The organism is Allokutzneria oryzae, assembly GCF_042429765.1.
GTDB classification, from domain to species: Bacteria; Actinomycetota; Actinomycetes; order Mycobacteriales; family Pseudonocardiaceae; genus Allokutzneria; species Allokutzneria oryzae.
Genome location: NZ_JBHLZU010000036.1, coordinates 57,003 through 114,516, shown reverse-complemented (window position 1 = coordinate 114,516; position 57,514 = coordinate 57,003). Strand labels below are relative to the sequence as shown.

At 71.1% G+C, this 57,514-nt stretch carries 49 protein-coding genes (2 of these 49 only partly in view); 20 read left to right on the top strand and 29 right to left on the bottom strand.

Annotation, left to right across the window (positions count from 1 at the left end):
- The 5 genes from ACFFQA_RS37025 to ACFFQA_RS37005 form a co-directional block, all read left to right on the top strand.
- Positions 1-590, top strand: the 3' portion of a protein-coding gene (locus tag ACFFQA_RS37025; RefSeq protein ID WP_377862476.1) for an ABC transporter permease. Its footprint begins 385 nt before the window's first position; only the last 590 of its 975 coding nucleotides appear in the window; the start codon falls outside the window, past its left edge; its stop codon occupies positions 588-590.
- Positions 591-696: 106 nt separating this feature from the next.
- The gene (locus tag ACFFQA_RS37020; RefSeq protein WP_377862475.1) at positions 697-1,350 is read left to right on the top strand and encodes a peptidoglycan recognition protein family protein; all 654 of its coding nucleotides are present in this window, start codon (positions 697-699) and stop codon (positions 1,348-1,350) included.
- A gap of 14 nt (positions 1,351-1,364) precedes the next feature.
- Positions 1,365-2,027 (top strand): peptidoglycan recognition protein family protein, encoded by a 663-nt coding sequence (locus ACFFQA_RS37015; RefSeq protein WP_377862474.1) that lies wholly within the window; start codon positions 1,365-1,367, stop codon positions 2,025-2,027.
- 42 nt (positions 2,028-2,069) lie between these two features.
- Complete coding sequence (locus ACFFQA_RS37010; protein ID WP_377862473.1) at positions 2,070-2,672, top strand: TetR/AcrR family transcriptional regulator; 603 nt, start codon at positions 2,070-2,072, stop codon at positions 2,670-2,672.
- A 49-nt stretch (positions 2,673-2,721) separates the two neighbouring features.
- Positions 2,722-3,606, top strand: a complete 885-nt coding sequence (locus ACFFQA_RS37005; protein WP_377862472.1) for an LLM class F420-dependent oxidoreductase — start codon at positions 2,722-2,724, stop codon at positions 3,604-3,606.
- A gap of 449 nt (positions 3,607-4,055) precedes the next feature.
- Here ACFFQA_RS37005 and ACFFQA_RS37000 read toward each other — a convergent pair whose 3' ends face one another.
- From ACFFQA_RS37000 to ACFFQA_RS36985, 4 genes are all read right to left on the bottom strand, one after another.
- Positions 4,056-4,928, bottom strand: a complete 873-nt coding sequence (locus ACFFQA_RS37000; RefSeq protein ID WP_377862471.1) for a spermidine synthase — start codon at positions 4,926-4,928, stop codon at positions 4,056-4,058.
- Positions 4,925-5,356 carry an adenosylmethionine decarboxylase gene (gene speD, locus ACFFQA_RS36995; protein ID WP_377862470.1) on the bottom strand — a complete coding sequence of 144 codons (432 nt, stop codon included), beginning with the start codon at positions 5,354-5,356 and terminating at the stop codon, positions 4,925-4,927. The genes ACFFQA_RS37000 and speD overlap by 4 nt, the downstream gene beginning before the upstream one ends.
- Before the next feature lie 41 nt (positions 5,357-5,397).
- A complete protein-coding gene (locus ACFFQA_RS36990; RefSeq protein ID WP_377862469.1) occupies positions 5,398-6,579 on the bottom strand; it encodes a type III PLP-dependent enzyme in 1,182 nt (393 codons plus the stop codon).
- A 152-nt stretch (positions 6,580-6,731) separates the two neighbouring features.
- Positions 6,732-7,193: a MarR family winged helix-turn-helix transcriptional regulator gene (locus ACFFQA_RS36985; protein WP_377862468.1), complete on the bottom strand. Its 462-nt coding sequence runs from the start codon at positions 7,191-7,193 to the stop codon at positions 6,732-6,734.
- Positions 7,194-7,267: 74 nt separating this feature from the next.
- Between ACFFQA_RS36985 and ACFFQA_RS36980 the strand changes: the two genes are divergently transcribed.
- Positions 7,268-8,236: a quinone oxidoreductase family protein gene (locus ACFFQA_RS36980; RefSeq protein ID WP_377862467.1), complete on the top strand. Its 969-nt coding sequence runs from the start codon at positions 7,268-7,270 to the stop codon at positions 8,234-8,236.
- Here ACFFQA_RS36980 and ACFFQA_RS36975 read toward each other — a convergent pair.
- The 4 genes from ACFFQA_RS36975 to ACFFQA_RS36960 form a co-directional block, all read right to left on the bottom strand.
- Entirely contained in the window at positions 8,206-8,556 is a 351-nt protein-coding gene (locus ACFFQA_RS36975; protein ID WP_377862466.1) for an MmyB family transcriptional regulator, read from the bottom strand. The two genes, ACFFQA_RS36980 and ACFFQA_RS36975, sit on opposite strands and share 31 nt — an antisense overlap.
- A 20-nt stretch (positions 8,557-8,576) precedes the next feature.
- On the bottom strand, positions 8,577-8,813 hold the full coding sequence (locus ACFFQA_RS36970) for a hypothetical protein (RefSeq protein ID WP_377862465.1): 237 nt from the start codon (positions 8,811-8,813) through the stop codon (positions 8,577-8,579).
- Positions 8,814-8,824: 11 nt separating this feature from the next.
- Complete coding sequence (locus tag ACFFQA_RS36965; protein ID WP_377862464.1) at positions 8,825-9,745, bottom strand: peptidoglycan recognition protein family protein; 921 nt, start codon at positions 9,743-9,745, stop codon at positions 8,825-8,827.
- Positions 9,746-10,259: 514 nt separating this feature from the next.
- On the bottom strand, positions 10,260-11,765 hold the full coding sequence (locus tag ACFFQA_RS36960; RefSeq protein ID WP_377862463.1) for a peptide ABC transporter substrate-binding protein: 1,506 nt from the start codon (positions 11,763-11,765) through the stop codon (positions 10,260-10,262).
- Between the two features lie 84 nt (positions 11,766-11,849).
- Between ACFFQA_RS36960 and ACFFQA_RS36955 the strand changes: the two genes are divergently transcribed.
- The 3 genes from ACFFQA_RS36955 to ACFFQA_RS36945 all read left to right on the top strand — a co-directional run bounded on the left by ACFFQA_RS36955 (position 11,850) and on the right by ACFFQA_RS36945 (position 14,574).
- A complete protein-coding gene (locus tag ACFFQA_RS36955) occupies positions 11,850-13,241 on the top strand; it encodes an LVIVD repeat-containing protein (protein WP_377862462.1) in 1,392 nt (463 codons plus the stop codon).
- Positions 13,241-13,972: an SDR family oxidoreductase gene (locus ACFFQA_RS36950; RefSeq protein ID WP_377862461.1), complete on the top strand. Its 732-nt coding sequence runs from the start codon at positions 13,241-13,243 to the stop codon at positions 13,970-13,972. The genes ACFFQA_RS36955 and ACFFQA_RS36950 overlap by 1 nt, the downstream gene beginning before the upstream one ends.
- A 200-nt stretch (positions 13,973-14,172) precedes the next feature.
- Positions 14,173-14,574 carry a hypothetical protein gene (locus ACFFQA_RS36945; RefSeq protein WP_377862460.1) on the top strand — a complete coding sequence of 134 codons (402 nt, stop codon included), beginning with the start codon at positions 14,173-14,175 and terminating at the stop codon, positions 14,572-14,574.
- Positions 14,575-14,578: 4 nt separating this feature from the next.
- On the opposite strand, the gene ACFFQA_RS36940 is transcribed toward ACFFQA_RS36945, so the two are convergent.
- The 5 genes from ACFFQA_RS36940 to ACFFQA_RS36920 all read right to left on the bottom strand — a co-directional run bounded on the left by ACFFQA_RS36940 (position 14,579) and on the right by ACFFQA_RS36920 (position 19,200).
- Positions 14,579-16,315, bottom strand: a complete 1,737-nt coding sequence (locus tag ACFFQA_RS36940; RefSeq protein WP_377862459.1) for an ABC transporter ATP-binding protein — start codon at positions 16,313-16,315, stop codon at positions 14,579-14,581.
- Between the two features lie 161 nt (positions 16,316-16,476).
- Positions 16,477-16,593 (bottom strand): keywimysin-related RiPP, encoded by a 117-nt coding sequence (locus tag ACFFQA_RS36935; protein WP_377862458.1) that lies wholly within the window; start codon positions 16,591-16,593, stop codon positions 16,477-16,479.
- 90 nt (positions 16,594-16,683) lie between these two features.
- A complete protein-coding gene (locus ACFFQA_RS36930) occupies positions 16,684-17,055 on the bottom strand; it encodes a lasso peptide biosynthesis B2 protein (RefSeq protein ID WP_377862457.1) in 372 nt (123 codons plus the stop codon).
- Positions 17,056-17,116: 61 nt separating this feature from the next.
- A complete protein-coding gene (locus ACFFQA_RS36925; RefSeq protein WP_377862456.1) occupies positions 17,117-17,371 on the bottom strand; it encodes a lasso peptide biosynthesis PqqD family chaperone in 255 nt (84 codons plus the stop codon).
- Complete coding sequence (locus ACFFQA_RS36920) at positions 17,368-19,200, bottom strand: asparagine synthase-related protein (RefSeq protein ID WP_377862455.1); 1,833 nt, start codon at positions 19,198-19,200, stop codon at positions 17,368-17,370. Before ACFFQA_RS36920 ends, ACFFQA_RS36925 begins: the two co-directional genes overlap by 4 nt.
- A 192-nt stretch (positions 19,201-19,392) precedes the next feature.
- On the opposite strand from ACFFQA_RS36920, the gene ACFFQA_RS36915 reads away from it, so the two are divergent.
- Positions 19,393-20,283 carry an AfsR/SARP family transcriptional regulator gene (locus tag ACFFQA_RS36915; protein ID WP_377862454.1) on the top strand — a complete coding sequence of 297 codons (891 nt, stop codon included), beginning with the start codon at positions 19,393-19,395 and terminating at the stop codon, positions 20,281-20,283.
- Here the strand turns inward: ACFFQA_RS36915 and ACFFQA_RS36910 are convergent.
- From ACFFQA_RS36910 to ACFFQA_RS36900, 3 genes are read right to left on the bottom strand one after another with little or no spacing between them, the layout of a single operon-like run.
- Positions 20,231-21,721 (bottom strand): FGGY-family carbohydrate kinase, encoded by a 1,491-nt coding sequence (locus ACFFQA_RS36910; RefSeq protein WP_377862453.1) that lies wholly within the window; start codon positions 21,719-21,721, stop codon positions 20,231-20,233. The two genes, ACFFQA_RS36915 and ACFFQA_RS36910, sit on opposite strands and share 53 nt — an antisense overlap.
- A 10-nt stretch (positions 21,722-21,731) precedes the next feature.
- Complete coding sequence (locus ACFFQA_RS36905; RefSeq protein WP_377862452.1) at positions 21,732-23,312, bottom strand: glycoside hydrolase family protein; 1,581 nt, start codon at positions 23,310-23,312, stop codon at positions 21,732-21,734.
- A 6-nt stretch (positions 23,313-23,318) separates the two neighbouring features.
- Positions 23,319-24,734 (bottom strand): L-fucose/L-arabinose isomerase family protein, encoded by a 1,416-nt coding sequence (locus tag ACFFQA_RS36900; protein ID WP_377862451.1) that lies wholly within the window; start codon positions 24,732-24,734, stop codon positions 23,319-23,321.
- A gap of 121 nt (positions 24,735-24,855) precedes the next feature.
- On the opposite strand from ACFFQA_RS36900, the gene ACFFQA_RS36895 reads away from it, so the two are divergent.
- Complete coding sequence (locus ACFFQA_RS36895) at positions 24,856-25,854, top strand: LacI family DNA-binding transcriptional regulator (protein WP_377862450.1); 999 nt, start codon at positions 24,856-24,858, stop codon at positions 25,852-25,854.
- A 33-nt stretch (positions 25,855-25,887) separates the two neighbouring features.
- Here the strand turns inward: ACFFQA_RS36895 and ACFFQA_RS36890 are convergent, their stop codons facing one another.
- The 6 genes from ACFFQA_RS36890 to ACFFQA_RS36865 all read right to left on the bottom strand — a co-directional run bounded on the left by ACFFQA_RS36890 (position 25,888) and on the right by ACFFQA_RS36865 (position 34,685).
- A complete protein-coding gene (locus tag ACFFQA_RS36890; RefSeq protein WP_377862449.1) occupies positions 25,888-26,568 on the bottom strand; it encodes a YwaF family protein in 681 nt (226 codons plus the stop codon).
- Between the two features lie 59 nt (positions 26,569-26,627).
- Positions 26,628-29,321: a glycoside hydrolase family 172 protein gene (locus ACFFQA_RS36885; RefSeq protein WP_377862448.1), complete on the bottom strand. Its 2,694-nt coding sequence runs from the start codon at positions 29,319-29,321 to the stop codon at positions 26,628-26,630.
- Between the two features lie 45 nt (positions 29,322-29,366).
- Positions 29,367-30,389, bottom strand: coding sequence for a substrate-binding domain-containing protein (locus ACFFQA_RS36880; RefSeq protein WP_377862447.1), 1,023 nt, complete (start codon positions 30,387-30,389; stop codon positions 29,367-29,369).
- 32 nt (positions 30,390-30,421) lie between these two features.
- A complete protein-coding gene (locus ACFFQA_RS36875; protein WP_377862446.1) occupies positions 30,422-31,435 on the bottom strand; it encodes an ABC transporter permease in 1,014 nt (337 codons plus the stop codon).
- Positions 31,432-32,982, bottom strand: coding sequence for a sugar ABC transporter ATP-binding protein (locus ACFFQA_RS36870; protein ID WP_377862445.1), 1,551 nt, complete (start codon positions 32,980-32,982; stop codon positions 31,432-31,434). The genes ACFFQA_RS36875 and ACFFQA_RS36870 overlap by 4 nt, the downstream gene beginning before the upstream one ends.
- Positions 32,983-33,116: 134 nt before the next feature.
- Positions 33,117-34,685, bottom strand: a complete 1,569-nt coding sequence (locus ACFFQA_RS36865) for a hypothetical protein (RefSeq protein WP_377862444.1) — start codon at positions 34,683-34,685, stop codon at positions 33,117-33,119.
- Between the two features lie 292 nt (positions 34,686-34,977).
- Between ACFFQA_RS36865 and ACFFQA_RS36860 the strand changes: the two genes are divergently transcribed.
- Entirely contained in the window at positions 34,978-36,105 is a 1,128-nt protein-coding gene (locus tag ACFFQA_RS36860) for an aminotransferase class V-fold PLP-dependent enzyme (RefSeq protein WP_377862443.1), read from the top strand.
- Positions 36,106-36,228: 123 nt separating this feature from the next.
- On the opposite strand, the gene ACFFQA_RS36855 is transcribed toward ACFFQA_RS36860, so the two are convergent.
- The gene (locus ACFFQA_RS36855; RefSeq protein ID WP_377862442.1) at positions 36,229-37,107 is read right to left on the bottom strand and encodes a ScbA/BarX family gamma-butyrolactone biosynthesis protein; all 879 of its coding nucleotides are present in this window, start codon (positions 37,105-37,107) and stop codon (positions 36,229-36,231) included.
- Positions 37,108-37,300: 193 nt separating this feature from the next.
- On the opposite strand from ACFFQA_RS36855, the gene ACFFQA_RS36850 reads away from it, so the two are divergent.
- From ACFFQA_RS36850 to ACFFQA_RS36840, 3 genes are all read left to right on the top strand, one after another.
- Entirely contained in the window at positions 37,301-37,960 is a 660-nt protein-coding gene (locus ACFFQA_RS36850) for a ScbR family autoregulator-binding transcription factor (RefSeq protein ID WP_377862441.1), read from the top strand.
- A gap of 303 nt (positions 37,961-38,263) precedes the next feature.
- Positions 38,264-39,343: a helix-turn-helix transcriptional regulator gene (locus ACFFQA_RS36845; RefSeq protein WP_377862440.1), complete on the top strand. Its 1,080-nt coding sequence runs from the start codon at positions 38,264-38,266 to the stop codon at positions 39,341-39,343.
- Between the two features lie 555 nt (positions 39,344-39,898).
- Positions 39,899-40,765, top strand: a complete 867-nt coding sequence (locus ACFFQA_RS36840; protein ID WP_377862439.1) for an SDR family NAD(P)-dependent oxidoreductase — start codon at positions 39,899-39,901, stop codon at positions 40,763-40,765.
- 170 nt (positions 40,766-40,935) lie between these two features.
- Here ACFFQA_RS36840 and ACFFQA_RS36835 read toward each other — a convergent pair whose 3' ends face one another.
- Positions 40,936-43,062 (bottom strand): transglycosylase domain-containing protein, encoded by a 2,127-nt coding sequence (locus ACFFQA_RS36835; RefSeq protein WP_377862438.1) that lies wholly within the window; start codon positions 43,060-43,062, stop codon positions 40,936-40,938.
- 229 nt (positions 43,063-43,291) lie between these two features.
- Here ACFFQA_RS36835 and ACFFQA_RS36830 point away from each other — a divergent pair, with 229 nt between their 5' ends.
- Positions 43,292-44,974, top strand: coding sequence for a bifunctional 3'-5' exonuclease/DNA polymerase (locus ACFFQA_RS36830; protein ID WP_377862437.1), 1,683 nt, complete (start codon positions 43,292-43,294; stop codon positions 44,972-44,974).
- A gap of 6 nt (positions 44,975-44,980) precedes the next feature.
- Here ACFFQA_RS36830 and ACFFQA_RS36825 read toward each other — a convergent pair whose 3' ends face one another.
- The 3 genes from ACFFQA_RS36825 to ACFFQA_RS36815 form a co-directional block, all read right to left on the bottom strand.
- Positions 44,981-47,911: a helix-turn-helix transcriptional regulator gene (locus ACFFQA_RS36825; protein ID WP_377862436.1), complete on the bottom strand. Its 2,931-nt coding sequence runs from the start codon at positions 47,909-47,911 to the stop codon at positions 44,981-44,983.
- 52 nt (positions 47,912-47,963) lie between these two features.
- Entirely contained in the window at positions 47,964-48,164 is a 201-nt protein-coding gene (locus ACFFQA_RS36820; protein ID WP_377862435.1) for a hypothetical protein, read from the bottom strand.
- Positions 48,165-48,420: 256 nt separating this feature from the next.
- Positions 48,421-49,266, bottom strand: a complete 846-nt coding sequence (locus ACFFQA_RS36815; RefSeq protein WP_377862515.1) for a M23 family metallopeptidase — start codon at positions 49,264-49,266, stop codon at positions 48,421-48,423.
- A 270-nt stretch (positions 49,267-49,536) separates the two neighbouring features.
- Here ACFFQA_RS36815 and ACFFQA_RS36810 point away from each other — a divergent pair, with 270 nt between their 5' ends.
- The 4 genes from ACFFQA_RS36810 to ACFFQA_RS36795 all read left to right on the top strand — a co-directional run bounded on the left by ACFFQA_RS36810 (position 49,537) and on the right by ACFFQA_RS36795 (position 56,351).
- Positions 49,537-52,437, top strand: a complete 2,901-nt coding sequence (locus ACFFQA_RS36810; RefSeq protein WP_377862434.1) for an AfsR/SARP family transcriptional regulator — start codon at positions 49,537-49,539, stop codon at positions 52,435-52,437.
- A gap of 152 nt (positions 52,438-52,589) precedes the next feature.
- Positions 52,590-54,146: a glycoside hydrolase family 10-like protein gene (locus ACFFQA_RS36805; RefSeq protein WP_377862433.1), complete on the top strand. Its 1,557-nt coding sequence runs from the start codon at positions 52,590-52,592 to the stop codon at positions 54,144-54,146.
- A 34-nt stretch (positions 54,147-54,180) separates the two neighbouring features.
- On the top strand, positions 54,181-55,494 hold the full coding sequence (locus tag ACFFQA_RS36800) for a C39 family peptidase (protein ID WP_377862432.1): 1,314 nt from the start codon (positions 54,181-54,183) through the stop codon (positions 55,492-55,494).
- A 347-nt stretch (positions 55,495-55,841) separates the two neighbouring features.
- On the top strand, positions 55,842-56,351 hold the full coding sequence (locus tag ACFFQA_RS36795) for a DUF4240 domain-containing protein (protein ID WP_377862431.1): 510 nt from the start codon (positions 55,842-55,844) through the stop codon (positions 56,349-56,351).
- A gap of 52 nt (positions 56,352-56,403) precedes the next feature.
- Here ACFFQA_RS36795 and ACFFQA_RS36790 read toward each other — a convergent pair whose 3' ends face one another.
- Together ACFFQA_RS36790 and ACFFQA_RS36785 are read right to left on the bottom strand one after the other, a co-directional pair.
- A complete protein-coding gene (locus ACFFQA_RS36790; RefSeq protein WP_377862430.1) occupies positions 56,404-57,063 on the bottom strand; it encodes a DUF3558 family protein in 660 nt (219 codons plus the stop codon).
- Positions 57,060-57,514, bottom strand: partial view of a hypothetical protein gene (locus tag ACFFQA_RS36785; RefSeq protein WP_377862429.1) — the 3' end only. The gene runs 604 nt beyond the window's last position; only the last 455 of its 1,059 coding nucleotides appear in the window; its start codon lies beyond the right edge, outside the window; its stop codon occupies positions 57,060-57,062. The genes ACFFQA_RS36790 and ACFFQA_RS36785 overlap by 4 nt, the downstream gene beginning before the upstream one ends.

Below are 57,514 nucleotides of genomic sequence, written 5' to 3'. Positions count from 1 at the left end.
CCCTCGGCGGGCTGCTGTTCGCCCGGGGACTGCTCCAGTTCATCACCACCGAGGGCAGCGAGACCTACCTGGTGCCGAGGGAGTCGGCTTTCCTCCAGCTGGGCCAGGGCACCGTGCTCGGCGTCGGCATGCCCGTGTTGATCGTGGTCGTGCTGTACCTGCTGGGTGGCACGGTGTTGCAGCGCACCAGGTTCGGCATGCGGTTGTTCGCCATCGGCGGTGGTGAGGACGCGGCGAACCTGATGGGCCTGTCCGTCACCTCCACCAAGGTCGGCGTCTACGTGCTGTCGGCGACGCTGGCCGGGCTCGCGGGCACGATGAACGCCGCGCAGCTGGGCTCCGGCGTGACCGTGATCGGGGTGGGCCTGGAGCTCAACGCGATCGCGGCCGTGGTGATCGGCGGGACGCTGCTCACCGGCGGCTCGGGCAGCGTCAGCGGCACGCTCGCGGGCGTGGCGCTGCTGTTCGTGATCCAGGACCTCATCAACCAGGTCGGCGGTTTCAACTCCAACCTCCAGGCCGTGGTCAGCGGGGCCGTGCTGGTGACCGTGGTGGTGCTGCAGACGCTGTTGTCAAGAACGAGACGGTAGGAAACGGCGGGGACGTTTCCGCTTCAAAAAGCGTGAACAAGCGAACAAGTAACGGACAAGCGATGAGAGAAAAGCTGGCAATCCCTGCTCATGTCCGGAGGTTCCGATGGAAGGCACTCCTTCGCTCGACCGCCGTTCCCTGTTCCGCACCATGGCCGGTGTCGGCGCCATCGCCGCCGCCGGGCAGCTGGTCACGGCGGGCTCCGCGCTCGCGGCGCCCGCCGCCCCGCGCATCTACAGCTGCGCGGAATGGGGCGCCAAGGCCGTCAGCGGCATCACCACGCTGAACAACAAGCCCAACCGCATTCTCGTGCACCACATGGCGAACCCCAACAGCACGGACTACAGCCAGGCGCACGCCTTCCAGGTCGCCAGGAATTGCCAGTCCGGCCACATGGGCCAGGGTTGGGCGGACACCGGCCAGCACTTCACCATCAGCAGGGGCGGCTTCATCATGGAGGGCCGCAAGGGCAGCCTTTCCACGCTCAAAGGCCGCAAGCAGATGATCAAGGCGGCGCACTGCCCCGGCTTCAACGAGAACTCCATCGGCATCGAGAACGAGGGCACCTACACCAGCGCCGTGCCCACGACGGCGCAGTGGAACGCGTTGGTCAACCTGTGCGCGTACGTCTGCTACCAGTACGGCATCCCGGCGAGCAACATCAGCGGTCACCGCGACCACTTCGCGACGGCCTGCCCCGGGAACCAGTTCTACGCCAAGCTCGCACAGCTCCGGAAAGACGTCGCGGCCAAGCTCTGAGATCGGAGATCACCATGGACGACCGTTCTCCGCTCGGCCTCGACCGCCGTTCCCTGCTGCGCGGCATCGCGGGCGCGGGCGCACTGGCGGCGGCGGGCCAGCTCCTGACGCCGGGCAGCGCGCTCGCCGCCCCCGCGACGCCGCGGATCTACAGCTGCGACGAGTGGGGCGCGCGCACCGTCAGCGGGCTGACCACGCTCAACAACAAGGCGAACCGCATCCTGGTGCACCACATCGCCAGCGCGAACAGCACGGACTACTCGCTCGCGCACGCCAAGCAGGTGGCCCGCAACGACCAGGCCGACCACATGGACAACAACGGCTGGGCGGACACCGGCCAGCACTTCACCATCAGCAGGGGCGGTTACATCATGGAGGGCCGCCACGGCAGCCTCGCGGCCCTGCGCGCCCGCAACCGGATGATCCGGGGCGCGCACTGCCCCGGCCAGAACGACAACGCGATCGGCATCGAGAACGAGGGCACCTACACCAGCGCCGACCCGCCCCAGGCGATGTGGAACGCGCTGGTGAGCATGTGCGCCTACGTCTGCTACCAGTACGGCATCCCGGCGAGCAACATCAGCGGCCACCGCGACCACTACGCGACGGCCTGTCCGGGCGAACGCTTCTACGCCAAGCTCGCGCAGCTGCGCAAGGAGGTGGCGGCCAAGCTCTGACCGGCTTGCGAATAGTGACCGCACAGTCATAAACTCGCCGCCATGACGGCGTCGCGCACGGGTCCGGGTCGTCCTCGGGAGTTCGACGAGGACGCGGTGCTCGACGCCGTCGGCGAGGCGTTCCTGCTGCGCGGCTACCACGCGACCTCGCTGACCGATCTCACCACGGCGACGGGCCTGCACCGCGGCAGTCTCTACGGTGCGTTCGGCGACAAGCACAGCCTGTTCCTGGCGGTGCTGCGCAGGCACGCCCGGCTGGCCATCGACGCGCTCGAAGCCGACCTCGCGGGTGCGGCGACCCCACTGGAGGGCATCCACGCCGTGCTCACCAGGCAGGCGCGGAAAGCTTTGCAGCAGAAGGGAAAGTGTCGCGGCTGCCTGCTCGCCAACACGACGCTGGAGATGCTGCCCGGTGACGAGCAGGTCGCCGGGGTCATCGCCGCGCACCACCGCTGGCGCGAGGACCGGCTCACCGAGGTGCTGGAGCTGGCCCGCGCCAGCGGGCAGAGCACGGCGGCCCCGTCAAGGGCGTTCGCGCGCTTCACGTGCGCGGTGGTCGAGGGGCTGTGGCAGCTCGGCCGCACCGCGTCCGACCCGCGCCAGCTCACCGAGGTGGTCGATGCGACCATGCGCGCGCTGCGCTGATTTTTTTTGCCGCAATTCATGACCGATCAGTCACTATTTGGAGGCGATGATGAAGGACCGGTTGGGCCGGGTCGGCATCTGGACGATCGCGCTGGCGTGGGGCTCCGCCGCCGAGGCCAGGGGGTTCGCGGCGGAGGCCGAGGAGCTGGGCTACGGCGCGCTGTGGTTCGGCGAGGCGCCCAGCGGCAAGGAGTCGCTGAGCAACGCGGCCGTGCTGCTCGCGGCCACCCAGCGGATCACGGTGGCGACGGGCATCTCCAACATCTGGGCGCGGGACGCGACGGCGATGCGGGCAGGCGGCGACACGCTGGCCGAGGCGTTCCCAGGCCGTTTCCTGCACGGGCTCGGCGTGAGCCACCTGGACGCGGTGTCGATGCGCGGCCACGACTACGGCAAGCCGGTCTCGACGATGCGCGCCTACCTCGACGCGATGGACGCGGTCGACTACACGGCGGCGGCTCCGGCCGAACCCACTCCGCGTGTCCTGGCGGCGTTGCGCCCCAAGATGTTGGAGCTCGCGCGGGACCGCACCGCTGGCGCCCACCCGTACTTCGTGCCGACCGAGCACACCAGGCGCGCCCGAGACGTGCTGGGCGCCGACCCGATCCTGGCACCGGAGCAGGCCGTGGTGCTGGAGACCGACCCGGTACGGGCACGGGAGATCGCCAGGGAGCACATGTCGCGCTACCTGGCGATGCCGAACTACGTGAACTCGTTGCTGTGGCTGGGTTTCACCGAGGACGACGTGGCCGGTGGCGGCAGCGACCGGCTGGTCGACGCGCTGGTCGCCTGGGGCGACGCCGACGCGATCAGCGCGCGCGTCCGCGAACACCACGACGCGGGCGCGGACCACGTCGCGGTGCAGCCGCTGGGATCGATCAGCGACGCGCGAAATCAGATCCGCGAGCTCGCCCCCGCGCTCCTGGCCGACTAACGCCGAACTCGGCTCTCTCCGAACCGGCTCGCCACCCCGAAGGACGTGTGGGCGAACAGCACGGCAGGCGCCCGTTCGGTGCCGAAACCGCCCTGCTTCGGTGCCGGAACCGCCCGCCGCCCGTTCGGTGCCCGAGCCGCCCGGCACCCCACGACACCACGCACACGACACCCCACCGAACACGACGCCCCGGAACTGCGGGCTGGCGTGGTCAGGACTCGCGTTTTGTAGGCATAGCGCGATTTGGGAGCGCTCTCTTTCGCAATAAGCCTACAAAACGTGAAAACCCGCCCGCCGAGGTCCCAGGTGCGTCGGGTGGAGGTCCCGGGTGCGTCGGGCCGAGGTGGCGGGTGCGTCGGGCCGAGGTGGCGGGTGCGTCGGGCGGGGGCTGAACGCACAACACGCCGGGCACTTGGGGGTGCCCGGCGTGTTGGGTGGAACGGGAGGGATCAGGCGTTGCGGACCAGGAACGGGGGAACCGTGTTGCCGCGCAGCGCCTCCGCGTCGATGGACTCCGGGCGGTAGCCGCACCCCGGCAGGGCGGAGATCATCTTCGCGGTCGGGTCGGCCACCACGTCGGCGCGGCCGAACAGGTAGGCCCACTCGTGCTCGTCGGAGCCGTAGTAGGCGACCGTGTCGAACACCTCGGAGAAGCGCTGCCAGGAGCGGATCAGCGTGGTGTTGCGCCACATCGTCTGGCAGCCGGCCTGGCAGATCACCACGCCGCCGGGGGCCAGCACCGAGCGCGCCATGCGGAGGAACTCCTCGCCGTAGAGGCGGTTGTGCTGCGCGTCCTCCTCGCGCTCGTCCGGCAGGTCGACCAGGACGATGTCGTACTCCTCGCCCGCCGCGACCGCGTCCACGAGGAACTGCCAGCCGTCGGTGAGGTGCAGCTTGACCGGCCCGTCACCGGCGACCGCGGCGTTGACCTCGTCGGGGGTGTAGCCGTACGGCAGGTGCTGGGCGCAGGCGCGCACGCACTCCTCGTCGATGTCCACGTGGTCGACCCGGGACGCGCCCGCCGCGACCGCCATGTGGCAGACCACGCCCTCGCTGGAGCCGACGACCAGGACGCGGTCGACCTTGTCCGCCAGCAACAGGCCGGGGACCATCAGCGCCTCGTGGTAGGTCAGCTGGCTGAACTCGGTGCTCTGCCGGTCGTTGTCGCAGAACAGGGAGACGCCCTGGGCGGTCTTGCCGATCACCACGTGCTGGAAGGCGGTGTCGCCCTCCCAGATCACGTCGTCCATCCGCCAGCGGCGGACCATGCCCTCGGCCAGCGGCTCGGTGATCCAGCGCGCGCCGTCGTCGAAGTCGCTCATCTTGTCTCCCAGGTCATGCTCGCGCCCGCGACGGCCCGCTCGCCGCCGCGGTGGATGGTCTTGGACTGCACCGCCGTCGTGCCGAGTGCCTCGGCGAGCAACCGCACCGCGAGCTCGGGCTGGGCCCGGTCCCCGCAGGTGAACACGTCGACGAACAGCGCCCCGATCTCGGGGTAGGTGTGGATGGAGGCGTGCGACTCCGACAGCAGCGCCAGCACGGTCACGCCCTGCGGGTCGAACTGCTTGGACACCACGTCGCAGACGGTGGCGCCGGCCTGGTCGAGCACGTGCTCCAGGGTTCGGCGCAGGAACAGTTCGTCGTCGAGCAGCGCCGCGTCGATGCCGTCCAACTCGGCGAGGACGTGCTGCCCGGTGAACAGACCCACGACCGGGGTCTGGGTTTGCACCGGCCCTGAGGCAGTGGACACCTACTCAACCTCCTGACTCTTCCAGCGGACTCGGGCTGGAGCTAGTTCTTGTGCGCCCCGATGACGTGCGTCGTGAGGGGCGGGAAACCGTTGAAGGACACCGAGGAGTAGCTCGCCGTGTAGGCGCCGGTGCACGGGATGTCGACGTGGTCGCCCGCGGCGAGCGCGAGCGGCAGCCGGTACCGGGTGCGTTGGTAGAGCACGTCGTCGCCGTCGCAGGTGGGTCCGGCGATCACCACGGGGCCGTCGGGGCCGCCGTCGTGCGCGGTGCGCAACCGGTAGGCGATCGCCTCGCCCTCGCACTCCGCCATCCCGTTGTACCGGCCGACGTCAAGGTAAACCCAGCGGTGGGTGTCCGCGAGCGACTTCCTGGACACCAGCACGACCTCGGAGCGGATCATCCCCGCGTCGCCGACGAGGGCCCGGCCGGGTTCGATGATCACCTCGGGCCGGTTGTCGCCGAAGTGCCGGTCGAGCGCGGCGTCGATGACGGCGGCGTACTCGGTGAGCTCGGGCACCTTCTCGGTGTAGACGGCGGGAAAACCGCCGCCGAGGTTGACCAGGCTCACCGGGACTCCGGCGGCGGCCACCTCCGCGGCGCGGGCGATGCCGAGCTCCCACGCCGACGGGTCCACGTGCTGCGAGCCGACGTGGAAGGAGATCCCGCGCACGTCCAGGCCGAGCTTGCCCGCGTCGCGGAGCAGCTCGACGGCCAGCTCCGGGGAGCAGCCGAACTTCTTGCCGAAGGGCGTGCGAGCGCCGTCGGCCTCGACAAGGACGCGGCAGAACACCGACGCCCCCGGCGCGTGCTCGGCGAGGTGCGCCACGTCCTGCGCGCTGTCGAGCACGAAGAGCCGGACCCCGCGCGCGTGGGCGTAGGCGATGTCGGCGGCCTTCTTGATGGTGTTGCCGTAGGAGATCGACTCCGGCGCCGCGCCCTGGGCCAGGCACAGGTCGATCTCGCCGGTGCTGGCCACGTCGAAGCAGGCGCCGAGGCCGACGAGCAGCCGGACGACGTCGGGGTGCGGGTTCGCCTTGACGGCGTAGAAGATCCGCGCGTCCGGCAGGGCCAGGCGCAGCTCGCGGTAGCGCCGCTCGACGACGTCGAGATCGATCACCAGGCAGGGGGTCGGCGGGCGGTGGGTGTCCAGGAAATGCCTTATGCGGGCGCTGGGGTGGTTCGTCTTCTCCGCAGTTTCCGCGGTGGCAAGGCTCTCGGACATTCCGCTTGTTGATCTCCCATCACTCGGCCTGACGGCGACGCCGCCGCAGAACTCTAGGTCATGGTGCCCCCGGGAGCCGAGTCGCGGTGCCTCGCGAGGGAGGTGATCTGGCCCACGGGGTGTTCGCCTAGCTCATCGCGCGGCGGCCGGCGTTAGTTAGCCGCGTGGACCACACGTTCGAGTAGTCGTGTCAACTGCTCCCGCTCGGCGGCGGAGAGCACGCCGAGCAGGCTGTCGTCGGTCTCCACCACGCAGGCGTCGAAGCGCCGCAGCGCGGCGGCCCCCTCCGGGGTGAGCGTGACCTGGTTGCGGCGCCGGTTCGCCGGGTCGGGGGCGCGGCGCACGTACCCCGCGTCACCGAGGTCGTTGAGCACGCCGACGAGGTCGCCGCGGTCGATGCCCAGCCGCCGGACGATCTCCGCCTGGGTGATCGGACCGGCCTCGGCGACGACCGCCAGCACCGCGTAGTGCCACTTGCGGATCCCGTGCCCGGCAAGGCGTTCGTGCAAGGACTGGGACGCGCGCAGCGACGCCCGCCCCAGCAACCACACCACCGTGTTGCCGAGCCGGTTGTTGGCGGGATCCGGCTGCGCGCACGGCTCGGCCTTGGCCACGGTTGCCAGGGTACCGCCCCCGTGCGCTATGTTGGCTTCACCAACATTGGTAGCACCAACATAGGAGCCTTCCCATGCGACGTGTGCGCTTCCACGAGTACGGCGGCCCGGAGGTCCTGCGGGTGGAGCGGGCCGAGGTGCCAGCGCCCGGTCCGGGGCAGGTGCTCATCCGCGCCGAGGCGATCGGAGCGAACTTCGTGGACACCAAGTTCCGCGCGGGGACCGGCGGCGTCTTCCAGCGGCCGTTGCCCGGGGAGCTCACCGGCGACGTGGTCGGCGTCGTGGAAGCCCTGGGCCCCAACGTGGTCACGGTGCGGGTCAGCGACCGGGTCGCGGCGCTGGCCGACCCGGCGTTCGCCGAGTACGTGCTCGCCGACGCGGACTGGCTGGCCCCGGTGCCCGACGGGATCGACGACACGACGGCGAGCATGCTGCCGATGGCCGCGCCGGTCGCCTTGCGGGCACTGCGCGTCGGGCGGGTCGCGCCGGGGGAAACCGTTGTCGTGCACGCCGCGGCGGGCGGAATCGGACATCTCGCCGTACAGCTGGCGCAACTCCTCGGCGCGGGCACGGTCATCGCCACCGCCAGCACGACCGCCAAGCTCGACTTCGCCCGCTCGTACGGCGCGGACATCGGCGTCAACTACACCGAGGGCGACTGGCAGGACCAGGTCCGGGCAGCCGCGCCCAACGGCGTCGACGTCGTGCTGGACTCCATCGGCGGAGCCATGACGCAGCAGAGCATCGACCTGCTCGCGCCGTTCGGCCGCACGGTGGTCTACGGCGCGGCCAGCGGCGAGATCCCCGACATCCCCGCCACGAGCCTGTTCGGGCTGAAGTACGTCGCCGGGTTCTCCTTGCTGGCCTGGCGAACCGCCCGGCCTGAGCAGGCGCGGCAGGAGATGACGGAGCTGTCCGAGCACGTCCGCGAGGGACGGTTGCGCGCCGCCCTGCACTCGACGTTCCCGCTCGCCGACGCGGCCAAAGCGCATCAGCTGCTTGAGGATCGCGGTCAGCTCGGCCGCGTGCTGCTCATCCCCTGAACGTAAACGACAAGACGGAGGTCCTCGGCGCCCGAGACCGCAAGGCTCTCGTAAGCCAGGTGCAGGTCACCCAACATCGGGTGCTTCCACTTCTGGGCTCCCGCCCCGGACGGCAGGACCGCCGCGTTCGCGAAGCGGCGGCTGAACTCCGCGCCCACCGTGATCGACAGCTCGTCGGCGAGCGCGGCGGCCGGCAGCGTCGCGGCGTGCTCGTCCGCCACGCGGTCCCACTCCGGGAAGGCCGCGGCCGAGTTCCACCGCGGCTTCCCCGCCGACTGCATCGCCGAGTGCGAGACGAGCCCCTTCGTGTTCGGCGACACCGCGACCAGGATCGGCTGAGCTACGTCCTGCGTGCGCGAGGTTTGTCCTTTGTGGAGGGTTGTGGGCCGGTGACGTCCTTGGCCAGCCCGCCGAAGATCCGCTCGAAGTCGGAGTAGCTGGTGATGTGCACGGGTCGGTCGGCAGGACCGCGCGGCGCGGGCCCGACGAACGCGGCGACCGAGGTCGGCACGCCGGTGATCGTGCGCACCGCACTGGGCAGTTCCTGGATGTAGACACCCGGGTACGTCGGGTTCACGGGCACTGGGATCACCCCCGCGCGTTCTGCGGGACGGCCTCCGCGATCGCCTCGCTGACCGCCTTCTTCAGCTCAGCCGCGTCGAGGCCCTGCGCGGTGCCCACCGCCTCGGCGAGCTTCTCCACTGCGGCACGCAGCCCGGCGATCTCCTGCCGCGCTTGGTAGGCGTTGGCGTCGGCGAAGCGGGCGAAGTCGAAGCGCCGGATGTCGGTCTCACCGTCCACAGCGGACTTCTCAAGGCCGTCGAACCACGTGCCGTCCGCGGCCCGCCACGCGCCCATGTTCGCGCCGACCAGCCACACGGCCGCGGAGTGCAGGACCTCGGGCTTGTCGAGCTGGTTCAGCTTGAAGTCCCAGATCCGGCGGATGTCGTCGTCACTGATGGGCATCTCGTCCTCCATATACGCGCGTACCGTGTCGCGGAAGCCGTCCATGTCGCCGGGCCACCCGGCGGGGTCGATCTTTCGGCGCGGAGCCCATTCCTTGTGCCCCAACGCCCGGTCGGCGCCGAGCCCGACGTGCGCGAGCAGCGCGGCGACGCCCCTGGGGTAGGACTCCAGCTGGTCCTGGGTCCAGTCGCCGTGCCCGGTGGACTCGGCCTCGACGCCGATCAGGTGCGGGTTTCCCTCGCTGCCGCACCAGTCCACGTGGCCGGGACCGGCGTGGTTGGCCCGCCCCGCGGCGACGACGACCCACGTGCCGTCCCTGGCCAGCCCGAGATTGCACAACGGACCGGCCAGGTCGGGACGGCCCCGCAGGAGCACGCCCCTGGACGGAAAGTCGCCGTTGGCGGGACCGGCGGTGTGGTGCAGCAGGACACCCCGGACCTCGCTCATGCCGCCGCCCGCCCCACGGCGCTGCCAGCCGTCGATCTCCTCGACGCGCAGGCCCGCGTCGCGCAGCACATCAGCAAGCCATGTCAGATAAGGCATTCGGACCCCCACGGCCAGGCCACGTGGTACTCGACGTGGCTCGACACCGAGAGTCGGGCAGATTCCCCGTGGCGACAAGGAATCCGGAAACGCGCTGCCCCTTCAGGAAGCTCCCGCGCCTCTAGGTGCTAACACCTCCAGGTGTCGCCCCGCGCGGAGCGACACCGCCCCACCGACCACCCGCACCCCCCACCCGCACCCAAGTTCGCCCCACCCGCACCCCCCAAGTTCGCGTTGTGGAGCCTTAACGCGAAATGGGAGCGCTCTTTCGCGCATTAAGGTGACAAAACGCGAATCCCCGACCACGCCAGCCCGTGCGCGCTGCGCCGGGACGACGGCGCGACGCCGGGTCAGGCCAAGTCGGCGCGACGCGGCGTCGGGTCGGCGCGGCGCGACGCGGCGTCAGGTCGGGTCGGCGCGACGTCAAGTCGGGTCGGGTCGGCGCGGCGCGACGTCAGGTCGGGTCGGCGCGACGTCAGGTCGGGTCGACGCGACGTCGGGTCGGTGCGGTCGGTCAGCCGCGAACCTCGATGCGGTCGAGCAGCGCGCCGCGCACGGGGTCGGTGACCACGCCGAACAACCGTTTCGACCAGTAGAGGTGGCCGTGCGGGCTCCACAACGGCGTCATCGGCAGCTCGCGCAGCGCGGTGTTCTCGGCGAGCCGGTAGAAGCGGGCGGCCTCCGCCGGTCCCGGCGCGGCCGCTCCCTCGGCGAGCATTCCGTCCAGGTCCGCGTTGGCACCACTGAGCAGCGGCTCCATCAGCGCCTGAGGACTCGGGTACCCGGCGTCCGCGCGCAGCACGTAAGGGCCGTCGAAACTCTTGGCGGCCAAGGCTTTGCGGTACTCCTCGGCCGTCATGCCGCGCGCGGTGACCTCATCCAGCGCCAGTGCGGTGCGCAGCTGCTCCGCGACCCGGAACGCCCAGCCCTGCTGGCCGGCCTCCTCCGCCTCGTAGTAGATCGTCAGCCTGCCGAGGTCCACCCCGCCCTGCCGCAGCAGCACTCCGGCGGCCTGGGCGTCATGCGTGCACGGGCGGCACGCGCCCTCGCGGGTCTCCGCGGTCAGCGCGGGCGGCACGAAGGACGCGGCGGCGTTGACCTGGTGTCCGAGCGGCCCGGCGGCCAGCGCAGCGCGGTCGATGGCTAACGAGATCGCGTGGCGCACCGAGGGATCGGCGAAACGCTTGTCCGCCAAGGGAAATGCCAGGTAGGTCATCTGCGGCGCCGGCCAGCTCCAGCTCCGGTCGGCGTACTCCTGCTGCATCGCGGCGTGCTTGGCGGCCGGGACCTCCGTTGCCAGGTCGAGCTCGCCGGAGCCGACTCGGGCGAACTGCTCGGCCGAGTCGTTGACGACCCGGAAGTCCACTCTCCGCGCCTTCGCCCGCACCTCGCCGACATACCCGTCGAAGGGCTCGGCGCGCGCCCCCTCGCCCTTCACCCACGCGCCGGTCAGCCGGAACGGCCCGTTGCCGACAGGGCGTTCGGCGAAGCGGTCCCAGTCCCGCGAGGCGAGCACGGACTCCGGCAGCGGCAGCAGCGCCGGGGAGGTCAGCGCCCTGGGGAACTCGCCGAGCGGGCGGTGCAGGCGCACCTCGATCGTGCGCTCGTCCACCGCGCGCAGACCGGCCACCCGCAGCTGGTCGGTGAGCACGCGGGCAGCGGGCCAGCCCTCCCGGGTGGCCGCCTCCCACGCGCCGACGTAGGAGCGGGCGGTGACCGGGCTGCCGTCGTGGAAGCGCCACCCCTGGCGCAGCGCGATCGTCCACACCAGACGGTCGGGGCTGGTGACCGACTCGGCGGCCAGCGGGGTCGGCGGCAGGTCGGCGGCGCCCAGCTCGGTCAGCGGGGTCCAGAGCGCGCCGGTGACCTCGCGCCCCGCGAGGTCGGTGACGCGGCCCGGCAGCAGGCTGGCGGGCTCGCGCAGGCCCACCGAGAACGTCCCCGGCTCCGGTGTGGTGCCCCAGGAGCAACCCGAGACGGTGATCAGCACGGCAACCAGCCCAGCCAGCATGCGACGCATGGCCTCAGCCTACGAAAGACGCTTGAGGTAACTCGTTAACGCTTCTAAGTTCTTTCACGAACATCAGCAACGGGGGTGCTCTGGATGTCGAAACCTCGCCGCGTCAAGAGATCCGGCCTGCTCACGGCGGCGACAGCGCTGCTGCTCGCCATGGGCGTGCCCGCGTGGGCCTGCGGCGACGCCCCGGCCTTCGGCACCGCGCCGCAGTCGGGCCACGCGCACTCGGCGGGCGCGCCGAAGGCGGCGAAGAGCTCCGCGGTGCGCAACGTCGAGCTGCTCGGCACCCTGCCGGAGGCCCAGGGCGCCATCTCGGTGAACTTCCTGCAGTACTCGCGGCCGTTCCGGGACGTGATGATCGTGGCAGGGGAGTTCGGCCTGAAGTCCTACGACATCACCGCCGACCCCACCAAGCCCCGGCTGCTCAGCGAGATCTCGATGCCCGGCATGTGGGAGATGGAGGACACCGAGCTCGACCCCGAGCGCAAGCTGATCTTCCTGGCCCGCGACCCGCGCGCCTTCGGCGGCACCACCGACACCGGCAAGTCCGGCGTCTACATCGTCGACGCGGCCGACCCGGCGAAGCTGACCACGCTCACCTTCGTGGAGATCCCGGCAGGGCACACCACCAGCTGCGTGAACGACTGCCGGTACCTGTGGACCGGCGGCCCGGCCAAGGCCAGCCACATGCCCGCGGACTGGGGCGGCAGGCCGGTGTGGGTCACCGACGTGCGCGACCCGCGCAACCCCAAGGTCTTCCCCAACCCCATCGACACCGCGCGCAACGACGGCAAGACCGACTACGCGCACGACGTGCAGGTGGACGCGGACGGCGTCGCCTGGGTCTCCGGGCGCGGCGGCGTCCGCGGCTACTGGACCGACGGCGTGCGCTTCGACCCGGTACAGCGCAAGCTCCGCAGGGCGACCGCGGTGGACCCGGTCCCGCACGCGGGCGGCGGCATCTCGGAGCTGTCGGCCACGAGCAAGTTCCTGCACAACAGCTACCGCCCGGTCGGCGCCCGCACCCCGGACGGCCCGGACGTCGGCGCGTGGGGCTACGGCCAGACGCTGTTCGCCACCGAGGAGAACTTCGCCGACGGCTGCGCGGCCGACGGCGTGCTGGTGATCTCCTCGCTCCAGGGCTCCTACGGCGGCGAGGGCTGGCGCTCCACGCCGGAGAAGCCGTACCGGCTGCGCACGATCGGCACCTGGGGCGTGGCGGGCCAGGAGGGCAGCGACCCGGACAGCGGTGACTGCTCCGCGCACTACTTCGACGTGCGCGGCAAGATCCTCGCGCAGTCCTTCTACGGCCAGGGCACGCGGTTCCTGGACATCAGCGACCCGAGCAACCCCAGGCAGGTCGGCTACTTCCGCCCGGCCGACGCCCGTTCCTGGCAGCCGCTGTGGCACCGTGGCCTGCTCTTCCTCGCCGACAACGCACGCGGCGTGGACATCCTGAAGTTCACCGGGGGCAGGTGATGGGCAGCAACGCGGTGGTGACCGGCGGGTCGCGCGGCATCGGCAGGGCGATCGTGCGCAGGCTGGCGCGCGACGGCGCGCACGTGGTGTTCGCCTACGCCAGCAACGCGGAGGCGGCGGCCGAGGTCGAGCGCCTGGTGGCCGAGGAGGGCGGCAAGGCGCACGGCGTCCGGGTGGACCTCGCGGAGCCGGGGTCGGTCGCGCGGCTGTTCGAGGCGGCCGAGGAGCACCTCGACGGCCTGGACATCCTGGTCAACAACGCCGGGACCGCCATGCCCGCGTCGATCGCCGACACCACCGAGGCCGACTACGACCGCGTGATGGCGCTGAACACCAAAGCGGTGTACCTGGCCATCCAGCACGCGGCGCGGCACATGCGCGACGGCGGCCGGATCATCACGATCTCGACGATGAACGTGCGGCTGCCCTTCCCGAGCACCTCCGCCTACGGCGGCAGCAAGGCGGCCGCCGAGCTGTTCACCCAGGTCGCCGCCCGCGAGCTCGGAGCACGGCAGATCACCGCGAACGTGGTGCGCCCCGGCGCCACCGAGACGGAGCTGCTGCTGTCGTCGAACAAGCCGGAGGTGCTGGCCATGCTCGGTCAGATGACCTCGCTCGGCAGGGTGGGGCAGCCGGAGGACGTCGCGGACGTCGTCGGCTTCCTCGCGGGCCCCGACGGCCGCTGGCTCACCGGCGAGGTGCTCAACGCCAGCGGCGGCCTGCACGGCTGACCGCGTCGCCGCTGACCGAGAGTAGTCACTGGTAGTAACGGGTGACCCCGGCCCCTCGCACTCGTTTGCATGCGCCGAACCGAGTGCAACATGCATTACGCTCGCTCCAGATTCACGCAGAGCGTCGTGCGCGCTACCGGAGGTGACCCGAGGAATGGGCAGGAACGAGCATCCGCACGGGGTACGGGGAGCGTGCCGCGATGGGTCTTGAGCTCACCCTGCCGCCCCTGCTGATGCTGACGACGCTGGCGGTCCTGCACCGGCTCGACGTCCTGAACAGGCTGTCGTTCCTGGAGATGAACCGGGTGCACCCCGTGCGGGACCTCGTCGTCGCCTGGCGGACCCGGCGAACGGCCGAGGCGCTGCGCTCGTCGAGGCAGCCGGTCGTCAGCGTGGCGAAGGCCCCTGCCTACCACGGCAGGCACCGCCACCGTGGACCCATCGTGATCGCCAGGGAGATCGCCCCGCCCACCACGCCCTTCGCCGCGATCGACCACAACGCGTCACGCCGTCGCCGTCCGCGCAAGCAGCCTCGGCTGGGGACGCGCGGCGTCCGCCGCAACCCGGTCCGCCCCGGAAGCCGTCACTCCACCGCGGCGTAGCCACTCAGACCGCCTCTCCGGCGAGGAAGCCGGTCGCGAGCCCGTAGTAGGTGGCGCTGGCGGCGACCAGCTCCTCGTGCGTGCCGACGGCCTCGACCCGTCCCGCCTCCAGCACGACGATGCGCTCGGCCGCGCGCACGGTCGACGGCCGGTGCGCCACGACGAGCAGCGCGCACTCCTTGGCGACGCTGCGCAGCACCCGGGTCAGCGCCGCCTCGTTGACGGGGTCCAGCTGCGAGGTGGGCTCGTCGAGCAGGATCACCGAGGGCCGGGTGAGCAGCGCCCTGGCGATGGCGATCCGCTGCCGCTCCCCTCCGGAGAGCCGCACGCCGTGGTCGCCGACCTCGGTGTCCAGCCCGTCGGGCAGCCGCGACACCAGATCTCCGAGGTTCACCACCTTGACGACGCGGTCCACCTCCTCGCGGGTGGTCTCCGGCGCGGCGTAGACGATGTTGTCGAGCAGGCTGCCGCGGACGACGGGATTGTCTTGCAGGACAAGGCTGACCCGCGTGCGCGTCTGCGACCGGCTCAGCTCCCTGACGTCTCGCCCGTCGAGCAGGATCTGCCCGCTGTCGGGTTCGTAGAAGCGCTCCGTCAGCGCCAGGATCGTGGACTTGCCCGCCCCGGAGCCGCCGACGAGCGCGACGTGCCCGTGGCGGGGCACGGTGAAGGAGACCCCGCTCAGCACGGGCACCCGGTCGTAGCGGAACCACACGTCGCGGAACTCCAGCGCGGGTCGCTCCTCCTCGGGCTCACCTGCCGCGTACGGGTCGGGCCCTCCCGCGTACTCCGCCCGGTCGATCTCCTTCGGCAGCGCCATGAGCTCGCCGACCCGGTTCATCGCCCCGAGCCCGCGCTGCACCGTGCCCAGCGCCTGGAACACCTCGGTCAGCGGCATCACCAGATAGGTCGCGTAGAGCAGGAAGGCGACCAGCTCCCCGAGGGACGACCCGCCCTGGGCCACCCTGATGCCGCCGAAGAGCAGCACCAGCAACACCGACCCGTTGGCCGCGAGCTCGATGGCGGGCCCCACGATCGACTCCAGCTTGGCCATGCGAACCCCGGCGGCGTAGGCCTCGTCGGCCCGGCTGCCGATGCGCTCGGTCTCCGCCTTCTCGGCCCTGCTGGCCTTGACCATCCGGATCGCCGCGAGCGCGCGCTCCAGGTCGGCTGCCATGTCGCCGACCCCGGCCTGGCTGCGCTCCGAGGCGTTCCTGATGCCGGAGAGGAAACCGAGCAGCAGCAGCCCCGCGACCGTGACGGTCCCCAGCACCATCAGGAACAGGTTCGGGTCGATCCACATCATCAGCGCAATGGCCCCGACCACGGCGATGCTGCCCGCGATCAGGTCGACGAAGCTGTATGCGACCGCCTCCCGCACCAGGGTGGTGTCCGCGTTGGTCCGCGAGATCAGGTCCCCCATGCGCTCCCGGTCGTAGATCCGCACCGGCAACCGCAGCAGGTGCGCGATCATCGAGCGGCGCAGCCCGCGCACCACCGACTCGCTGGTGCGCTCCATGAGGTACCTGCCGAGCGTGTCAACGCCCGCGTGCAGCACGAAAAGGCCGAGCAGGATGAACAGCACGGCCGCGGTCACCGGTTGCCCGCTCTGCGCCACCTCGATGATGTCCTTGACCAGCAACGGTTGCAGCAGTCCGATTCCGGTGCCGACCACCGTGAGCAGCACCGCGGCCACGATCGCACGCCAGTGGCCGGACAACAGGCCGAAGAGTGCGGTCACTCCCTTCTTCCTCCGCCGACCGTGTTTGTTCTGGGTGCTCATCGCCGACCTTCCGCTCTTCCTGTCGTCACCGCGATCAGATGTCCACACATACGGGTGCGGCGATGGCCGTTCGCCGACCATCGCCGCACCGTGGAGGGAACCGGTCTGCTACGGACCGATTACCAGTGCCGGCGACCGCGCCAGCGGCGGTCACGACGGCGGTAGCCATGGCGACCAGTGGCGGTGGCGAAAGTGCCCGCCTCGATCAGCTTCGGAGCTTCGTATGCGCTCTTCATCTCTTCCCTCCTTTCTCCTCTTTGTCACATCGCTTCCCGGGCCCGTCTTTACAGTGGCGCAAGGAAGTTCAACCGAAGTTCAGCAGTGGTTCACGAAACCGGACGCACCGCGAAAAGCGTGCGGTAGTAGTCGTCACGGAATCGTTCACCGACAACACGTCCCTGCGCTTCGATCCACGCGTGCGCGTTGAACGGACCGACCGTCCGGGCTCCCACACACCATGACGGCCAGGTGCCGAAACAACGGCACAGCAACGCGACTGCGATCGAACGCGGCAGGCAACCCTCCGGTCCCCTGCACCACACACTCACCGCCATGACATCGTCGAAAGCGGTTTGGGCCCGGCTGTACCCCGCGGGACGGGCGCGGCCGCGAAGACGACGCAGCACCGCCTCGATCCGCGCGGGAGACCGGGTCGCGAGCACCCTCGCCACCAGCACCACGAGCCGGGCGAGCAGCATGCGCGGCAACGGCGGGCGTGGTGGGCGCGGGCTCAACGTCATGGGAGCGCTCATGTCCGCCTCACTCGGCCAGCAGTCCGGCGGAGCGGCACTGTTCGAGGATGGCGAGCACATCCCTGGTCGCGGTGTCGGCGTCGACGTCGTAGTTGTGCAGGACCGCGTCGACGGCATGCCGCTCGTCACCGCCCTCCAGCACCGTGTTCAGCACGAGCGCGCCAATGGGATTCAGCGCCCAGTACTGACCGGAGAGCCGGTCGAGCAGTACCGCCCCGTAGTCGGTGTCGACTACCGAGACGTTTTCCCGCAGAGCGGTCACGTTGTGCTCCTTTCGCGCTGTGACGCGGTTTCCCGCGCCCGCAACCACACCTCACAACTGGCGGTCTGTTGAATGGACTCGTGGCTGCCTCCCCGGTCGTAGGAGAAGCGCAGCGAGCCTCGCAACATCTCGGCGTCGATCAGGCCGTGCTCGGCGAGCAGGGAGCCCTCGCACAGCGCGAGCAGATCCGTCTGGTTCTCGCGGAGCCCCGCCTCCTCCTCCGCCGACCCCTCCGCCTTGGTGGTCCGCGCGAGCAGGTGCGCGGGCACGAGCCCGCGCAGTGCCGCGGCCGCGAGCGGCTTGTACGCCAGCGGCGAGTTCCGCTCGTGCCTGCGCACGGAGAGACACGCCTCGATGACGCGGTCGTCCTGGAACGGCGCGGCGAGGGTGATCCCCAGTGGCTCCGCGATCTGGTTCTCGGCCCTGGTGAGGCGGCCACCGCTCCAGATCCCCATGAGATCGGAGTGCACCGCGATGTGGCCGACCGGAGCCACCTCCCGCTCGGCGGCGTCGAGGATGGCGGAGCGGACCAGCTCCACGGCGCGGTCGCTGGCCCACGGGGGTAGCCGGGGCGGCGCCTCCCACTCCATGACGGGACTCCGCATCGCGGGCCGGGGTTCGGTCAGCGAGTGGGCCGTCCGGACCAGCCAGTCCGAATAGGACTCCCGCCGGGCCAGCACCCGCAGCGTCGCACCGAGGGGCCAGCGGCCCATGGCGCGGTAGGTGCGGAGGTGGGCCAGCGCGGCCAGGGGCCTGGTCCGGACGATCTCGAACAGGCCCTCGATGCCGCCGGAGAGCACCTCGTCACCGCCGAGCCCGGTCAGGTGCGCGCGGGAGCCGCGTGCGGCCAGCCTGCGCAGCCCGATGAGCAGCTGGGTGCGGTCGATGGTGGCGGGGCTCGGCGCGTCCAGCAGGTCGTCCGCCGTGGCGATTCCGTCGTAGACCAACGGCATCTCCTCGCGCGGGAGCACCTCGTGCCACACGCCGGGGAGGTCGAGCACGGCGCGCATGCTCCAGTCCGCGTCGTCGTCCGCGGGATCACGGCCGAGCGCGGTGTAGGCGATGACGTCGGCCTTTCCCCGCGCGGCGAGGAAGCAGATGGAGGTGGAGTCCATCCCTCCGGAGAGGTCGCAGCTGACCAGGCCGCCCGCGGACACCCGCGCGTCGACCGCGTCCAGCAGCGCCCTGCGCACCATCGGCGCCGCCTCGGCCAGCGGCACCACCGCCTCCGGCGGCGTCCACCAGCGGACCGCCCGGGAACCGCCGTCGTGGTCGAGGCGCAGGTAGTGGTCGACCGGCACCGCTCGCACGCCCCGCCACACGGGCCGGTCGGCGAGCGGGTGCGGGATGCCGGGGTCGAGCAGGGACAGCGCGAGCACCTGGTCGTCGAGCTCGGCCCCGATGAGCGAGGCCAGCACGTCCGCCCGGTCAGCGGCGACCTCCACACCGTCGAGCTCGGCGTGGTAGACCCGGCGCATCCCGGACACGGTGCCCTGCAGCCGCTGCCGCCCGTCCATCGTCGCCAGCAGGTGGGCGCTGCCCGGCAACGCGCGCGCGAAGTGGTCGAGCTGGGCGACGTCGGTCATCCGGGAGGCCGCGGCGCGCAACGCCTCCTGGCGCACCGGGCAGGTGCCCAGCACGGCGAGCACCCGCGTCCCCGCCCTTCCGACGACGAGGTCCTCCTCGGCCCAGTCGCCCACCAGCCATGGTCTGCCCGACTGGTACGGCACCATCCGCGTCGCCGCGCGGACCAGGCCCTGCGCGGCGGGAAGCTCGGTGTCGGGAAGAGCGGTGAACCAGCTCGCTCCCTGCGCGATAGGAATTCCCACGCGGCAAGAGTGTCCCGGCCGGGTTCAGGATCGGTTCACCTCATTCTTTGCTGAGGCAACAATCGGAAGCAATTCCAAAGCAGCACCTCGCAGGTGGCGATACCGCAAATGGACCCCCTCAACTGGACCAGCGCCTTGCATTTCCAGACCGCACCTTCCAATCTTGGGTGCCGGACAGAGCAAGGAGGCTTCATGTTCAGGGCATTGGGGACACTCCAGTTGGAAACAGACAGCGGAGAAACAATCCGCATTCCCGCCCGAAAGCCGAGGACCCTGCTCAGCGCGCTCGTGCTGCACGCCAACGAATGGACACCGGTGGACCAGCTGGTGGAGACGGTGTGGCCGGGACACCGACCCCCGTCGGCGCGCGGCAACCTCAAGACCTACGTGCACCACCTGCGGCGGATCCTGCCGAAGCTGGGTGCTGGCGGGGCCAGGCTCAGCAGCAGGCCGGGTGAGTACCGGCTCTCGGTCGGCAGGGGCGAGCTCGACACGTGGGTCTTCGAGGACCGCGTCGCCGAGGGCAGGCGGGCGCTGGCCGCGAGCGGGCCGGAGCAGGCGGTGGAGCCGCTGGAGGCGGCGTTGCGGCTGTGGCGCGGCAGGCCGTTCGACGAGCTGGGCACGCCCGCCGCGGCGGCCTACGTCGCGCGGCTGGAAGAGCTGCGGTGGAGCGCGCGGGAGGACGTGGTCGAGGCCAGGATGGCGCTCGGCCAGCACCGGGAGTGCGTTGAGGGGCTGCGCGAGCTGATCACCGAGCAGCCGCTGCGCGAGCAGCTGTGGTGCCAGCTGCTGCGCGCGCTGCACCGGTGCGGCAGGCGGGCCGACGCGCTGGCGGCCTACCGCGACGTCCGTGAGCTGCTGGTCGGCGAGCTCGGCATCGAACCGGGCGCCGAGCTCCAGCGGACCCACCAGGAAATCCTGGTACCCACCCAGCGACAGGCATGGCCGAGCACATCAATCGGAGCTTTGTCTCGGGCAACCGCCACACACATTCCGGAGGCCACCACCGAATCTGCCCAGGATCGCGCCGTCAGCCACGGCGACGCTGCTCCTCAGCAAGGAAATGCGCAATTCTGCTCGTAGTGGTATAGAGCTCGCGGTAGTTCTGGTAATACCGCTCATAACGTTCGTGCCGTAGCTGGTCGGGCACCACCACCGACGCCACCGGGTTCCACGCGTCGGGCTCGGTCACGGCACCCGTTGCCACGCCCGCGAGCAGGGCGTCACCGAGACAGGCCCCGACGGTCTCGGCGGGGACGTCCTGCCGCTGGCCGGTGATGTCGGAGACGATCTGCGTCCACAGCCCGCCCTGGGTCCCGCCACCGACGGCGACCAGCCGGGTGGCCTCGCCGCCCGCCGCCGACATCGCCTCCAGGTTGTGCCGGACGCCGTAGCCGATGCCCTCCAGCGCCGCGCGGTAGAGCTCTGCCCGCCCGTGCCCGAGCGTCAGCCCCGCCACGACGCCGCGCGCGTCCGGGTCGAACAACGGGGTGCGCTCCCCCGCGAAGTACGGCAGCACCAGCAGGCCCCCGCTGCCGGGTGGCACGGTGGCCGCCTCGGCGACCAGCCCGGCGAACTCGCCGCCGACCAGGCCGCGCAGCCAGTCGGTCACCGAGCCGGACGTCGCCATGCCCGCCGCGAGCGTGTAGGTGCCGGGGTAGGCGCCGCAGGTCCCCCACAGGCCGGGGTGCGGGCGCGGGTCGGTCAGCACCTGCACGAGGAACATGGTCGTGCCGTACATGACCATGACCTCACCGGGCTCGCGCACGCCGACGCTGACCGCCTCCGCCCACGCGTCGATCGTGCCCGCCGTGACGGGAAGCCCCTCGGGCAGACCGGTGAGCGCGGCCGCCTCGGAGCTCACCGCGCCGACCACCTCGGTCGGCCACGCCAGCTCCGGCAGCGGCAGGCCGGGGGCGACCGCCTCCGCCCAGTCGCGCGCCCAGTCCCGCGCGCCGAGGTCGTACATCGGCGTGCACTGGCTGGCCGAGTGGTGGTCGAGCACGTAGCGGCCGGTCAGCCGGTGCACCAGGAACGAGCTCGCCATCAGCAGCATCCTGGTGCGGGCGTGGACCTCCGGCTCGTGCCGGGCCAGCCACCGCGCCTTCGGGCCGACCGCCTGGCTGGTCAGCGGGGAGCCGCAGCGCGCGAGCACCGCCTCCGCCCCCAGCTCCTCGTTCAGCTCGGCGATCTCGGCCGTGGCCCTGGTGTCCACGCCGTAGAGGATGCCGGGGCGCAGCGGGGTGCCGTCGGCGTCAGCGGGCAGCAGGCAGGGGCCGATGCCGCTGACCGCGAGACCCGCGAGTGAACGTCCGTCCAGTTTGGACACAAGTTCCCGGGTGATCTCCACGAAGTCCTGCCACCACACGGTCTCCGCGTCGTGCTCGAACCACCCCGGCTGTGGTGACGACGTCCTGTGTGGACGGTCCGCGCGCGCGAGCACCTGTCCGTCAACCGTCGCCACAACGCCTTTGGAGCTTGAGGTGCCGATGTCCACCCCGAGCAGCAGCTCGCCCGTCACGGAAGTCTCCCTACGCCTGAGGTCCCGAGTTGATCCCCGCCGCGAGCCGCTCGGCCAGCTCGCGGTCCTGAGCCCGGGGGCTCACCCCGATCCGCCAGGTGCCACCGGGATAGCGGCCCGGCGAGAGCGAACCGCCGCCCGGTCTCCACACCGGCTGCCAGCAGATCGCGGCCTCCCCGTCGGAGTACCAGCGGTTGGCCTCCGCCCACGCCGACCCGCGCCGGTAGGCGGCGGCCAGGCTGACCGACAGCCCGGAGGCCAGGGACCACCGCGAGAAGCCGGGGGCGTCGCCGCGGCGCGGGTACTGCTGGTCATCGCCCAGTGTGCCGAGCCAGGTGTCCAGCGAGAACGCCAGCTCCCACAGGGGGTTGCGCATCGGGGCGCGCACGTTCCAGGTCAGTGAGCTGTCGAAGCAGTCCTGGTGGAAGTCCAGCCGCCAGTCCACAGTGGTCTGTTCGAGCCCGATCGGGATGCCCTCCAGCAGCAGCGAGGCGTCCCGCAGCACCACCTTCGGCGTGGCGCGCGCCTTCTCCGTCGCCCCGAACATCCCGACCCCGAGGTAGGGCCCCGAGCCGCGGTGGTTGTTGTCCAGCAGGTTGCGCCAGCTGCCGTCGCGCATCCGCACCGACAGCTCCTTCAGCTCCGTGGTCGGCGAGGTCCGCACGTCCAGGCGGTAGTCGGGCGCGGTGACGCGGACCCCTCGGCAGGTCGTCCGCCACTCCAGCGGAGCCAGGTACACGCCGCGCTGGCCCCAGCCCGCGTGGGTGACCCAGTACCGGCCCTCAGCGAAGATCACCTCGGCGGCGTGCGAGGGGATGTTGCCCACCCACGAGTCCACGCCGAAGTGGAACGGGTCCTTGCTGCGGAAGACGTCGGTGCCCACGTAGCCGCGGCGCGGGCCGATGAACAGGTACCAGTCGGTCCCCTTGCGCACCAGGAAGGGCGACTCGGTCATCACCCCGCCGAGCGGCTCGGTGTAGGCGAGCCCGCGCTCGCTCCAGCGCACCAGGTCGTCGCTGGTGCGGTAGGCCACGACGAAGTTGCCGCCGTCGGGGTGCACCGTCGCGGTGTAGTAGAGGACCCACCGCCCGTCGACCCTTGTCACGAAAGGGTCCCTGGCGTCGAAGCCGTCGCGGAACAGCGGCCCGCCGGGATGGCGGGTCCAGGTCCTCAGGTCGGGCGAGGTGGCCAGGTTGATCGCGTAGGAGCTGTGGTCGGCGTCGCCGCCGCAGTAGAACATGTAGTAGAGCCCGTCGTGCCGGACGACGTGCGGCGCCCACAGGTGCGCCTCCCCGTGGTAGCCGGGGTCGTTGTCCAGCGCGAAGGGCTGCTTCGCCCACGGACCGTGCAGGCTGGGCGCGGTCGCGTGGGCGAAGTGCTTCTCGTCCAACGGGTTCAGCGGTTCCGCGTGGGTGATCCCGAACATGTGCCAGGTGTTCTGCGGATCGCGGACGAAGGTGTGGTCGTTGAGGTACCAGTTGCGGTCCTCGCCGACGGACGGGTCGTAGAGGTGGCGCCAGTCGCCCGCGCTCACCTCGTCCCGAACCTCGGTGTAGGACTGGCAGGAAACTCCGTCCGGCAGCGCGGGCATCGCCGCTCACCCCCTGGTGAACTCGTCCAGCTCCACTCCGAGCAGCTCGCAGGCGGCCCTGACCTCGGCGCGGTGGTCGCCGGGGACCGCGTGGATGTGGTTGGCGCCGAAGCGCGAGAGGAAGTCGTCGGCCTTCGCGTCGAGCCGGGCGAAGGCGTGCGGCCACTCGAAGGTCGACTGGCGCATCAGCCGCGTGTTGGTCTCGTCGTCGTAGGTCTCGAAGTCCCCGAGCATCAGGTGCATCCGGTAGTCCCCGCCGCGCCGGGTGAGCCGGGCCAGTGTCATCTGCCCGGGGGCGGCGAGGTGGTGCACGGACGCGCCACCGGCGGGGAAGAAGAACACCTCGGGGTAGAAGTGCACCTTGGACAGGTTCTCCGCAGGGTCGTCACTGCGCGCGGCGTACCAGGTCGCGTGCTGGCCGGAGTTGCACAGGTCCCAGATGTCCCGGTCGGCGTGGTAGTGCCGGACGTCGGCGAAGAGCACCGGGGTGCCCGCGATGTGCTTGAGCAGCTGCATCGTCAGCGCGCCGTCCATGTCCGCCTCGGTGGCGCAGACGTGGGTCTGCTTGGGACCGTTCCAGTCGTAGGGGTCGTTGAGGAACGCCTCGACGATGTCCATCGTGGCGAAGTACTGGGTCATCTCGGGCTGGCCCTTGATGCCGGAGAAGTCGAGGTTCCACTCGTCGATCAGCTCGCGCATCGCCAGGTACGAGCGGATCTGCCGCTCCAGCAGCTCCGGCGTGAGCTTCTTGCCGTCGTAGTGCACCCCGGCGGCGTTGGTCTCCAACCATTCCCGCGCCCTGGTCACCTCGGCCTGGTCGGCGAGCTCGGAGCGGCGGACGATCTCCCACTGGTCGATCTCCTCGACGTCGACGCCGAAGACCCGCTGCCACTGGTCGGTGTTGGCCACGGCGGTGTTCATGCCCATGGGGCGCCCGCCGATCCGGCCGAACGTCGAACCGCGCAGCGCCGCGACGGCGGCGGCAGCGGTGGCCCGCACCCCGATCTTGTCGATCAGCGCGCGCTCGTCCGGGTCGCCCCACAACCTGGTGTGCACCCTGCCGATCTGGTCGAGCGCGCCGCCGCCCGCGAGCATGCCGACCATGCCGGGCTGCACCGGGTCGATGTTGGACAGCAGCAGCAGCGGTCCGGGTGTCGCCCCCGCGGCCAGCATGGTGAAGTGCGGGAAGGCCCAGACGGCGTAGTGGAAGACGGTGAGGTCCACCCCGGCGGCGGCGACCTGGCGGGCGACCGCGCTCGCGCCGGTGTTGGTGGCGACGATCTCCTTGCCGCGCACCACCTCGTGGCCCGCGGCGGTGAGCCGGTCGACCAGTTTGTCCTCGGTGGCGGCGATGAACTCGCGGATGCCTTCGTGGACGTAGTCACGACCGTCGGAGAAACTGATCACGCCGATCCGGGCCACGGTCCCCTCCAGGGTCACGATTGGCGACAACTGCCGACAGAACACGAGCAATCGTTTTCTCGGAAGCTATGCTCAGCGCTGACGGCTGTCAATAGGCCGATGGCGCACGAGGAGCCTTGCGATGACGACGATCAGCGATGTCGCGGCACGGGCGAACGTATCCACGGCGACGGCTTCCCGTGCCCTCAATGGGAAATCCTCGGTCGACCCGGTGCTGGCCGCCAGGGTGGTCGCGGCGGCGCGCGAGCTGGACTACCGCCCGAACGGGTTGGCGCGCAACCTCCGCAGGCGCGAGACGGCCGTGCTCGCGCTGATCATCTCCGACGTGGAGAACCCGTTCTTCACCGCGATCGCGCGCGGCGTCGAGGACGTGGCGCAGGCGGCGGGCTACTCGGTGGTGCTGTGCAACACCGACGAGGAGGCGGCCAAGGAGCGCCGCTACGTCGAGGTCGCCATCGAGGAGCAGATGGCCGGGGTGATCCTGTCCCCCACCGGTGTGGCCTCCGCGGTGGACCTGTTGCGGGACAGGCAAACCCCGATGGTCGCGGTGGACCGCCCGCTGCCGGGGGCGGCGACGGACACGGTCCTGGTGGACAGCCGCCAGGCGGCGCGCCAGGCCACGGTGCACCTGGCGGAGCAGGGTTACGAGCTGATCGGCTGCCTCACCGGCCCCTCCGGCGTGCGCACGGCGGACGACCGCCTCGCGGGCTACCGCGACGGCCTGCGCGCGACCAAGCGGCGCAGCGCGGCGCGGCTGGTCCGCCGCACGGAGTACCGCTCGGCGGGAGCGCACCAGGCGACACTGGACCTGTTGTCGCAGCCGTACCCCCCGGACGCCCTCCTGGTGGCCAACAGCGCGATGGCGGTCGGCGTGCTCCAGGCCCTCGCGGAGCTGGACCTGCGCCCGGGACGTGACGTCGGCGTGGTCGCCTTCGACGACGCGCCCTGGGCGGCGCTGCTGGACCCGCCGCTGACGGTGGTGGCCCAACCCGCCTACGAGATCGGCTCCCTTGCGGCGCAGCTCCTGCTGAACCGCCTCACCGGCTCGCACACCGACCCCACCACCACGACCCTCTCCGCCCAACTCGTCATCCGCCGCTCCTCCACCCGCCACCCCTGACCCCATACGGCCATTCGCGGGCTTATGGACGCCTCAGCGGCCCCTCTGAGGTCCATAAGCCCGCGAATGGCGGGAAAGGAAGGGGGTGGTGATGAGGGCCCAGAGGGTGGTGATGAGCGCGGCGGCGACCAGGAGGTAGAGGGGCCAGGGGCCGAACAGGTCGAGGACCGAGCCCACGGGCTTGGCGTTGAGGAAGCCGTAGTTGGCGTCCACCAGCCCGTTGAACATCATCATGATGACCGCCCAGGCCGCCGTGACGACCAGGGTCACCCGGTAGCCGTGCCAGTCCGGGCGGATGCCGACGCCCCACGTCAGGTAGATCGCCGCCCACATCGTGCAGAGGTGGATCCCCCAGAACATCAGGAACTGCCAGTCGGGGAAGTCCGGGCCGCGGTAGGCCGGGGTGAGCAGCGCCTGCGCCGTCAGCGTCAGGCCCCAGTAGTAGGTCAGCGCCGTCGCCGCCGGGCTGTGCGTCCACAGCGCGCAGACCGCGGCGATCAGCGCGAGGTCGCACAGCTGCAACGGGAGGGAGTACGCCACGTCCCACTGCGCGGGCAGCATGGTGTGGATCTGGAACGGCAGCTGCACCGCCACGACCAGCAGGGCGAAGACGCGGCTGGTCGTCTGTGTGGCGGGGAGGACGAGCAGCAGCACGGTCACCACCACGAACACCGTGGCGACGATGCCATGGGACAAGCCGTACGGCTGGAACACCCACGCCACCCTAGCCCAGTGCCCACGGCCTCACAGCGCCGCGGGCACTGGGTGAAGGGTCAGCGGCCCACCTGGCCTTCCTTCGTCGAGACCGGGTCACGCGGCCCGAGCACCTTGGGACCGAGGTCCGGGACCGTCCAGTCGAGCGCGGGCGGGTCGATCTTCGTCGGCACCGAGCGGCCGTTGTCGTACGGGTCCACCCACGAGCGGATGTGGTAGTCCGACGCCGACCACGGTGGCGCCCCCGGCACCGGCTCCAGGGTGATCGCCAGCGAGCGCTTCCCCGCCGTGTTCTTGGCCGGGACCAGGAAAGAGTCCTGCAACCACCGTTGATGGACGTTGCCGGAGGTCATGAACCAGTTCCCCACGTACTGGCCGTCCACCAGGACGCGGACCTGCTGGTAGGACTGGACCTGGTCGGCGGTGCGGACGATCTGCACGCCGGAGTTGTTCTGGTCGACGGCGACGGTGAAGCTGACCGGCCCGGTCGTGGCGGTCACCTTGCCGCGCGCGGTGGCGTAGTCGTCGTCGCCCTCGAAGACCGACGTGAGGTCGGCGACGCTCTCCCCGGTCGACCGGTAGTTGTGCTGGTCCCGGCTGGCGTTGTCGGTCGGGTTGACCCCGTCCGTGCTGCGCAACGCCCACCGGGGCTGGCCGTACCAGTAGGCCGTGGAGCTGTAGTCCGCGGCGATGTCGGCCAGCGGCCCGTGCTCGATGCCGAAGCGCAGCCCCGTGTGGAAGGTGACCGCGTCCGGCAGCATCAGCCGGTACGCGCCGGTGCAGTCGAAGCGGCAGCCGGCCTTGCCCTCCTCGTGGGCGGGGTACCCGGCGAGCGGCATCCCGTACGTCCCGGTGCGGAAGTACCACCCCGACTCGTAGAAGTCCTCCGTCCCGGTGCCGTACTGGACCGGGGTGAGCAACCCGTCGGCGTAGACCCGTTCGTCGCCCTCCAGGTAGAACCTGGGGATCTCGGCGTTGAGCGGGGTGCGGCCGCGCATGGAGTGGGTGACGCCGTAGAACACTCCCCTCCCGGGGGTGTCCACGAAGATCCAGTCCTTGGTGTGCTCGGTGGGCCCGCGCCGGTGGGTCGCGTTGAAGTAGCCGAGGGAACCGTTGGGGCGCAAGCGGTCCGTGACGGAACGGTCGGCCGCCCATGTCACATCGACCGTGGCGTCCGGGATCCGCACCCCGCTGCCGTTGACGATCTCCACGACGGCGCGCTCCGCGAAGGGCATCGGCCACCACGAGGTGTACCAGCCGTCCCTGGTCGCGTCCATCGAGAACATCAGCGACCGGACGTCGTACTCGCCGAGCCCGGACCCGAAGAACTCGCCGATCGGCGCGTCCACCGTGGTGCGCCCGTCGAAGGTGATCCGCAGCCGCGCCCCGTCGAGCACCGCGTCGGAGGCGGTGACCGCGTTCGGGTCGGTCGGGTAGACGGAGTACCGCCTGCCCTGCCACTTCTGCTGCTCGATGCGATAGCCGTGGGCGAGCTCCTCGTGGGGCCGCTCTGGGCCGATGTCCATCACGTCGGTGCGGATCCAGGTGCCGCCCACGAGACTGTGCACGTCGTACCGGAACTCGTTGTAGTCCACGGAGGACGAGACGAACTCGTTGCGGATGGTCAGCTTCGACTTGCCCGAGGTGAACTGCGGACCGATGTCGATCGACTGGTCGGCCCACTCCCCCGCAGGGGCCTTGGGCCCGTGGTACCAGTCGCCGACGTGGGCGCCGTCCACGAGCACCCGCGCGCGCTGCTCCTCGATGAACGGGTCCAGCCGCTTGGTCAGCCGGACGCCCTCGTTGCGCGGGTCGACCGCCACCTGGAAGGTGCTCGATCCCCCCGCGCCGAAGGCCCTTCCGTCGTCGCTGACCGACGGACCGGCCTGGACCTGGGGGAGCCGCAGCTTCAGCTGGGTGATCACACCGGGTCCGGTGAGCTCCGCTGCCCGCGTGGTCGCTCCCGGGTTGACCTCCACCGTGGACCGGTTGGTCGTGGCGCCGCGCCGCGCGGGCTTGGGGTCGGAGAGACCGAAGGAGCGCAGCTTGGCGATCACGTCGTTGGCCTGGTCGGCGCGGTTGAACGTGGTCACCCCGTCGGCGTCGGCGAAGCTGCGATAGGCCACGTGGTAGAAGAGCGGGTTGTTCTGCGTGGTGATCCGCATGGACTGCCGGTAGGGCATGGGGACCTTGATGACCGCGCCACCGGAGGTGTCCTCCCGGTTGCCCACCAACGGCCACACGAACGGCGCGCCGAGCTTGCCGTCCACCACGTCCTGCAGCGGGGCCTCCAGGACGGTGGTGCCGTCGAGCTCGATCCGGATCCAGCCGGTCTTGGTGACGATGCCGTCGTCACGGGTGAACCAGATGGACGAGATCTCCCCGGCACCCGCTCGTTCGGCGATGACGCAGTTGGGGCCGACCATGCGCAGACACGAGGAGAAACCGTCGAAGCCGTCGTTGTTGCCGCCGGTTCGGTCGTAGCTGGAGAACTGGCGCGTGTCGGTCGCCCCGCGCAGCGCGCCGATCGAGTCGAGCTGCCGGTAGGTCGCCCAGCCGAGCGGGCCCTTGCCCGACGGCAGCCCGGTGACGGCCGGTTCCTGGGCGTGGGAGGGCACGGGCTGCGCGGCGACGGCGCCGAGGGTCAGCGCCCCGACCGACGCCAGCGTCGTGAGCAGCCGGAGCGTCCGGTGCTGCGCTCTCCGGCGGTGCCGTGGCCTGGTGGGGTCGAGATGGTTGACGTGTCTGCGCATTATTGCCCCCTCACTGCCGTGTGTCCTTTGAGGACATTTCAGGGACTAACCGTTCGCCTCTCGGTACACCCGCTCGGCGTTCTCCTTGGTGATCAGCTGCGTTGGCAGGGTCTGCTTCTTCTCAACGTGCTTGCAGTCCACCAGGAGAGTCTTGGCGGCCGCGATGGCCTCCTTGCCGCCGGTGGGGTAGGTGAACGTGGCCGAGATCCGGCCCTGCTCAACGGCTTTCACCCCACCGGAGGGAATCGGCAGCGCGTCGATGCCGATGAACTTGATCTTGGATTCGCGGCCGGCCGCCTTGGCGGCCAGGTAGGCGCCCTCGGCCATCGGGTCGTTGTGCGAGTACACGACGTCGATCTCGGGGTTGGCCTTCAGGATCGCGTCCAGCTGCTGCTGGCCCTTCTCCCGCAGCCAGTCGCCGACACCGGTCGCGACGGTCCGCACCTTGGAGCCGAGCGTCTCGTGGAAGCCGTCGCTGCGCTCCTGGGCGGGTGTCGAGCCGGGAAGTCCCTTGAGCTCGACGAGGTTGCCCCCGTTGGGCAGCAGCTGCTCGGCCACGTACCGGCCGGCTTGGCGGCCGATGTCCTTGTTGTCGGCGCCGATGAAGCTGGTGTAGGCGTCGCCGTCGACCTTGCGGTCGAGCACCAGGACCGGGATGCCCTTGTCGTAGGCCTTCTTCACCACCGCGGTCAGCGGCGTGGCCTCGTTCGGGCTGATGATCAGCAGGTTGACCTGCTGGGTCAGGAAGTTCTCCACGTCGGAGACCTGCTTGGCGTTGTCCTGCGCCGCGTCGGCGAACTTCACCTCGAACTGCGGAACCTTGGCCGCGGCGGCGCGGATGTCGTCGTCCATCCGCTGCCGGTACGGCTCGGCGACGTTGGCCTGGCTCATCCCGATGACGTACTTGCCGCCGGGGCCGTCGCACTTCGCCGCGGTGGCCTTTCCCTGGCCCTTGCCGCTGTTCTCGCTCGTGGTGCCACAAGCGGTGACGGCGAGCAGCAGGCAGAGCGACGCCGCGGCTGTGCCGATGACTCGTCCCCGCGAGCGGGTCGCGTGCTTCCGGTTCATCTTCACGTCCTTGTTCCCTTCCCGTGGGCGGTTCAGGTGGTCGGCCGCAGCCGCTGCAACGCGGCGGCCGCCACGATCACCAGTCCCTTGATCAGGAGTTGCACGTTGGCGTCGATGTTGTTCAGCGCCAGGATGTTGTTCAGCACGCCCAGCAGCAGCGCACCGGTCACTGTGCCCACCACGGAGCCCCTGCCGCCGCTGAGGCTGGTGCCGCCGATCACCACAGCGGCGATCGCGTCCAGCTCGTAGCCCGCGCCGTCGTTGGGGCTGCCCTGGTTGAGCTGCCCGGCATGCACGATCCCGGCCAGCGCGGCCAGCAGACCCGAGATGCCGAACACGATGATCTTCACGCGGTTCACCGGGACACCGGAGAGCCGCGCGGCCTTCTCGTTGCCGCCCACCGCGTACAGGTGGCGGGAGAACGCGCTGGTGCGCAGGAAGAGCACGGCCAGCACCGCCAGCCCCGCGAAGATCAGCGCGGGAATCGGCACCACACCACCGAAAGTCCGCTCCCCCAGCAGGGAGAAGGTCAGCGGGGCCTCGTTCGGCCCGTCCCCGTATGCGATGGCGACGCCCTGCCCGTCGGACCAGATCCTGGCGAGGCCCCTGGCTATCTGGAGCCCGGCCAGCGTGACGATGAACGCCTGGATGCCGAACAGCGCGCTCGCCATTCCTTGCAGCAGACCGAAGACCAGGCCGATCGCCAGCACGGTCAGCACGGCGGGCAACACCCCGAGGTCGTCGTTGACCAGCAGCACCGCGGAGCCGACCGCGGAGAGCCCGACGACCGCGCCGACCGAGAGGTCGATGCCGCCGACCAGGATCACGAAGGTCATGCCGATCGCGATGATGCCGATCTCGGAGACCGCGCGCACCACGTTGAACAGGTTCTCGCTGCTGAGGAAGAGGATCTCGCCGTTGCGCCTCGGCGAGAACGCGATCGCGGCGACGAAGACCGCGATCAGCCCGAAGAAGCTCTGGAAGGAGAACAGCAGCTCCCTGACGTCCTTGCGGCCGCTCCGTTCGACGGTGTGCTCCGCGGTCATCGCGCACCCCCCACTGCCGTCTCGCCCATGGTGGCGGCCAGCAGCTCCGCCTCCCCGATCTCACTGGTGCGCAGCTCCCGCACGTTCCGCCCTCCCCTGAGCACGACCACCCGGTCGCAGACGCCGATCAGCTCGGCGAGCTCCGAGGACGCCAGCAGCACCCCGATGCCCTGTGCGGCGATCTCGCCGAGCAGCTGGTAGATCTCGGCCTTGGCGTTGATGTCCACGCCGCGCGTCGGCTCGTCGAGCAGCAGCAGCTTGGGCTCGGTCAGCAGCATCCGGCCGAAGACGACCTTCTGCTGGTTGCCACCGGAGAGCGTGCCGACCGGGTCCGACAGCGAGGAGAGCTTGACCCGCAAGCGATCCGCGCTCTCCTTGGCGCTGGCCAGCTCCGCGCGCCTGGACACGACCACGCCCGCGGTCCGCAACTTGTCCACAATGGACAGAACGGTGTTCGCGAGCACCGAGTGCTCCAGCACCAGGCCGCTGGCCCGCCGGTCCTCCGGCACGAACGCGATGCCCCCGGCCAGCGCGGCGCGCGGACCCCTCGGCCGCACGTCCACCCCCTCCAGCAGCACACGGCCGTCCCGGCGACCGGCGGACCCCGCCCCGTACAACGTCTCCAGCAGCTCGGTGCGGCCGGACCCGAGCAGACCGGCAAGCCCGACGATCTCGCCGCGCCGCACGGTCAGGCTGATCCCAGCGGGCTCCCTGCGGCCGGGACGCGGGCGGCGCGGGTGCACCACCAGGTCCTCCACCCGCAGCAGCTCCGCACCGACTTCCCCGTGCGAGGTGTGGAAAAGCGTTCGCACCGGCCGGCCGACCATCGCCTCCGCGGCCTGGTCGGCGGTCATCCGCCTGGCGTCGAACTCCTCGACGACACGGCCGTTGCGCAGCACCGTCGCGCGGTCGGCGACGCGGCCGATCTCGTCCATCCGGTGCGAGATGTAGACCACGCCCGCCCCGGAGCGGCGCAGCTCCTCGATCACCAGGAACAGCCGCTCCACCTCGGCGCTGGAGAGCGCGGAGGTGGGCTCGTCCATGATGAGCACCTTGGCGTCGAGCGACAGCGCGCGGGCGATGGTCACCAGCTGCTGCTCACCGACCCGCAGCTCACCGACGGGGCGTCTGGGGTCGAGGTCGATCCCGATGCGCCGCAACAGGTCCCGGGTCCAGCCGCGCATCCGCGCCGCGTCGACGGTGCCGATCCGGGTGCGCGGTTCGCGGCCGAGGTAGAGGTTCTCGGCGACGGAGAGCCCCGGCACCAGGTCGAGCTCCTGGTGGATCATGCCGATCCCGGCGCGCTGAGCGTCGACGGGGCCGCCGAAGCGCACCGCCGCGCCCTCGACGGCCACCTCGCCGGTGTGGTCGGTGATGTCCCCGGAGAGGATCTTCATCAGCGTGGACTTGCCGGCGCCGTTCTCACCGAGCAGCGCGTGCACCTCGCCGGCGCGGACGTCGAAATCCACGTCCTGACAGGCAACTACGCCGCCGTACCGCTTGCCGATGCCGGTCAGCCGGACCAGCGTCGGGGGGTCGTTGGCCATAACCTGCTCCACCCGTGAAGTAAACAGGCCGTTAACGGGAAAACGATTACTGCGGACGCTAGGACCGGCCCCGGTGTGTGTCAAGCGTCACTCGGTCACAGCGCGGGCGCGGCCCGCCTTTTCCACCGTTCGTCTCAGCCAGGCTGCTCCCGCATCACCAGCACGTCGCCGTGCCCGCCGTAGCCGAGGACCCCCTCGGCGTACTGCGTCCCGTCGAAGGTCACCAGCCACCAGCGCGTTCCTCCCGGCACGGGCACCTCCACCAGCTGCGGGTGCGGGATGTTGGTGCGGTACGGCGCGTCCAGCGCGCCGAGGTGCTTCATGTCCGCGAGGTCGTAGACCCGGTACTGGCGGGCGTCGCCGTCGCTGGCGAAGAGGTACCACCGCCCGCCGACCCGCTGGATGATCGTGCCCTCGGCCTGGTCCAATGTGGTGTCCGCGCCGCGCAGCACCAGGTCCTGGTGGTACGCGCCGCCGCGAGGGCCGACGGCGAGCGCGGGGTGGAACTCGAAGGTCGGCGACTGTCGCGGGCTCTCCACGAACGCCACGTGCCACCGCCCGTCGATCTTGGTGAGGGAGGGGTCCCACGCGCTGACCGCCGTCGGCAGCGGGAACCGTTCGGTGCGCAGCACGTGCACACCGGAGAGCACGTTCGCCGAGGTCTCCACGTGGCGCACGTGAACGCCGTTGAACGCGAAGTCGCCCCAAGTGCTCATCGCCACGATGTACCGGTTTCTGCGCTCGTCGTACACGACCTGACCGGCGTGGTCGCCGACGATCACCCCATCGCGTAGGAAAAACAGCTGCGACACCTGTTCCAACCGACTCGGGTTGGCGATGTCCATCGCCCACACGCCCCAGTGCGCCTGCTGGAAGAACCCGAGCCCGGCGCTGGTGAAGGTGAAGTAGATCTTGTTGTCGCGGATCAGCGGGCGGCCGTCGGCGGTCTGCACCAGGTGCCCGTCGCGCAGCCCCGCCTGACCGAAGTAGCCCGCCTGGACCCGGCCGAGCGCGCTGGACCCGGAACCGCCGAAGGCGTAGCGCAGCGAACCGAGCCGCTCCGGCCTCCGCAGGTCGACCAGGGCCGAGACCTTGTCCCGTTCGGTGACCAGCGGCACCCACCCGGTGCCGCTGTTCGTCGGGTCGGCCAGCACCGTGACCGCGTTCTCGTTGAGCACGAACGCCAGCCGGAACGGCGCGGACAGCGGACGGCTCGCGCTGTCCACCACGGTCCTGGTGCCGCCGACGGTGACCTCGATGGTCGCCCTGCCGTCCGCGCTGTACCGGACGAGCACCGAGTTTCCCTTGTCCGAGGCGATTCCCGCGACGACGCTCGCACCGGCGTCGAGCGAGGTGACCTCGACGAGCACCGAGCAGAACGGCGCGCGGGGACCCACCGGGGTGACCAGCAGGGTGTCCCCCGCCAGCCCCACGGTCCCGTCGTCACCGATCCGCGCGCCCCGCGCCCGGAGCCCGATGCGGTCCCGTCGCGTCGCGGTGTCGAACTGGCCGAAGCCGGGAGCGATCAACGCGAACGGCCGGAACTGGTCGGTGACCCGGAACGTCAGGTCGAGCGGCCCTTTCTCCCGCTCCGCGACCGGAGCCGCGGACGCGGGCAGCCCGCCGAGGAGCGCCAGCGCCCCGAGGCCACCCAGCCCCATGACCACACCGCGTCTGCCGAGCACGGGATTCTCCGGAGTCATGCGGCCTCCTCGGAGTCCCCCGGCGGCGTTGCCGGGGAATGAGGTCTGTTTCTCGCGGACGGACACATCGGTTGGAAATCATGCAACCGCGCGATCCTGGGCCCAGTCAACGCGTCCGATCGGGCATAACGGTCACGAACCACGGTCCGCCGAACAGCCGATACTCCACAGTGGACACAAGGCGTGAGGCCGCGGGATAGGCCGAGTGGATGCCGACGACCCCGAACAGACCACTGGGGACACTGACCGTCCCCGTGCTCCCGTTCGCGACACCCCGCGTGAGGATTACGCCGTGCCCCAACAGACCAACGCCAACACCGAAGAGACCGGAGCCGTCCGGGCCACCACCCCGCGGACCGGTGAGCACTATCTGGACCACGCTCGCTTCGGCCCACCGCCGCCGGAGGTGCGCGACGCGCTGCTGGACGCGGTCCGGCTCGCCGCGACCGGAGCGCCAGGGGTCGTCGACGAGCTGCACGACCGCGAGGGCAGGGCGGCCGAAGTCGCCGCCCGGCTGACCGGCTTCTCCAGGGAAGGCGTCACCCTGGTGCCCTCCACGAGCGCGGGGCTGTTCCACGTCGCGTTCGGGCTGGACGGGCCCGGCCGGGTGCTGGTGCCCCGCCACGACTTCCCCGCCAACGTCTACCCGTGGCTGCGCGCCCAGGAGCGCGGCGGCCTCACCGTGGACCTGCTCGACAACCCCGACGGCGACGCGTCCCCGGAGCGGGTGGCCGCGGCGCTGCGCCCCGACACGGTCGCGGTCACCGTCAGCGCCGTGGACTACCGCACCGGCCGCCGAGCCGACCTGCCCGGCCTGCGCGAGGCGGTCGGCGACCGGTTGCTCGTGGTCGACGCGATCCAGGGCTTCGGCGTGAGCGACCAGCCCTGGCACCTCGCCGACGTGGTGGTGGCGGGCGGCCAGAAGTGGCTGCGCTCCGGCTGGGGCGCCGCGGTGTTCGCCGCGTCACCGAAGGCGCTCGACCGGCTCACCGACGGGCTCACCGGGTGGTCCGGCGTCCAGGACCGCGCGGTCTTCGACGCCACGCAGCACCCGGCCGTGGACGACGCGGGCCGCGTGACCATGACGATGCTCAACCCGCTGGCGATCACCGGCCTGCTGGCCTCGCTGGAGCGGCTGGAGCGGGCGGGCCAGCGCGAGGTCGCCGAGGCGGTGACCGCCAACGCCGACCTGCTGGTCGACCGGCTGCGCGCGGCAGGAGCCGACCTGCTCACCCCGGACAGCCCCGGCGGGCGGGCGGGCATCGTCTCGGTCCGGCTCGACGGGCCCAGGTGGGAGTCGGTCACCGCGGAGCTGGCCCGGCGCGGCGTGGTCGCCACCGCGCGCCCCGGCTACCTCAGGTTCTCGGTGCACGCCGACACCGCCGCCGACACGATCGAGCTGGCGGCGACGGCTCTCTAGACCACCGGCGAGGAAAGGGCAACAGTCCAGTCCGGAAAATTGGCATCGAATCGCGATCCAATTCACCGGATGCGGCAAACATGAACCGCCCGCCGAATGATGAAGATCGACTCCACCGACGCATTAGCGGCGCGGACCGGGAACGTCCCGCGCGGCGCCCGGCGACATAAACCAGGCGACCCGTCCCGCCGCTTTCCCGTTCTGTTCGAGATCGAAGACCGGATCGCCGCCGCCGGGTCGCAGCGCGATGCTCGCGGGCGGGCTGAGCTCGACGTACCTGCTCAGCTCCGCGCGGCAGCCCAGCGGCACGATCCCGCGTTCCGTGTAGGCAAGTGCCTGGCGCATGGCCTCGAACACCAGCATCCCCGGAACGTGGTCGAGCGGATGATCGAAGAGCACCGGATGATCGCGGTCCACTCGGATTAACCACCGGGACGGCACGCCACCGGGACTGATCACCACGTCCTCCGCCCGGTACCGGCCAACCCGGCGCGGCTCGACAGAGGGGAGGTCATGATCTGGCACTTCACCTGGGGAAACGCTGCGGGCCCTGAGGTTGCGGTAGAGCTCGGGCGGCAGGCAGGTCATCTCGCCGAAGCCCGTGCCGAGCACGTCGCCGCCGCGGGCGATCCGGGTCAGGACACCCAGCCGGACGGCTCCAGTCGGGCGACGCCGATGCACCTGACAGGTGACGTCGATCGTCAGGTCGGCGGGCTCGCGCCCGAGGCGCAACAACCCCGGATCCACGTCGTAGCCGATTGCATGCATGACGAAGTGATGACCGAGCGGCACCTCGGCGCCCACGTGCGCGACGAGCAGCCCGACCTGTCGCACGGTCTCCAGCACCAGGAGGGGATCGTGCAGGTGAGGCAACACGGGACGGTAGAAACTATGGTCTCGTGGCCACTGGGCACCGATCATGTAGCGATCCCGGTCGACCCGGGCCCAGCAGGTCGGCAGGACCTCGCACACCGCGGCGCGGTGCACGAGCCTGCGGTCCACGGTGCTGTGGAATAGCGCACTTGGCGGGTCTGGTATCGATTGGAGAAGGTCACTACGGCAACCCAGCACGTTCTCAGCGAAAGACGTCATCGAATAGCACCTCAGTCCCTGGCGGGGGACGCGTCCGGGGTCGTTTAGCATACCGGCCGGTAGGTATGCGAGCTTTCCCCGATTAGCATGATGGAGAGCGCCAATGCGCAAAAAGGAACGGGCTGAGCTGACCCGTGCCAAGCTGATCAAAGCCGCGGCGACGACCTTCGACGACAAGGGCTTCCGGGGAACGAGCCTGCAGGACGTGTGCGAGGCCGCGGGCGTGACCAAGGGCGCGCTCTACTTCCACTTCCCGTCCAAGGACGCGCTCGCGCTGGCGGTCATCGAGGAGCACTACCGCGGCTGGCCGCCCTCGGTGGAGAGCCTGCTCGTCGGCAGCGACGGCCGCGCGCTCCAGGCACTGGTCGACCTGTCGTTCCAGTTCGGCAGCCAGCTCGTGGGCGACCCGGTCATCCGCGCCGCCGTGCGCCTGGTCTTCGAGTCCGAGTTCGACGAGCCCGAGCCGCGCCGCGCCTTCTCCGGCTGGATCAGCGCCGTCGACACGCTGCTGGAGCAGTCCCGCCAGCAGGGCGACGTCCGGGAGGGGCTCGACCTCGCCGCCACCGCCGAGCTGCTGGTCGGCGTGTTCACCGGGATCCAGCTCGTCGCGCAGTCGCTGACCGGCCGCAAGGACATGATCGACCGGATAAGACATCTCTGGGTGTGCTTCCTGCCGGGCATCCGCCCCGACGGCGCCGGGCACGACCTGCGGCTGGACCCGCCTTCTCTGGAGCGGCCGAGGATGGTCAGCCCCGCCGGCTGAGTCCCCGTTCGGGCAAGGCCGTGACCACGTCCGCGTCGCGGTGACGAACCGATCACTCACGCACGGTGATTGACACGGGAGAGGTCTTGGCGTTTGGATACCGGTTGGTCGGTATCTGATGCGCCGAGTGGCGCCGAGCCACTAGGCCGGTGGCCCGGTCGCGTGGGAGAGGTGGGCTATGTCGACGCGCAACACGACGTTGACGCTGGTGAGGCGTGCGGGTGGGGGCCCGTGCCGCGCGATGACGACGACGCTGTCGGTGCCGCTGCCGGCACAGGCGGGCCCGCGCGGAGGTGGGTCCCGATGAGCCGCCCGATGGACGCGATGGCGCGCAAGGACAACACCCCCGTGCTCGACGAGCCCGCGGTGTACCGCCTGCTCGTCCACCTGATCACCCACGGCCCGGTGGCCGTCTGCGTGCGCGACCCCGACGGCAGGTACCGCTGGGTCAACCAGGCCTACGCCGCGCTCTACGACCGGTCGGCGTCGGACATGATCGGCGCGCCGATGGACGAGTTCGGCCCGCGCGCCCTCGCAGGCGAGCAGCAGTGGCTGGACGCGGAGATGCTGACCAGGGCCTGCGAGACCACGATCATCCGGCCGCACCGGTTCGCGCTGCGGCTGAACAGCCGCAGGACCCGGCACGTCGCCGGCTACCTCGCGGCGGTCCGCTCCCGCAACGGGCGGGCCTTCGTCGCCGGGTTCTACCTCGACCTCACCGAGCAGATGCGCGCCAAGCGCGAGCTGTTCCAGATGCGCGAGCGGCACCGCGCGGTCGCCGAGCGCTCCACGATCCCGGTGCTGGTGTGCGACCCGGACGGCACGGTCAGCGACGCCAACCCGGCGCTGTGCGAGCTGCTCGGCCGCCAGTTGCACGACCTGCGCGGCGCGACCGCGGGCACGCTGCTGTTCAACCGGCACAACCCGCAGTGCGGCGCGTGGTGGGGCGACCTGCTCGGCGGCAAGATCCCCAGCCACCGCGCGCGGGTGCTGCTGGACCGCAAGACCGAGCCGCCGGTGGAGGTCCGCTTCACCGCCTCGGTCTCGCGCAGCCCGGACGGCCAGCCCGCCTCCGTGGTCTTCGCCGTGGAGGCCGTGCGGCAGATGCGCTGGGCCACGATGGCCGGGTCCACCCCGCTGCTGTCGGAGGTCCAGGCGCGGGTGCTGGAGCGGGTCGCGATCGGCGACTCCAACGCCGCGATCGGCCGGGCGCTGAACCTGTCCCGGCAGAGCATCGACTACCACCTGGCGGTGCTGCGCCGCCGGCTGCGGGCGCCCAGCAGGACCGCGCTGGTCTCGCACGCCTACGCCCTCGGACTGCTCGACGCGGAGGAGTGGCCACCGACCGTGCACGCGGCGGCCCGGCCCGCGGAGCCGCGCTGACCCCACCCCGACCACGAATGCCAGCACCCCCGGCCGGTCCGGCCGGGGGTGCTGGCATTCGTGTTTCTCGGGGCACGGCCGACCGAGGTAGCACGGACTAGGTCGAACGGCCGCAGTTTTCCCTCACTCCGGCGGCGGTTCTGGCGAGTGCCTTCACAGAGCACGATTAGGGGATGCCAGGCCGAGGAATGGGCGGCCAACCCGAGGCCACCCTCTCGCCTGGTACGCAATTCAATTTGGAGTTGTGGTCCGTGATTTCCCCGAATACATCGCCAGCCCGTCGTGTTCCTGCGACGACACCGCTCGCCACAGCGGTGCTTAGCTGCGCAAACATCCATCCCCCCGCCTCGGAGCGCATCGGAGCGGCGGGGGCGCGCGGATGACGACGAACGCCATGAGGCGTCCGAAAATGCTCACAGCTCCCGCAGGCGCATCCCCTTCCAGAAAGGCACATCCATATCTTTTTCATGTTTGGTGGGCGCCGCTTTCCCACCGCACAGTCGGGAAAACCATAAATAGCCATTGCGAGATGCAAGAGACAGTCGAGGAACCCCGGTGGACGATCGGCTCGGAGCATGCGAGTCCCGACCGGTGACCCGCATCACCGCCGCACTGGTCACCGGCGCGACGGACGGCATCGGCAGGGCGACCGCGCGCCGGCTGGCCGGACTGGTCGACACACTGCTGATCCACGGGCGTCGATCCGACGCGCTGGAGGCCCTCGCCAGGGAGTTGGCCCCGGCCAACCCCGGCACCTCGGTAATCCCGCTGCTGGCCGACTTCGCCGACCTCGCGCAGGTCGAGCGGCTGGCCGAGGCGGTGCTGGACCGGCTGGAGACGCTGGACCTGTTGATCAACAACGCCGCCATCCCCGGCGGTCACCCTGGCGCGAGCAGCCACGACGGTCATGAGCCGGCCTTCCAGGTGAACTACCTGGCACCGGTGCTGCTGACCGCGCGGCTGTTCGGCGCGTTGCGCGCGAGCGACTCCAGCAAGATCGTGAACCTGTCCTGCGCGCAACACCGCGCGGTCCGGTTCGCGTGGCCGAACATGTGGCCTTCGGTGGCACATCACCCGAAGATCGCCTACGCCAGGTCCAAGCTGGCGCTCGCGGTGCACACGTGCTCGCTGGCCACGGCGCTCGCCGACACCCGGACGGCTGCCGTCAGCGTGGACCCCGGCGCGATCGAGACGAAGCTGCTGCGGGCCACCTACGGCTTCTCCGGCGCGCCCCCGACGGCGGGCGCCGACCACGTGCTGCACGCCGCGACCACCCAGCAGGACGTCAACGGCGCGTACTTCGAGGGCAAGCGCCGCGTGCGCCCCGCCCAGGACGCGCTGCGCCGGGACGCCCAGCACCAGCTGGACGCGGTGACCATGCGGCTGCTGTCGCTGCGGCTGCCGTGGCTGAGCCGGAGCTGACCGGCATCCGCCCCAGGCGTTAACCCGTTCGACGCACGCGGCTGGGACGGGTGAGGCCGTAGAAAGGGTGGCGTCAAAGCCGCCACGGGCGCTGACACGAGAACTGGGCCGGCACCGGGCTTTCTGGGAGGAAAACCCTGGTGCCGGCCCAGTTCGAGTTCGGGTCGCCGTCAGTTCATGAAGCTCGGGGCCGCGGGCGGGAGCTCCTCCCGCTTCTTGTCCTTGTGGATCTTCTTCATCGCCTCGAACCAGGTCCGCGCCGGGACCTTGCCGCCGTAGATGTTGCCGCTGCGGCACAGGTACGGCTGGGCGCCGTCGCAGATCGGGCGCGGCGAGTCGCTGTCGCTGAAGGTCAGCACCGCGCCGGAGTACTGCGGGGTGGCGCCGAGGAAGCCCGCGGACTTGTGGTCCTGGGTGGTGCCGGTCTTGCCGAGCATCGGGCGGTCCCAGCCCGCCGCTCTCGCCGCGGCGGCCGAGGTGCCGTTGCCCTGGTCGTCCTTGCTCAGCGCCTGCGCCATGCTGGCGGCCAGGTCGGGGCTGATCACCTGCTCGCACCCGGCCTCGGTGAACGGCACCGGCTTGCCGGAGCGGTCGAGGATCTGCTCGATGGGGCTCGGCGGGCACCAGACCCCGCCGGAGGTCAGGGTCGCGCCGACGTTGGCCAGCTCCAGCGGGCTGACCGGGGTGACGCCGAGGGTGAACGAGCCCGAGTTGTCCTGCTTGATCAGCTGTTCCTGGGTCAGCTTGTACTGCCGGTTCTTGCTGTCCGGGTTGGGCTTGGTGCCCGCGTTGTTCACGCCCTGCATGCTGTTCCGCAGGCCGAGCTTGATCGACATGTCGACCACGTTGCCCAGCCCGGCCCGCTCCTCCAGCCAGATGAAGCCGGTGTTCGGCGACAGCGCCAGCGCCTGCTGCAGGGACATGGACTCGCCGTACTCACCGGCGTTCTTCACGGTGTAGCCGCGGCCGCCGTTCTTGTACACCGGCGAGGTGTAGGTCGGCGGGGTCGGGATGGAGGTGTTGATGCCCGCCTTGCCCTCCTCCATCGCCGCGGTGGCGGTGAACACCTTGAAGATCGAGCCCGCGCCGAACTTCGCCACGTCGCTGGGCAGCCGGTAGGAGGTCTGGCCGAGGTCCTGCTTGATGCCGTAGTCCCGGTTGGCCGCCAGTGCCACCACGCGGTGCTTGTCCTTGCCGGGCTGCACGACCGCGATCACGTTGGCGATGCCGTCGGTGGTCTTGGAGACCTCGCCCTCCGCCGCGCTCTTGGCGGCCTCGGTCGCGACCGGGTCGAGCGTGGTCTTGATCGTGTAGCCGCCGCGCTTGATCTGTTCGAGCGACATACCCGCCTTCTGCAGGTAGTCCACGACGTAGGCGCAGAAGAAGCCGTTGACGTTGCCGCCGCCGGTGCCGACGCAGCCGTTGGACAGCGTGCGCAGCGGGTTCTGGGTGCCCAGCTCGGTGGCCTTGAGGTTGTCGACCTCCTGCTTGAGCTTGGCCGGGTCGGAGATCGGGAAGGCCTTGTTCTCGGCCATCTTGTCGATCACCCAGTTGCGCCGCTTGACCGCGCCCTCGGGGTTGTTCACCGGGTTGAGCCGGCTCGGCTGGTTGGCGAGACCAGCGAGGAAGGCGGCCTGCGGGATGGTCAGGTCCTTCGGCGAGGTGTTGAAGTAGGTGCGGGCCGCGCTGGCGACGCCGTAGATCTGGCCGCCGAAGGGCACGATGTTGAGGTAGCGGGTGAGGATCTCGTCCTTGTCCTTGACCTCGCGCTCCAGCTGCAGCGCGATGCGGGCCTCGCGGAGCTTGCGCGCGATGCTGCGCTCCGTGGCCTTGCCGCGCTCGTCGTCGGTCCTGGCCACGACGTAGGCGAGGTAGTTCTTGACGTACTGCTGGGTCAGCGAGGAGCCACCCCCGCCGTCGCCCTCCTGCACCACGTTGTCCACGGCCGCGCGGAAGATGCCCTGCCAGTCCACGCCGTTGTGGTCGTAGAACCGGCGGTCCTCGACGGCGACGATCGCGGCCTTCATGTTCGGCGAGATGTCCTCGCTGCGCACGATCGTGCGGTCCTGCTCGAACAGCGACGCGATGACCTTGCCGTTCTTGTCGAGCACCGAGGTCACCTGCGGCGGGTCGACGCTGACCAGGTCGGAGGAGATCTGGTCAACGGATTCGCTGGCGCGGTTGGACATCAGGCCGACTCCCCCGACTACGGGGAACAACACCGCCGCGACCAGGACCCCGGCCACGACGCACAACCCGAGCAACTTCGCCAGTCCCGTCACACGGGCGGCAACCACTTCTCGACAACCCCTTCCAACGACTGCTGGCCGAACAAGGACCACGGGCTTCGCGTCCTCGCGAAGGGCGCGCCCGGTGACGGGCGGCGCGGATCGACTCTCCCCCTGTGTATAGGTCGTTGCAGGTGGCCCGAAGGTTGCTTCGGAAGGTCGACCAAGTTCCGATGTCACCACACTAGGTCACGACACCGACAACCGACTGTCGGTGGGGCGGCGCACAATCCGGGACGTGCGGGTGGCGCTGGTGGTGGCTTCGGACGGTGGCGGGCTGTTGTGCCCGCTCACCGAGGACGGCGAGGCGGCGGGGGCGGTGGAGCGGGTCCCCGACGCGGTGGCGGCCGTGCGTGAGCGCGAACACACCGAGCGGCCGCGCTGGGTGTGGGCGAGCACGGCCGAGACCTACCAGAAGCTGCTGGCCGGGGGCGTGCGGGTGGACCGCTGCCACGACGTGGAGCTGACCGAGGCGCTGCTGCTCGGCCACGCGGGCCGCTGGGGCGAGCCGAGGGGGCTGGCCGCGGCGCTGGCGCGGCTGCGCGGCTGGCCGGTGCCGAAGGACCCGCCGCCGAGGACCAAGCAGCTCCAGCCGATGCTCTTCGACACCGGGGAGGCGGCGCTGCCGGGTGGGGTGGACCCGATGGCCGCGCTGGTGGAGGTGCACGCCGACCAGCAGCGGCGGATCGCCGGGGTGGCGCTGCCCGGCCGTTTCCGGCTGCTGGTGGCGGCGGAGTCGGCCGGCGCGCTGGTCGCGACCGAGATGGGCGGGACCGGGCTGCCGTGGCGGGCCGACGTGCACGACGCGCTGCTGGTGGAGATGCTCGGCCCGCGCTCGGCGGTGGGCGCTCCCCCGCGCAGGCTGGGCGAGCTGGCCGAGCGGATCAGCCAGGCATTCGGCGACCACCGGCTGCACCCGGACTCTCCCGCGGAGGTGCTGCGCGCCTTCGCCAAGGCGGGCTTCAAGCTCAGCTCGACCCGCTCCTGGGTGCTGCGCGAGGTAGACCACCCGGCGGTGCCGTTGCTGCTGGAGTACAAGGAGCTCTACCGGATCCACGTGGCGCACGGCTGGTCCTGGCTGGCGTCCTGGGTGCACGGCGGCCGCTTCCGCCCCGAGTACGTCCCGGGCGGTGTGGTGTCCGGGCGGTGGGCGACGCGCGGGGGCGGGGCGCTGCAGATCCCCCGCAAGGTCCGCGGCGCGGTGATCGCCGACGCGGGCTGGAAGCTCGTCGTCGCCGACGCCAGCCAGCTGGAACCGAGGGTGCTGGCGGCGATGGCGGGCGACCACCGGCTCGCCGCGGCGGCCGGTGACGGCGACCTGTACGCGGCACTGGCCGCCGACGCGTTCGAGGGCGACCGGGCCAGGGCGAAGCTGGGCATGCTGGGCGCGCTCTACGGGCAGACCTCGGGTGGCATCGGCCCGCTGCTGGCGACGCTGCGGCAGCGGTTCCCCGCCGCGATGGGCTACGTCGAGCACGCGGCACAGCTCGGCGAGAGCGGCGCGCTGGTGCGCTCCCACCTCGGCCGCACCTGTCCCCCGGCGTCGGTGTCGGTCGCGCTTGAGGGCTCCGAACCCGCGTTCGCGGTCGCCGAGGGCGCGGCGGAGGAACGCAAGGCCCTGACGGCGGCGCGGGCCCGTGGTCGCTTCACCCGCAACTTCGTGGTGCAGGCGACGGCGGCGGAGTGGGCACTGGCGATGCTGGCCAGCCTCCGTGCGACGCTGCACGACATGGGTCGGGCGGACCTGGTGTTCTTCCAGCACGACGAGGTGATCGTGCACTGCGCCGCCGAGAACGCGGAGAAGGTCGTGGTCGCGGTGCACGACGCCGCCGTCACCGCGACCCGCCTGCTCTTCGGCGACACCCCCGTCCGCTTCCCGCTGGAGGCCAAGGTCGTCGACTGCTACGCCGACGCCAAGTAGCGCCGGTCAGGTCAGGAGCTGGCGTTCGTAGGCCGCCGCGACCGCCTCGGTGCGGCTGCCCGCCCGCAGCTTGGACATGATGCGGGTGAGGTGGACGCTCACCGTCTTCTCGCTGATGTAGAGCTTCTCGCCGACCTGGCGGTTGGTGTTGCCCTTGGCCACCAGGGTCAGCACCGCGCGTTCGCGGGGGGTGAGCGGGTTGAGCGTCGGGCGTTCCGGGGTGGTCGCGCCGTCCAGGGTCAGCCTGCCGCGCTTGGCGAACTGGCGCAGCGCGTCGCGGAACGGGACCGCGCCGAGGCGGTCGGCCACCGCGTGCGCCAGGCACAGCTCGACCCCCGCCGCGTCGCGGTCGCCCGCGAGCAGCAGCGCCTCCGCCAGCCGCCAGCGGGCGATCGCCTCCTGGTAGACGTGGCCGTAGCCGAAGGCCTGCACCACCTCGCGCCACGCGTCGGGGTCGTTCTCGCCGCGCAGCCGCAGCGCCTCCGCCTCGGTCCTGGCCACCCACGCGCGGCCTTCCGGGCCGAGCTCGCCGCTGCGCGGCCTGCCGAAGCGGACCGTGTCGCGGACGAACTCCAGCATCTCCATGCCGTTGGCCACCGCGTCCTGTTCGGCGGCGGTGTTCTTGTTCCGCCGCGCCTGCCTGGCGAGCTCGGTGTGCGCGACGACGCCGAGCGAGCCGAGCCAGATCCCGCGCGCGCCCCACTCGTCGTACTCGCGGTGCACCCGCAGCGCGCTGGCGATGCGGCCCGCGGCTTCGGCCGGGCGGCCGCGCCAGAGCTCCATCTCCGCGACGCACGGGTCGGTCAGCACCGTGGTGAGCGGGTCCCGCCGCCACTGCTCGCCGAACTGGCGCAGCATCGCGCGCACCTCGGCGTAGTGGCCCCGGCCGACCTGGACGTGCAGGCCCGCCGCCGCGACCTCGGCCGCCGCCAGGTCGGGGACCGCGCGGCCGGGCAGCTCGGCGGCCGCCTCCGCGCCGTCCCAGTCGCCGAGCATGTAGCGGGCGACCACCTGGAGCAGGCGCGTCTCCAGGCCGTAGGCGCTCCAGGTCAGGCCGACCTGCTCGGCACGGGCGACGGACTTGTCGATCAACGCCAGCGCCGAGGACAGCTCGCCCTGGTCGTAGAGGTTGACGCAGAGGTTGTACCAGGCGCGCAGCTCCACCGAGAGCGCGCCGACCTCCAGCGCGCGGTCCCGGGCGATCAGCTGCCGCTCCCTGGCCTTCTTGGGCCGGGCCGCGTACTCGTCGAAGATCGCCAGCGAGATCTGCGCGTCCGCCTCCGCCCCGGACGCGCCCGCGGCCTTGGCGACCCGCAGCGCCTCCTCGGCGTAGCCCATCGCGATCTCGTCCGGCATGTCCAGATGGGTCGCGATGCGGCAGCGCACCGCCAGCACCCACGCCTTGACCGGGGTGTCCGGCTCGCTCTCGACCAGCTCCCAAGCGCGCTCGATCAGCTCGGCCGCCTTGGTCAGCTTGTGGTCGGCGGAGAACAGCAGGTACTGGGCGTATATCCGGAGCGAGTCCGCGGTGACCGAGCGGTCGCCCTGTTCCTCGCTGAGCCGGGCGAGCGCGCGGGCGAAGGCGATGGCGCGGTCCGCCTCGCCCGCCTGGTAGGCCATGTAGGCGGCCTTCCTGGTCAGGCTCAGCTCGTCGACGCCGGCGACCTCCGTCGGGTCGGGCACCGCCTGCCACAGCTTCAGCGCCTGCTCGTAGTGGTAGAGCGCCTCGGCGAAGGCGCCGGAGTCCTTGGCCTCCTTGGCCGCGAGCACCGAGGCCGACAGGGCGCCGGGCAGGTCGTGGCTCTCCAGGCTGTGGTGGGCCAGCGCGGCGGCTGACCCCCGCGCGCCCAGCGTGGTGGCGGCGTGCTTGGCGTAGGCGCCGTGCACGCGCACCCGCTCACCGGGCAGCAGGTCGCCGTAGACCGCTTCGCGCAGCAGGGCGTGCCGGAAGACGTAGCGCTCCTCGCCCTCGCTGAAGACCAGCACGTGGTGGGCGACGGCCTCGCGCAGCGCCGCCTCCAGGTCGGCCTCGGCCAGGTCGGAGACCTCCTGCAGCCGGGAGTGCCGGACCCACCGGCCGGCGACCGACGCGGTCCGGACCACCTTCTGCGCGTGCGGGCTGAGCGCCTCCACCCTCGACAGCAGCACGTCGGCCAGGCCGGTCGGCATGCCGTTGCACCGGTCGGCCCACGCGGCGACCAGCTCCTCGGCGAAGAAGGCGTTGCCCTCGGACTTCGCCGCGATCTCGGCGATGGTCTCCTCGGGCAGGTCCCGTTCGGCGAGCTGCGCGACGAAGGAGCGGGCCTCCTTGGCGTCGAAGGGGGCCAGGTCGAGGCGTTCCACCGCGGGCAGTCGGACCAGCTCGGCGAGCAGCGGGCGCAGCGGGTGCCTGCGGTGCAGGTCGTCGGTGCGGTAGGTGGCCACGACCAGCACGCGCTGCGAGCGCAGCCGGGAGAGCAGGAAGGAGGTGAGGTAGCGGGTGGAGCTGTCCGCCCAGTGCAGGTCCTCCAGCACCAGCACGACGCACCGCTCGGTGGCCAGCTCGGTGATCAGGCCGTGCATGGCGTCGAAGAGCTGGAGCTGCCCCAGGTCGGGGTCGAGCCTGCGGTCGGCGCCGGAGACGTGGCGCGGCGCCTCGACCAGGTCGGGCGCCAGCTTGCCGAGCGCGGGGCGGGCCTTGACCAGGTGCACGTCGTCCTCGCCGAGCTGACCGAGCAGCTCGGCGTACGGGAGGTAGGGCAGGCCGGTCTCGCCCGCGTCCAGGCAGCGGCCGATCAGCACCCGGGCGCCCTCGGCGTTGGCGATGTCGGAGAGCTCGGCGACCATCCTGGACTTGCCGACGCCCGCGTCGCCTGCGAGCAGGACGGCGGCGGCCGTCCCCCGTTGTGCGTGCTGGAGGGCGGAGCGCAGTCGCCGTAGTTGCGAACTGCGCCCCACCAGCGGAATCCCGGACCCTAGGCGTGACACATCCAGGATGCTTGCACAGTGGTCAGACACTGTGCGGCTGAATTGTCGGCGAACCCACCTGGTCTGTTCGTGACTGTTGTCGCCCTCGGGTGCGTGCCTCCGCCAGGTGCTGCCACCAGCTCTCGAAGGTGGTGCTCACCGCGCGCCGCCGGGCGGTGACGAGCCGCTCGCGGCGGTAGTCGATCTCGGCCTGTACGGCGTCGGTGGTCCAGTCGCTGGTCATCGCGTTTTCCTCTTCTCCCTGGTGTCGGGATCGAGGTTCGCGGTAAGGCCGGGGCGATCACATCAGATGATCACGTGAGTTCCCGCCCTGGACCCCTTACTCGGACGCCGTTACTCCGGACGGGCCCCTTACCCGGCCCCCTGAGGCATGCATTTCGTTCGCGTTTTGTCACCTTGTTGCGAAATGAGAGCGCTCCCTTTCGCAATAAGGTGACAAAACGCGATAACCCCGACCACGTCGGACCGAGGCGGCCGGCCTAGCCGCAGTGCTCCAGCGGACTGTCGTAGGTGGCGTTGCCGACCGAGCCGCCCCACCGGACGCACTTGCCCGCTGCGGTCTGCTTCACCGGGCCCGCGTAGTAGGAGAAGTCGCCGGAGTTCGCCTCCCGCTGGCCGCCTTCGACCTCCAGGTACGCCGAGACCGGCGACGCGGTGCCCACCGAGGTGCTCTTCATGGTGACCACGCAGTTGGTGCCGCCGCCGTAGAGCAGGTAGACGGTGCCGCCGGTGCCCGCGGGGGCCTGGTCGATCACGCTGAAGCCGGTGCCGCACGCCGCGTCCGGGCTATACGGGTTTCCACCGGTTCCACCGCAGTTCTTCGAGGTCAGGGTCTGCGTCGGGTAGCCGAAGGTGGTGCCGTTGAACACGGCCTTGCGGATGTTGCCGGGGTAGCCGGTGCCCTGCCGGACCTCGAAGTGCAGGTGGGCGCTGATCGCGTTGCCGGGACGGCTGGTCTTGCCGACGGACCCGATGCGCTGGCCCTGCGCCACGGCCTGCCCCGCCGTGACGGAGCGGACGTTGAGGTGGGCGTAGTAGGTCATCCAGCCGCCGCCGTGGTCGATCGTCACGAGGTTGCCGTAGCCGTTGACCGAACCCTGGTGGGCCGAGGTCACCACGGTGCCCGCCGCTGCCGCGACCACGGTGTCGCCGAGGTCGGCGTCGGGGCTGCTGCCCCGGTTGAGGTCGAGCTCCCAGGCCCGGTGCGCGCTGCTGTTGCTGGAGTTGCCGGTCCAGGTCTGACCGCAGGGGAACGGCAGCTGGAAGTTGGTCGCGGCTTCCGCGGCCGGGGGCGCGCAGACCAGGAGTCCGGCGCAGAGGATCATCGTCGCGACGAGTGCTCGCACGAACCTCACGTCCTTTCAAGCAGGGGAAAGGGCAGGGGGACGACGCGCGCGAAGTGAACTGTCGGACGCTTGTGCCACGCTGGTGTGACCGAGGCCGCTAGGCCAGGTGGTGCATCCTGTGCTCAGCCGAACAGGACAACGGAAAAGCACTGTGGGAAAAGGTTTACGACCAAGCAGCCAGAAGGAGCCGTGACGACGTACAAACCGAGTTACGAACATCGGCAACCGGAGCCTGGGAGCGGTGGGGCCATGGGTACGACCGAGATGAGCTTCCGGGTACTCGGGCCGCTGGAGGTCGCCGCGGGCGGGCGCGTGCTCTCCCTCGGCGGAGCCAAGCCTCGGATGCTGCTGGGCAGCCTGCTGCTCAACCCCAACCGGCTGGTCTCCACCGACCTGTTGGTGGAGGTGCTGTGGCCGCACTCGCCGCCGCGGTCCGCGGTGGCGAACCTGCGCACCTACGTCAGCACGCTGCGGTCCGGGCTGCGCGGGGACGGTGACGGCCACGAGGACCGGATCCGGGCGCTGACCTCCGGCTACAGCCTGCACGTCGAGCCGGAGGAGCTGGACCTGCTGCGCTTCGACCAGCTCGTCGAGCAGGCGCAGCGGGAACGCGCGACCGGGCGGCCGGAGCGGGCGCTGGAGCTGTTGCGGCAGGCGGGGTCGCTGTGGCGCGGGCGGCCGCTGGAGGGCCTGCCCGCCAGCCCGGGGTGGCAGGCGGCGCTGGGCAGGCTGGCCGAGCGCAGGCTGGCCGCGACCGAGGAGCGGCTGGCGATGCAGATCGCCACCGGCGAGTACACCAACGCCATCGCGGAGCTGCACGGGCTGCTCGACGAGCACCCGTTCCGCGAGGAGCTGTGGCGGCAGCTGATGCTGGCGCTGCACGGGTGCGGGCGACGGGCCGAGGCGCTGCACGCCTACACCGTGGTGCGCGGGCGGCTGGCCGACGAGCTCGGCGTGGAGCCGGGCCCGGAGCTGCGGCACGTGCACCGGCTCGTGCTCTCCGGGGAGCGGGCCGAGGAGCCGAGCTCGGTCAGCGTGATCGAACCGAGGCAGGTGTGCCAGCTGCCGCCGGACACCCCGGACTTCACCGGGCGCGCGCCCCAGCTGAGCGAGGTGCTCGGGGTGCTGGCGGAGCCGGGGCGGATGCCGGTCGCGATCGTGGTCGGCGCGCCCGGGATCGGCAAGACCACCCTCGCGACGCACGCCGCGCACAAGGCGCGCACCCGGTTCCCGGACGGCCAGCTGCACGTGGACCTCGGCGGGACCTCGCGCGCTCCGCGTGACCCCGGGACCGTGCTCGCGGAGTTCCTGCGCGCGCTCGGGGTGCCTGGCGCGGCGGTGCCGGAGGGCACGCACGAGCGGGCCGCGCGGTTCCGGTCGATGCTGGCCGACCGCAGGATGCTGGTGGTGCTCGACGACGCGGCGAACGCGGCGCAGGTGCGGCCGCTGCTGCCCGCGACCGCCGGGTGCGCGGTGCTGGTGACCAGCCGCTCGCGCATCGCGGAGCTGCCCGGCGCGCACCAGGTCGAGCTCGGCGTGTTCACCCCGGCGGAGGCGGTCACGCTGCTCGGTTCGATCGCGGGCCAGGAGCGGGTGGCCGGCGACGACGAGTCGGCCGACCGGCTGCTGCGGGCCTGCGGGCACCTGCCGCTGGCGATCCGGATCGCCGGGGCGAAGCTGGCCGGGCGGCAGGGCTGGCCGCTGCGGGTGCTGGCCGACCGGCTCGACGACGAGTCGCGGCGGCTCAACGAGCTGCGGCTCGGCGAGCTCGGAGTGCGGGCCAGCATGGACCTGAGCTACCGCGGTCTGGACCCGCAGGCCGCGCGGGCGATGCGGCTGTTGGGGCTGCTGGAGGGCCCGTCGCAGCCGGGCTGGGTGGTCGGCGCGCTGCTGGGCACCGAGGACTACGACGACGCGCTGGACGCGCTGGTGGACGCGAACCTGCTGCGACTGGCCGGGGTGGACTGCGCGGGACAGCCCCGTTACGCCATGGCCGACCTGCTGCGGGTCTACGCGCGGGAGATGCTGCGCGCCGATCCCGCCGCCGAGCGCGAGGCGGCGGTGGAGCGCGTCGCGGGCGGCTGGCTGACGCTCGCGGAGCGGGCCTGCGCGCACCTGCCGACCAGCATCTTCGCCCCGGCGACCGGGGCAGCGCCCCGGTGGAGCCCGGAGGCGGCCGTGCTGCGGCTGGTGACCGCCGACCCGGTCGGCTGGCTGACCGCGGAGACGCAGGCGCTGGTCGCGGCCGTCGAGCACGGGCCGCGCGGGGCCGCCCAGGAGCTGGCCGCCTGCCTGGTGCCATGGTTCGACCTGCGCAGCCACTTCGACGAGTGGCGCCGCACCCACGAGGCGGCCCTGGCCGGGGCGCTGGAGGACCACGACAGGTGGGGCGAGGCGGTGCTGCTGCGCGGGCTCGGCCAGCTGGCGCTCTACCAGGACCGCTACCCCGAGGCCGTCGAGCAGTTCCAGCGGTCGCGGGGCCTGTTCGACTCGGTCGGCGACGAGCACGGCGCGGCGATCGCGGTGTCCGGGCTCGCCGCCGTCGACCGGGTGCTCGGCCGCACCGAGGAGGCGCGGCGCAACTGCACGGCGGCGCTGCGGATGTTCGTCAACGCCGGGGACCGGCACGGGGAGGCGTACGCGCGCAACGTGCTCGGCGTGATCCACCTCGCCGAGGGCAAGCACGCGGCGGCGCTCGGCGAGTTCTCCTCGGCGCTGCGGCTGTCCAGGGCGTTGGCCGACCGCCACCGGGAGGCGCACGTGCTGCACGAGCTCGGCAGGCTGCACTTCACGCTGGGCCGGACCTCGGCGGCGGTCGCGGAGACCGAGCGCGCGCTGGGCATCTTCGAGGCGATCGGCGACACCCAGGGCGAGGTCTACGCCCGCCAGCAGCTCGGGGACATGCACGCCCAGCTCGGCGACGAGGCCAGGGCGGCGGCGCTGCTGCGGACCGCGCTGGAGGGGCACCGGCGGATCGGCGACCGGCGGGGCGAGGCGAGCACCGCGCAGGCGCTCGGCGAGCTGCACCAGGCGGCGGGCCGGCTCGACCCGGCGCGCACGCACCTGGCGCTGGCCCGGCAGCTGTGGCGGGAGCTGGGCGCGGAGGAGCAGGCGTCCGAGCTGTCCACGACACTGGCGGCCCTGGGCTGACCTCAGGCAACAAGCGGGGCACAAGCGGACTGCGGCAGGGTTGGGCCGGTCGGTCCTCCGGCGTGCGCCAACCGCAGGACAACTGTTTACAAGCCTTTCGCTGATCAAGAAAATCACTGACAATTCCCGCAGTCGGACTCGGAGGGTCCCGCATGGGCTGGCGCCGCACCACGCTGACAGCACTGCTGAACGCGTTCGCACTCGCGGCGACGCTGGCCGTCCCCGCATCCGCCGCCCCGGAGCAGCCGCTCGGCGGGTGCGCCGCACCCCAGGCGCAGCAGGGCCTGCGCGGCCTGTGGCTGGCCAGCGTCGGCAACATCAACTGGCCGAGGCAGCAGGGCCAGCCCGCCGACCAGGTCCGCGCGGAGTACCGCGAGCTGCTCGACGGCGCGACCCAGATCCGGGCCAACGCGGTGTTCGTCCAGGTCCGCCCGACCGCCGACGCGCTCTACCCCTCGCCGTTCGAACCGTGGTCGCACTGGCTCACCGGCGAGCAGGGCAAAGACCCCGGCTGGGACCCGCTGGCCTTCGCGGTCCAGGAGGCGCACGCGCGCAACCTGGAGTTCCACGCGTGGTTCAACCCCTACCGCGTCAGCAAGCAGGCAGACATCACCAAGCTCGCGCCGAACCACCCCGCGCGCCTGCACCCCGACTGGGTGCTCCGCTACGGCGACGGCCTCTACTACGACCCCGGAGTGCCCGAGGTCCGCGAGCTCGTCGAGCAGGTCGTCCTCGACGTGGTGCGCCGCTACGACGTCGACGGCGTGCACTTCGACGACTACTTCTACCCTTATCCCGTTGCGGGACAACAACTCGACGACGAACAGACCTACAAGAGACACGGGGCAGCGACGTTCCCGGTGAAGGCCGACTGGCGGCGGGACAACGTCGACCGGCTGGTGAGCGAGCTCGCCGCGCGGATCAAGGCGGCCAAGCCGTGGGTCGTCTTCGGCGTGAGCCCGTTCGCGGTGTGGCGCAACGGAAAGACCGACCCGACCGGCTCCGACACCAATGCCGGGATCGAGACCTACGACGACCTCTACGCCGACACCAGGAAGTGGGTCAGGCAGCGCTGGATCGACTACGTCGCACCGCAGACCTACTGGAACATCGGGTTCCCCGCGGCCGACTACGCGAAGCTGCTCGACTGGTGGAGCCGCGAGGTGCGCGGCACCGGCGTCTCGCTCTACCTCGGCCAGGCCGCCTACCGCATCGGCACCGGTGTCACTCCACAGTGGATGGACCCGGAGGAGATGCCGCGCCAGCTCCGGCTCTCCTCCGCCGTGCCCGAGGTCGCCGGACACATCTACTTCCAGATCCACAGCGTGCTCGCCAACCCGCTCGGCTTCCGCGACCGGCTGGCGACCGACATCTACCGCACGCCCGCGCTGGTTCCGCCGCGAGCCGCCGTCCCCGGCTGGGGCCAGCCGGTTCTGCCGCCGGTGGTGGAGCGCGCGGACGGCGGCCAGCGGGTGCGGATCCGGCCCGTCGGCTGGCCACTGCCCGAACCCGCCTACTACGCGGTCTACCGGGCGGAGGGTCGCGGCTGCCCGGCCCTGCTCGCCACCGTGCGCCCGGACACCAGCGGCAACGCGGTGTTCCTCGACCGCACAACGCGTCCCGGCACCACCTACACGTACCTGGTGACCGCTGTGGACCGCGGGCACCACCAGGGCCCGGCCGGCAGGACCCGGGCCGTCACCACCTGACCGACGACACCACAAGCGACTCCGGGAGCTCCCGATGCCCAACCACCCGATCCGCTGGCTGCGGCTGGCCCTCGCAGGCCTGACCGGGACCGCGCTGCTGACCTCGATGACGGTGACGCCCGCGAGCGGATCGCCGGAGCCGTACACGCGGCCGGGCAACTCCGCCACCGACTTCCACGAGTGGCGCTCCCCGCACGCGTGGCGCTCCGGCCAGCTGGAGGGAGTCGCACTGCGACCGGGCGGCGGACTGGTCATCCACCGTCCACAGGGGACGATCGACTACACCGACCCGCACACCCAGACCACCAAGAAGTACGAGTACTCGCGGTGGACCTCGCCGAGCTACCGGCAGGGCTTCGCCGCCACGGAGCTGGTCGCGTCGTGGAACGCGACCACCCCGGCGGGCACCTGGCTGCAGGTGGAGATGCGCGGCAAGACCTCGGCGGGCACCGAGACGAAGTGGTACGTCATGGGCCGGTGGGCCTCCGGCGACGGCGACGTGCACCGCACCAGCGTGCCCGGCCAGGCCGACGCGGACGGCAGCGTCGACGTCGACAGCTTCCAGGCGAAGTCCGGCAGGCAGCTGAGCTCCTACCAGCTGCGGGTGACCCTGTACCGGCTGCCCGGCAGCAAGGCCAGCCCGCACGTGCGCATGGTCGGCGCGATGACCTCAGCGGTCCCCGACCGGTTCACCGTCCCCATCAGCCCGGCGGGCGGCGCGTGGGGCGTGGAGCTGCCGGTGCCCAGGTACTCGCAGAACGTCCACCGCGGCAAGTACCCGGAGTACGGCGGCGGCGGCCAGGTCTGGTGCAGCCCGACCTCCTCGACGATGGTGCTGGAGTACTGGGGCCGCAAGCCGTCACGGCAGGACATGGCGTGGATCGAGCCGGGTTACGTCGACCCGGCCGTTGCGCACGCGGCGCGGTTCACCTGGGACTACGACTACAAGGGCGCGGGCAACTGGCCGTTCAACACCGCCTACGCCTCCAGCTACGGCCTGGACGGGCACATCACCCGGCTGTCCTCGCTGCGGGAGCTGGAGCGCTACATCCTCCAGGGCATCCCGGTGATCACCTCGCAGTCGTTCCTGGCGAGCGAGCTCGACGGCGCGGGCTACGGCACCTCGGGCCACATCATGGTGGTGGTCGGCTTCACCAAGGACGGTGACGTGATCGCCAACGACCCGGCCTCGCCGAACAACCAGGCGGTGCGCCACGTCTACAAGCGCGCCCAGTTCGAGACGATCTGGCAGCGCACCAAGCGCCACCTGGCCGACGGCACCGTCGCGGGCGGCCCCGGCGGCATCGCCTACATCATCCGCCCACCCCACTACCCCCTCCCCCACTGATCCCCTCCCACCCCCAAATTTCGCCATTCGCGGGCTTATGGACCTCCCCATCACCCCGGACACGTCCATAAGCCCGCGAATGGCCAGGGTTGTGGCCCCCGGTTCGTGCTCGTAGCGGGGAGTCGGAGCGCGCTGCGACAGTGCTGGCGTGGTCGGGGTTTTCGCGCTTTGTCACCTTGTTGCGCAAGAGAACACCCCGCCATTCGCGGGCTTATGGACCTCCTCGCAACCCCGGGCACGTCCATAAGCCCGCGAATGGCCGAGGTTGGCGCGCGGGTGGCGTGGAGTGTCAGACCTCTTGCGTAGCTTCCGGCGGGCGAGGCACGGACGAGCGTGAGGGTGGAGTGGTGGACGAGAACACGATGTGGCGGCTGGTCGAGGAGGCGGCGGCGGGCGCTTCCGGCGTGGACGAGCAGGCCGAGCGGCTGACCGACCGGCTCGCCACGGTGAGCCCGCGGGAGGTCGTGGAGTTCCAGCGGTTGTACGACGAGCAGGACCAGCGGGCCAACCGATGGGATCTGTGGGCCGCCGCGTACGTGGCGCTCGGCGGGTGCAGCGACGACGGGTTCGACTACTTCCGGTCATGGCTGATCTCGTTGGGGCGCAAGGCTTTCGAGGCCGCACTGGCGGATCCGGACGCGATCGCCGGGCTGGGCTTCGACGACGAGGACTTCGGCGACGGCGAGTCGCTGATCTACGCCGCCGGCAACGCCTACGAGCGGTTGACCGGCCAGCGCGAGATCCCGCTGGTGCCGGTCGGCGACCCGGAACCGGCTGGGGAGCGCTTCGACGGCGACGACTGGGACGGCCTGGTGCGGCGGTTCCCCCGGCTCGCGGCGCGCTTCGACGTGGACTGACGACTCGCACCGCAACGGATGGGGAGTGCCGCGCACGGCACTCCCCATCCGTTCACTGCACGCGGGAGAGGAGCTTCTCCGTGAGCCCCTTCGCGATGTCGCACGCGGTTGCCTTGTCGGAGAAGCGGCCGTTGCGGACCTCCACACCGGCTCCGCCCTTGGCGAGCGGGACGACCACGAAGCAGTACGGCTCCTTGGCCGCGCCGAAGGTGGACTCGCGCATTCCGCCCGCCTTGCCCGCGATGGTGACCGGGACGCTGTTCTTCAACGACTGCGGACCGAACTCCGGCCCCCACACCACGTCCACCACGAACAGGACCTTGCCCTGCGGCGGGGCGTCGCTGTCGGGGTTGAAGGTGATCGTGCCGCTGTTGTCGAACTGGCAGTCCGTCGTGTACGGCAGGGTCGGCTCCACTGCCTCCAGCTTCGGTGGGGTGCCCTTGGGGTTGCGGGTCGCCTCCGGGAAGTCCTCCCACTTCAGGGTGGTGCAGTTGTCGAACGGCGCCCCCGCGGCCTTCCAGTCCTTCACCGGGTACTGGTCACCGAGCTGGATCACCGGCCGCTGCGGCTTCGGCGGCGCGGGCGGTCCTGCGGCCGCACCGCCCCCGGGGCCCGCCTGTCCCGGCGCGGACGCCGAACCCACGATCGTGCTGGTGCACCCGGACAGCAGTGCCGCGCACAGCAGCGTCCCCACCATGGCCGTCTTCCTCACAGCGCCCCCTTGACCACGATCTCGGCGGCCGGTTCCGCCACCTCACAGGTGGGGGCGGTCACGGTGATCACCTGCATCTTCCGCTTGGTCGGCTCGGTCGCGAACCGCTCGGGGATGGTCGTGGGGTCGTACTGCACGTCCACCTGACACGACCGGCTGATGGGGTTCATGGTGACCGCGGCGGGCTTGCCCGCGACGGTGGCCGCGCGGAAGGAGGAGTCCTTCACCGATGTCAGGTACACCGGGTTGGTCGACCAGCCGAAGCTGATCCCGAGCCGGGTGCTCGGCGCCCTGGTCTCCGGCTTGTACTCGGTCAGCGTCATGGTGCAGGAGTACGGCGCGATCACCTCCTGCCTGGGCTGCTCCCCGGGAACCGCGAAGCGCTTGGCGAGCTCGGGCAGCGCGGCGCACGGGTTCTTGGTGCCCAGGACGAGCTCGGGCTTGGTGGCGC

Bases quoted from the DNA above. Each gene is read 5' to 3' on its own strand.
- ACFFQA_RS36850 (WP_377862441.1), top strand. From the start codon at position 37,301: ATGCGCAAAAAGGAACGGGCTGAGCTGACCCGTGCCAAGCTGATCAAA.
- ACFFQA_RS36885 (WP_377862448.1), bottom strand. From the start codon at position 29,321: ATGCGCAGACACGTCAACCATCTCGACCCCACCAGGCCACGGCACCGC.
- ACFFQA_RS36980 (WP_377862467.1), top strand. From the start codon at position 7,268: ATGCGACGTGTGCGCTTCCACGAGTACGGCGGCCCGGAGGTCCTGCGG.
- ACFFQA_RS37010 (WP_377862473.1), top strand. From the start codon at position 2,070: ATGACGGCGTCGCGCACGGGTCCGGGTCGTCCTCGGGAGTTCGACGAG.
- ACFFQA_RS36865 (WP_377862444.1), bottom strand. From the start codon at position 34,685: ATGACTCCGGAGAATCCCGTGCTCGGCAGACGCGGTGTGGTCATGGGG.
- ACFFQA_RS36915 (WP_377862454.1), top strand. From the start codon at position 19,393: ATGTTCAGGGCATTGGGGACACTCCAGTTGGAAACAGACAGCGGAGAA.
- ACFFQA_RS37015 (WP_377862474.1), top strand. From the start codon at position 1,365: ATGGACGACCGTTCTCCGCTCGGCCTCGACCGCCGTTCCCTGCTGCGC.
- ACFFQA_RS36895 (WP_377862450.1), top strand. From the start codon at position 24,856: ATGACGACGATCAGCGATGTCGCGGCACGGGCGAACGTATCCACGGCG.
- ACFFQA_RS37005 (WP_377862472.1), top strand. From the start codon at position 2,722: ATGAAGGACCGGTTGGGCCGGGTCGGCATCTGGACGATCGCGCTGGCG.
- ACFFQA_RS37020 (WP_377862475.1), top strand. From the start codon at position 697: ATGGAAGGCACTCCTTCGCTCGACCGCCGTTCCCTGTTCCGCACCATG.
- ACFFQA_RS36955 (WP_377862462.1), top strand. From the start codon at position 11,850: ATGTCGAAACCTCGCCGCGTCAAGAGATCCGGCCTGCTCACGGCGGCG.
- ACFFQA_RS36965 (WP_377862464.1), bottom strand. From the start codon at position 9,745: ATGCCTTATCTGACATGGCTTGCTGATGTGCTGCGCGACGCGGGCCTG.
- ACFFQA_RS36815 (WP_377862515.1), bottom strand. From the start codon at position 49,266: ATGATCCTCTGCGCCGGACTCCTGGTCTGCGCGCCCCCGGCCGCGGAA.
- ACFFQA_RS36935 (WP_377862458.1), bottom strand. From the start codon at position 16,593: ATGAAGAGCGCATACGAAGCTCCGAAGCTGATCGAGGCGGGCACTTTC.
- ACFFQA_RS36930 (WP_377862457.1), bottom strand. From the start codon at position 17,055: ATGCTGCTCGCCCGGCTCGTGGTGCTGGTGGCGAGGGTGCTCGCGACC.
- ACFFQA_RS36845 (WP_377862440.1), top strand. From the start codon at position 38,264: ATGAGCCGCCCGATGGACGCGATGGCGCGCAAGGACAACACCCCCGTG.
- ACFFQA_RS36875 (WP_377862446.1), bottom strand. From the start codon at position 31,435: ATGACCGCGGAGCACACCGTCGAACGGAGCGGCCGCAAGGACGTCAGG.
- ACFFQA_RS36880 (WP_377862447.1), bottom strand. From the start codon at position 30,389: ATGAACCGGAAGCACGCGACCCGCTCGCGGGGACGAGTCATCGGCACA.
- ACFFQA_RS36945 (WP_377862460.1), top strand. From the start codon at position 14,173: ATGGGTCTTGAGCTCACCCTGCCGCCCCTGCTGATGCTGACGACGCTG.
- ACFFQA_RS36805 (WP_377862433.1), top strand. From the start codon at position 52,590: ATGGGCTGGCGCCGCACCACGCTGACAGCACTGCTGAACGCGTTCGCA.
- ACFFQA_RS36960 (WP_377862463.1), bottom strand. From the start codon at position 11,765: ATGCGTCGCATGCTGGCTGGGCTGGTTGCCGTGCTGATCACCGTCTCG.
- ACFFQA_RS36810 (WP_377862434.1), top strand. From the start codon at position 49,537: ATGGGTACGACCGAGATGAGCTTCCGGGTACTCGGGCCGCTGGAGGTC.
- ACFFQA_RS36820 (WP_377862435.1), bottom strand. From the start codon at position 48,164: ATGACCAGCGACTGGACCACCGACGCCGTACAGGCCGAGATCGACTAC.
- ACFFQA_RS36990 (WP_377862469.1), bottom strand. From the start codon at position 6,579: ATGTCCGAGAGCCTTGCCACCGCGGAAACTGCGGAGAAGACGAACCAC.
- ACFFQA_RS37000 (WP_377862471.1), bottom strand. From the start codon at position 4,928: ATGAGCGACTTCGACGACGGCGCGCGCTGGATCACCGAGCCGCTGGCC.
- ACFFQA_RS36905 (WP_377862452.1), bottom strand. From the start codon at position 23,312: ATGCCCGCGCTGCCGGACGGAGTTTCCTGCCAGTCCTACACCGAGGTT.
- ACFFQA_RS36800 (WP_377862432.1), top strand. From the start codon at position 54,181: ATGCCCAACCACCCGATCCGCTGGCTGCGGCTGGCCCTCGCAGGCCTG.
- ACFFQA_RS36950 (WP_377862461.1), top strand. From the start codon at position 13,241: ATGGGCAGCAACGCGGTGGTGACCGGCGGGTCGCGCGGCATCGGCAGG.
- ACFFQA_RS36870 (WP_377862445.1), bottom strand. From the start codon at position 32,982: ATGGCCAACGACCCCCCGACGCTGGTCCGGCTGACCGGCATCGGCAAG.